General features: G+C 70.5%; 54 protein-coding genes, 1 riboswitch and 1 other annotated feature (1 of these 56 cut by a window edge). Of the genes, 21 read left to right on the top strand and 33 right to left on the bottom strand.

Annotated features, from left to right (window positions below):
- The 4 genes in view from FVE89_RS13995 to cbiE are tightly spaced (each overlapping or abutting the next) and all read right to left on the bottom strand, a layout consistent with a single transcriptional unit that may run on beyond the window.
- Positions 1-526, bottom strand: the 5' end (the start) of a protein-coding gene (locus FVE89_RS13995) for a cobyrinate a,c-diamide synthase (RefSeq protein WP_160534543.1). It extends 794 nt beyond the left edge of the window; only the first 526 of its 1,320 coding nucleotides appear in the window; its start codon is at positions 524-526; its stop codon lies off the left edge, out of view.
- Positions 523-1,299, bottom strand: a complete 777-nt coding sequence (gene cobM, locus FVE89_RS13990; protein ID WP_160534542.1) for a precorrin-4 C(11)-methyltransferase — start codon at positions 1,297-1,299, stop codon at positions 523-525. The genes FVE89_RS13995 and cobM overlap by 4 nt, the downstream gene beginning before the upstream one ends.
- Positions 1,296-1,700, bottom strand: coding sequence for a cobalamin biosynthesis protein (locus FVE89_RS13985; protein WP_246730742.1), 405 nt, complete (start codon positions 1,698-1,700; stop codon positions 1,296-1,298). The genes cobM and FVE89_RS13985 overlap by 4 nt, the downstream gene beginning before the upstream one ends.
- Entirely contained in the window at positions 1,697-2,929 is a 1,233-nt protein-coding gene (gene cbiE, locus FVE89_RS13980) for a precorrin-6y C5,15-methyltransferase (decarboxylating) subunit CbiE (RefSeq protein ID WP_160534540.1), read from the bottom strand. Before cbiE ends, FVE89_RS13985 begins: the two co-directional genes overlap by 4 nt.
- Positions 2,930-2,942: 13 nt before the next feature.
- Between cbiE and FVE89_RS13975 the strand changes: the two genes are divergently transcribed.
- Positions 2,943-3,722, top strand: a complete 780-nt coding sequence (locus FVE89_RS13975; protein WP_246730741.1) for a cobalt-precorrin-6A reductase — start codon at positions 2,943-2,945, stop codon at positions 3,720-3,722.
- Here FVE89_RS13975 and cobJ read toward each other — a convergent pair.
- From cobJ to FVE89_RS13910, 12 genes are all read right to left on the bottom strand, one after another.
- Entirely contained in the window at positions 3,692-4,462 is a 771-nt protein-coding gene (gene cobJ / locus FVE89_RS13970; RefSeq protein WP_160534538.1) for a precorrin-3B C(17)-methyltransferase, read from the bottom strand. The two genes, FVE89_RS13975 and cobJ, sit on opposite strands and share 31 nt — an antisense overlap.
- Positions 4,459-4,875 (bottom strand): type II toxin-antitoxin system VapC family toxin, encoded by a 417-nt coding sequence (locus FVE89_RS13965; protein ID WP_160534537.1) that lies wholly within the window; start codon positions 4,873-4,875, stop codon positions 4,459-4,461. Before FVE89_RS13965 ends, cobJ begins: the two co-directional genes overlap by 4 nt.
- Entirely contained in the window at positions 4,872-5,147 is a 276-nt protein-coding gene (locus tag FVE89_RS13960) for an AbrB/MazE/SpoVT family DNA-binding domain-containing protein (protein WP_160534536.1), read from the bottom strand. The genes FVE89_RS13965 and FVE89_RS13960 overlap by 4 nt, the downstream gene beginning before the upstream one ends.
- A gap of 64 nt (positions 5,148-5,211) precedes the next feature.
- Complete coding sequence (locus tag FVE89_RS13955; protein WP_160534535.1) at positions 5,212-5,991, bottom strand: precorrin-2 C(20)-methyltransferase; 780 nt, start codon at positions 5,989-5,991, stop codon at positions 5,212-5,214.
- A complete protein-coding gene (locus FVE89_RS13950; RefSeq protein WP_281408972.1) occupies positions 5,991-6,680 on the bottom strand; it encodes a precorrin-8X methylmutase in 690 nt (229 codons plus the stop codon). The genes FVE89_RS13955 and FVE89_RS13950 overlap by 1 nt, the downstream gene beginning before the upstream one ends.
- Positions 6,677-8,134, bottom strand: a complete 1,458-nt coding sequence (locus tag FVE89_RS31140) for a precorrin-3B synthase (protein WP_246730748.1) — start codon at positions 8,132-8,134, stop codon at positions 6,677-6,679. The genes FVE89_RS13950 and FVE89_RS31140 overlap by 4 nt, the downstream gene beginning before the upstream one ends.
- Positions 8,135-8,208: 74 nt before the next feature.
- Positions 8,209-11,553, bottom strand: a complete 3,345-nt coding sequence (cobN, locus tag FVE89_RS13935; protein WP_160534534.1) for a cobaltochelatase subunit CobN — start codon at positions 11,551-11,553, stop codon at positions 8,209-8,211.
- An 11-nt stretch (positions 11,554-11,564) separates the two neighbouring features.
- On the bottom strand, positions 11,565-12,170 hold the full coding sequence (locus tag FVE89_RS13930) for a Uma2 family endonuclease (protein ID WP_160534533.1): 606 nt from the start codon (positions 12,168-12,170) through the stop codon (positions 11,565-11,567).
- A gap of 60 nt (positions 12,171-12,230) precedes the next feature.
- Positions 12,231-13,265: a cobalamin biosynthesis protein CobW gene (cobW, locus tag FVE89_RS13925; RefSeq protein WP_160534532.1), complete on the bottom strand. Its 1,035-nt coding sequence runs from the start codon at positions 13,263-13,265 to the stop codon at positions 12,231-12,233.
- On the bottom strand, positions 13,262-13,663 hold the full coding sequence (locus FVE89_RS13920; protein WP_160534531.1) for a DUF1636 domain-containing protein: 402 nt from the start codon (positions 13,661-13,663) through the stop codon (positions 13,262-13,264). The genes cobW and FVE89_RS13920 overlap by 4 nt, the downstream gene beginning before the upstream one ends.
- Positions 13,656-14,393, bottom strand: coding sequence for a CbtA family protein (locus tag FVE89_RS13915; RefSeq protein WP_160534530.1), 738 nt, complete (start codon positions 14,391-14,393; stop codon positions 13,656-13,658). Before FVE89_RS13915 ends, FVE89_RS13920 begins: the two co-directional genes overlap by 8 nt.
- Before the next feature lie 16 nt (positions 14,394-14,409).
- Positions 14,410-14,589, bottom strand: coding sequence for a CbtB domain-containing protein (locus tag FVE89_RS13910; RefSeq protein WP_160534529.1), 180 nt, complete (start codon positions 14,587-14,589; stop codon positions 14,410-14,412).
- A 33-nt stretch (positions 14,590-14,622) separates the two neighbouring features.
- A riboswitch (cobalamin riboswitch) is annotated at positions 14,623-14,817 on the bottom strand.
- Between the two features lie 147 nt (positions 14,818-14,964).
- On the opposite strand from FVE89_RS13910, the gene FVE89_RS13905 reads away from it, so the two are divergent.
- Positions 14,965-15,999, top strand: coding sequence for a DUF4424 family protein (locus tag FVE89_RS13905; RefSeq protein WP_160534528.1), 1,035 nt, complete (start codon positions 14,965-14,967; stop codon positions 15,997-15,999).
- Between the two features lie 27 nt (positions 16,000-16,026).
- Here the strand turns inward: FVE89_RS13905 and FVE89_RS13900 are convergent, their stop codons facing one another.
- The 4 genes from FVE89_RS13900 to secG all read right to left on the bottom strand — a co-directional run bounded on the left by FVE89_RS13900 (position 16,027) and on the right by secG (position 20,315).
- The gene (locus tag FVE89_RS13900; RefSeq protein ID WP_160534527.1) at positions 16,027-17,598 is read right to left on the bottom strand and encodes a peptidase S10; all 1,572 of its coding nucleotides are present in this window, start codon (positions 17,596-17,598) and stop codon (positions 16,027-16,029) included.
- A 2-nt stretch (positions 17,599-17,600) separates the two neighbouring features.
- Positions 17,601-18,053 carry a DNA polymerase III subunit chi gene (locus tag FVE89_RS13895; protein ID WP_160534608.1) on the bottom strand — a complete coding sequence of 151 codons (453 nt, stop codon included), beginning with the start codon at positions 18,051-18,053 and terminating at the stop codon, positions 17,601-17,603.
- A 58-nt stretch (positions 18,054-18,111) separates the two neighbouring features.
- Positions 18,112-19,740 (bottom strand): CTP synthase, encoded by a 1,629-nt coding sequence (locus FVE89_RS13890; protein WP_160534526.1) that lies wholly within the window; start codon positions 19,738-19,740, stop codon positions 18,112-18,114.
- Between the two features lie 143 nt (positions 19,741-19,883).
- The gene (gene secG / locus FVE89_RS13885; protein ID WP_160534525.1) at positions 19,884-20,315 is read right to left on the bottom strand and encodes a preprotein translocase subunit SecG; all 432 of its coding nucleotides are present in this window, start codon (positions 20,313-20,315) and stop codon (positions 19,884-19,886) included.
- On the opposite strand from secG, the gene FVE89_RS13880 reads away from it, so the two are divergent.
- Positions 20,289-22,418 carry a methyl-accepting chemotaxis protein gene (locus tag FVE89_RS13880; protein WP_348644691.1) on the top strand — a complete coding sequence of 710 codons (2,130 nt, stop codon included), beginning with the start codon at positions 20,289-20,291 and terminating at the stop codon, positions 22,416-22,418. The genes secG and FVE89_RS13880 overlap by 27 nt on opposite strands.
- Before the next feature lie 199 nt (positions 22,419-22,617).
- Positions 22,618-23,076, top strand: coding sequence for a nuclear transport factor 2 family protein (locus FVE89_RS13875; protein WP_160534524.1), 459 nt, complete (start codon positions 22,618-22,620; stop codon positions 23,074-23,076).
- Between the two features lie 9 nt (positions 23,077-23,085).
- On the opposite strand, the gene ppk2 is transcribed toward FVE89_RS13875, so the two are convergent.
- Positions 23,086-23,997, bottom strand: coding sequence for a polyphosphate kinase 2 (ppk2, locus tag FVE89_RS13870; protein ID WP_160534523.1), 912 nt, complete (start codon positions 23,995-23,997; stop codon positions 23,086-23,088).
- An 86-nt stretch (positions 23,998-24,083) separates the two neighbouring features.
- The gene (gene tpiA, locus FVE89_RS13865) at positions 24,084-24,845 is read right to left on the bottom strand and encodes a triose-phosphate isomerase (protein ID WP_160534522.1); all 762 of its coding nucleotides are present in this window, start codon (positions 24,843-24,845) and stop codon (positions 24,084-24,086) included.
- 185 nt (positions 24,846-25,030) lie between these two features.
- On the opposite strand from tpiA, the gene FVE89_RS13860 reads away from it, so the two are divergent.
- The 7 genes from FVE89_RS13860 (at position 25,031) to glp (ending at position 32,995) form a co-directional block, all read left to right on the top strand.
- Complete coding sequence (locus tag FVE89_RS13860) at positions 25,031-26,932, top strand: peptidylprolyl isomerase (RefSeq protein ID WP_160534521.1); 1,902 nt, start codon at positions 25,031-25,033, stop codon at positions 26,930-26,932.
- 4 nt (positions 26,933-26,936) lie between these two features.
- On the top strand, positions 26,937-28,454 hold the full coding sequence (gene trpE, locus FVE89_RS13855; protein ID WP_160534520.1) for an anthranilate synthase component I: 1,518 nt from the start codon (positions 26,937-26,939) through the stop codon (positions 28,452-28,454).
- A 247-nt stretch (positions 28,455-28,701) separates the two neighbouring features.
- A complete protein-coding gene (locus FVE89_RS13850) occupies positions 28,702-29,316 on the top strand; it encodes an aminodeoxychorismate/anthranilate synthase component II (protein WP_160534519.1) in 615 nt (204 codons plus the stop codon).
- Positions 29,317-29,352: 36 nt separating this feature from the next.
- On the top strand, positions 29,353-30,390 hold the full coding sequence (gene trpD / locus FVE89_RS13845; protein ID WP_160534518.1) for an anthranilate phosphoribosyltransferase: 1,038 nt from the start codon (positions 29,353-29,355) through the stop codon (positions 30,388-30,390).
- Positions 30,387-31,274, top strand: a complete 888-nt coding sequence (gene trpC, locus FVE89_RS13840) for an indole-3-glycerol phosphate synthase TrpC (RefSeq protein WP_160534517.1) — start codon at positions 30,387-30,389, stop codon at positions 31,272-31,274. The genes trpD and trpC overlap by 4 nt, the downstream gene beginning before the upstream one ends.
- 3 nt (positions 31,275-31,277) lie before the next feature.
- Positions 31,278-31,769 (top strand): cyclic pyranopterin monophosphate synthase MoaC, encoded by a 492-nt coding sequence (gene moaC / locus FVE89_RS13835; RefSeq protein WP_160534516.1) that lies wholly within the window; start codon positions 31,278-31,280, stop codon positions 31,767-31,769.
- On the top strand, positions 31,766-32,995 hold the full coding sequence (gene glp, locus FVE89_RS13830; RefSeq protein WP_160534515.1) for a gephyrin-like molybdotransferase Glp: 1,230 nt from the start codon (positions 31,766-31,768) through the stop codon (positions 32,993-32,995). Before moaC ends, glp begins: the two co-directional genes overlap by 4 nt.
- Here glp and FVE89_RS13825 read toward each other — a convergent pair.
- Entirely contained in the window at positions 32,967-34,727 is a 1,761-nt protein-coding gene (locus tag FVE89_RS13825; RefSeq protein ID WP_246730740.1) for a hypothetical protein, read from the bottom strand. The genes glp and FVE89_RS13825 overlap by 29 nt on opposite strands.
- A 340-nt stretch (positions 34,728-35,067) precedes the next feature.
- Between FVE89_RS13825 and FVE89_RS13820 the strand changes: the two genes are divergently transcribed.
- From FVE89_RS13820 to FVE89_RS13810, 3 genes are all read left to right on the top strand, one after another.
- Positions 35,068-36,570, top strand: a complete 1,503-nt coding sequence (locus tag FVE89_RS13820; RefSeq protein WP_160534513.1) for an NAD(P)/FAD-dependent oxidoreductase — start codon at positions 35,068-35,070, stop codon at positions 36,568-36,570.
- Positions 36,571-36,684: 114 nt separating this feature from the next.
- Positions 36,685-37,953, top strand: a complete 1,269-nt coding sequence (locus FVE89_RS13815) for a PQQ-dependent sugar dehydrogenase (RefSeq protein WP_160534512.1) — start codon at positions 36,685-36,687, stop codon at positions 37,951-37,953.
- Positions 37,954-38,099: 146 nt separating this feature from the next.
- Positions 38,100-38,417, top strand: coding sequence for a cytochrome c (locus FVE89_RS13810; RefSeq protein ID WP_160534511.1), 318 nt, complete (start codon positions 38,100-38,102; stop codon positions 38,415-38,417).
- Positions 38,418-38,466: 49 nt separating this feature from the next.
- Here FVE89_RS13810 and lepA read toward each other — a convergent pair whose 3' ends face one another.
- The 3 genes from lepA to FVE89_RS13795 all read right to left on the bottom strand — a co-directional run bounded on the left by lepA (position 38,467) and on the right by FVE89_RS13795 (position 41,550).
- On the bottom strand, positions 38,467-40,269 hold the full coding sequence (gene lepA, locus FVE89_RS13805; protein WP_160534510.1) for a translation elongation factor 4: 1,803 nt from the start codon (positions 40,267-40,269) through the stop codon (positions 38,467-38,469).
- A 219-nt stretch (positions 40,270-40,488) separates the two neighbouring features.
- Complete coding sequence (locus tag FVE89_RS13800) at positions 40,489-40,689, bottom strand: hypothetical protein (RefSeq protein WP_091714603.1); 201 nt, start codon at positions 40,687-40,689, stop codon at positions 40,489-40,491.
- A gap of 60 nt (positions 40,690-40,749) precedes the next feature.
- Positions 40,750-41,550 (bottom strand): DUF2470 domain-containing protein, encoded by an 801-nt coding sequence (locus FVE89_RS13795; RefSeq protein WP_160534509.1) that lies wholly within the window; start codon positions 41,548-41,550, stop codon positions 40,750-40,752.
- A gap of 289 nt (positions 41,551-41,839) precedes the next feature.
- Between FVE89_RS13795 and FVE89_RS13790 the strand changes: the two genes are divergently transcribed.
- From FVE89_RS13790 to FVE89_RS13775, 4 genes are all read left to right on the top strand, one after another.
- Entirely contained in the window at positions 41,840-42,550 is a 711-nt protein-coding gene (locus FVE89_RS13790) for a response regulator transcription factor (protein ID WP_010682252.1), read from the top strand.
- Positions 42,551-42,567: 17 nt separating this feature from the next.
- Positions 42,568-44,373, top strand: a complete 1,806-nt coding sequence (locus FVE89_RS13785; protein ID WP_160534508.1) for a sensor histidine kinase — start codon at positions 42,568-42,570, stop codon at positions 44,371-44,373.
- The gene (locus FVE89_RS13780; protein ID WP_160534507.1) at positions 44,370-44,813 is read left to right on the top strand and encodes an HPr kinase/phosphatase C-terminal domain-containing protein; all 444 of its coding nucleotides are present in this window, start codon (positions 44,370-44,372) and stop codon (positions 44,811-44,813) included. The genes FVE89_RS13785 and FVE89_RS13780 overlap by 4 nt, the downstream gene beginning before the upstream one ends.
- A 175-nt stretch (positions 44,814-44,988) precedes the next feature.
- Positions 44,989-45,390 carry a PTS sugar transporter subunit IIA gene (locus tag FVE89_RS13775; RefSeq protein WP_091714599.1) on the top strand — a complete coding sequence of 134 codons (402 nt, stop codon included), beginning with the start codon at positions 44,989-44,991 and terminating at the stop codon, positions 45,388-45,390.
- A gap of 7 nt (positions 45,391-45,397) precedes the next feature.
- On the opposite strand, the gene FVE89_RS13770 is transcribed toward FVE89_RS13775, so the two are convergent.
- The 7 genes from FVE89_RS13770 to FVE89_RS13740 all read right to left on the bottom strand — a co-directional run bounded on the left by FVE89_RS13770 (position 45,398) and on the right by FVE89_RS13740 (position 53,882).
- Positions 45,398-46,285 (bottom strand): DMT family transporter, encoded by an 888-nt coding sequence (locus tag FVE89_RS13770; RefSeq protein ID WP_160534506.1) that lies wholly within the window; start codon positions 46,283-46,285, stop codon positions 45,398-45,400.
- Between the two features lie 13 nt (positions 46,286-46,298).
- Positions 46,299-47,408, bottom strand: coding sequence for a Fic family protein (locus tag FVE89_RS13765; RefSeq protein ID WP_160534606.1), 1,110 nt, complete (start codon positions 47,406-47,408; stop codon positions 46,299-46,301).
- 79 nt (positions 47,409-47,487) lie between these two features.
- The gene (gene hslU, locus FVE89_RS13760; protein ID WP_160534505.1) at positions 47,488-48,801 is read right to left on the bottom strand and encodes an ATP-dependent protease ATPase subunit HslU; all 1,314 of its coding nucleotides are present in this window, start codon (positions 48,799-48,801) and stop codon (positions 47,488-47,490) included.
- Between the two features lie 99 nt (positions 48,802-48,900).
- A complete protein-coding gene (locus tag FVE89_RS13755; RefSeq protein WP_210254056.1) occupies positions 48,901-50,385 on the bottom strand; it encodes a SulP family inorganic anion transporter in 1,485 nt (494 codons plus the stop codon).
- A 76-nt stretch (positions 50,386-50,461) separates the two neighbouring features.
- Positions 50,462-50,517 (bottom strand) — a sequence feature (sul1 is cis-regulatory element that is thought to sense ions involved in sulfur or methionine metabolism; They are found in Alphaproteobacteria).
- A 60-nt stretch (positions 50,518-50,577) separates the two neighbouring features.
- Positions 50,578-52,248: a methyl-accepting chemotaxis protein gene (locus FVE89_RS13750; protein WP_160534503.1), complete on the bottom strand. Its 1,671-nt coding sequence runs from the start codon at positions 52,246-52,248 to the stop codon at positions 50,578-50,580.
- A gap of 139 nt (positions 52,249-52,387) precedes the next feature.
- Positions 52,388-52,918: an ATP-dependent protease subunit HslV gene (gene hslV / locus FVE89_RS13745; RefSeq protein ID WP_160534605.1), complete on the bottom strand. Its 531-nt coding sequence runs from the start codon at positions 52,916-52,918 to the stop codon at positions 52,388-52,390.
- 193 nt (positions 52,919-53,111) lie between these two features.
- A complete protein-coding gene (locus tag FVE89_RS13740) occupies positions 53,112-53,882 on the bottom strand; it encodes an SGNH/GDSL hydrolase family protein (protein ID WP_160534604.1) in 771 nt (256 codons plus the stop codon).
- Between the two features lie 357 nt (positions 53,883-54,239).
- Between FVE89_RS13740 and FVE89_RS13735 the strand changes: the two genes are divergently transcribed.
- The 3 genes from FVE89_RS13735 to FVE89_RS13725 all read left to right on the top strand — a co-directional run bounded on the left by FVE89_RS13735 (position 54,240) and on the right by FVE89_RS13725 (position 56,134).
- Positions 54,240-55,454, top strand: coding sequence for an MSMEG_0565 family glycosyltransferase (locus tag FVE89_RS13735; protein WP_342389639.1), 1,215 nt, complete (start codon positions 54,240-54,242; stop codon positions 55,452-55,454).
- The gene (locus FVE89_RS13730; protein ID WP_160534501.1) at positions 55,447-55,725 is read left to right on the top strand and encodes an MSMEG_0570 family nitrogen starvation response protein; all 279 of its coding nucleotides are present in this window, start codon (positions 55,447-55,449) and stop codon (positions 55,723-55,725) included. The genes FVE89_RS13735 and FVE89_RS13730 overlap by 8 nt, the downstream gene beginning before the upstream one ends.
- A 109-nt stretch (positions 55,726-55,834) precedes the next feature.
- Positions 55,835-56,134: a hypothetical protein gene (locus FVE89_RS13725; protein ID WP_160534500.1), complete on the top strand. Its 300-nt coding sequence runs from the start codon at positions 55,835-55,837 to the stop codon at positions 56,132-56,134.
- The last annotated feature ends 78 nt before the right edge of the window (positions 56,135-56,212 follow it).

The raw sequence follows: 56,212 nt of genomic DNA, 5'->3' as shown, positions 1-56,212 counted from the left end.
GCACCGGGAGCCCCGCGCGCGCCATCCCGGCCTCCACGAGGCGGCGATGGCGGGCACTGGCCACCTTGTTCAGGATCACGCCCGCGATCGTGATCTGCGGATCGTAGAGCCGGCAACCCAACGCCACCGCGGCGGCCGATTGCGCCGCCCCGGAGACGTCCACCACCAGCACCACGGGCCAGCCGTAGCGCGCCGCGATATCGGCATTGGCTCCGGTCCGGCTCTCGGCCGCCCTGACGCCGTCGAACAGGCCCATCGATCCTTCGGCGATCACGATGTCGGCATCGGAGACGGTCGCCTGAGCCAGGGCATCGAGCAGGGGCGGCGCCATCGCGAAGCTGTCGAGGTTGAAGCTCGGCCGGCCCGTCGCCGCCTGATGGAAGGCCGGATCGATGTAGTCCGGGCCGCATTTGGCGGCGCGCACGCGCAGGCCCCTCCGCGTCAGGGCTCGCATCAGGGCGAGGGCCACGGTCGTCTTGCCGGAACTCGACCGCGGCGCCGCGACGAGGAGACCGGGGGCGCTCACGTCCGCACCCCGACCGCGCCGCCGGGCCTGTAGCGTCGGTCGTAATCGACGGCGTAGAGCGCGCTCTCGCGAAAATCCTCTGCCCCGAGCGCCGGCCCGACGAGGATCAAAGCCGTGCGTTCGAGACCCGCCTCCGCCACACGGGCCGGCAGGGAGGCGAGATCGGCCGTCAGCACCCGTTCGTCCGGCCAGGAGGCGCGGAACACCGCGGCCGCCGGACAGGACGACCCGTAGAACGGGATCAACTCGGCCGCGACGCGCTCGACCACGTGGATCGAGAGATGGATCGCCAGCGTGGCGCCGGTCGCCGCGAAGGCCGCCAGGGTCTCGCGCTCGGGCATGGCGCTCGCGCGGCCGGAGGTGCGGGTGAGGACAACCGATTGCGCCAGCCCGGGCACGGTCAGCTCCCGCCGCAGCAGCGCCGCCGCCGCCGCGAAGGCCGGGACGCCGGGCGTCACCGTGTAGGGGATGCCGAGACCGTCGAGCCGGCGCATCTGCTCGGCCAGCGCGCTCCAGATCGACAGATCCCCCGAATGCAGCCGCGCGACGTCCTGACCGGCTTCGTGCGCCGCCGCGATCTCCACCATGATGGCGTCGAGGTCGAGGGGTGCGGTGTCGACGATCCGGGCGCCGGGCGGACACCAGCCGAGGATTTCGGGCGCCACCAGGGAGCCGGCATAAAGGCAGACCGGGCAGGACGCGACGCGGTCGCGGCCGCGAACCGTGATGAGGTCGGCCGCGCCGGGGCCGGCGCCGATGAAATGGACGGTCATGCTGCTTGCATCGTGCTCTGGCCGCGGGCGAGCGCGCAGGTGGCGCCGCCGCTGGCGATCCGGGGGAGGGCGAGGCGGCTCCCGGGACCGGCCGCTGCAAGCGCTGCGGCCTCTGCCAGGGAGCCCACCCCGCGCAAATGTTCGATCCGCGCCGATCGCGTCACGAGTTCGGCGTCCCGGGCCGCCAGAGCCTCCGAGGTAACGGGGTGCGGCGCCAGGCCGAAACGCGCCGCCGCGTCGGCGAGGGCCGGCTCGGTCGCCCGGTCGGCCACGGTGGCGATGGCGATGAGGTCGCCGGGCACGGCGCCGACCCGCCCGAGAGCCTGGGTGATCAGCGCCGCGATCTCGTCGGCTCCGGCGCCGCGGCGGAACCCGATTCCGGCGGCGAGGAGACCGGTCATGGCTTGGTCCAGGCCCATTGGGTCACCGGCATGGCCGGCCGCCAACCGTGCAGGCCGCCCACGGGGCTCGCCCGTTCCACGGAGAAGCGCCGCAGGCTGCCGCCCTGCGCCGCGAAGGCGGCGAGCAGGGTCGCTTCGCCCTCCAGTGTCACCGCGTTGGCGATGCAGCGCCCGCCCGGCTTGAGGGCCGCCAGGGCCGCCGACAGGACGCCCGGCTCCGAGACGCCGCCGCCGATGAACACCGCATCCGGCCGGGGCAGCTCAGCGAGGGCCGCCGGCGCGGCCCCGGTGACCACGGTGAGGTCCGGCGCGCCGAGCTGTTCGGCATTGCGCCGGATGCGCTCGGCCCGCTCCGGCCGTTCCTCGATCGCGGTGGCGCGCAGGCTCGGATGGCGCAGCATCCACTCGATGGCGACCGAACCCGCGCCGGCCCCGATATCCCAGAGATGCTGGCCCGGATGGGGCCGCAGGGCCGCGAGGGTCAGCGCCCGGATCTCGGCCTTGGTGAGCTGTCCGTCATTCTCGAACAGCGCGTCGTCGAGCCCCGGCGCCAGGGGCAGCGCGCGGCCGGCACCGGCCACCGCGATCGCCACGGTGTTGAGCGGATCGATCTCCGCGATGTCAAAGCCGTCGGCGCGGGCCGCGCGGATCCGCTCGCGCGGGCCGCCCATCGCCTCCAGGACCGTCACGATGGATTCCCCGAAGCCGCGCTCGGCGAGCAGCCTCGCCAGCGCCCCCGGCGTCTTCCCGTCCCACGACAGGACCAGCAACCGGGCGCCCGGCTGGAGATGCGGCACGATCCGCGCGAGCGCCCGGCCGTGCAGGGTGACGAGGCCGCATTCGGCCAGCGGCCAGCCGAGGCGCGCGCAGGCGAGGCTGAAGGCCGAGGGTTGCGGGAAGACCTGGATCTCGTCTGCTGGCACGATCCGGGCGATCTCGGCGCCGATGCCGTAGTGGAACGGATCGCCGGTGGCGAGGATGCAGGTCGGCTCGCCCCGGCGGGCGAGGATGTCCGGATAGGCCTCATGGATCGGGCTCGGCCAGGGCCGGCTCTCGGCCGCGAGGGGGCCGGCCAGCGCGAGGTGGCGGCGGCCGCCATAGACGACGCGGGCCGCGTCGAGCGCCGCGGCGGCGGCGGGTGCGAGGCCGGAGCGCCCGTCCTCGCCGATGCCGACGATCGACAGCCAGCGTCCCGGTGCGTCCCGGCTCGACAGGGCCTCACCGCTCATGGACAAGGCGCCCATGACCGATGGTGCGATGCGGATCCTGATCCTCGGTGGGACCGGGGAGGCCAGCGCCCTGGCGCGCGCGCTCGCCGGGCGGCACGACCTGTCCGTGATGCTGTCGCTGGCCGGCCGAACCGCCGCGCCGAAACCCGAGCCCGTCCCGACCCGGAGCGGCGGCTTCGGCGGCGCCGAGGGCCTCGCGCAGTACCTGCGGACGGAAAAATTCGACCGCCTGATCGATGCCACGCATCCCTTCGCGGCCCGGATCTCGGACAACGCCGCCCGCGCGGCAGCCATGGCCGGGGTGCCGCTGCTCGCGATCCGCCGTCCGGCCTGGAGCCGTGAACCCGGCGACAGCTGGACCGAGGTCGAGAGCATCCCGGCCGCCGTCGCGGCCCTCGGCCCCGAGCCCCGGCGCGTGTTCCTGACAACCGGCCGGCAGGAGGCCGGCGCCTTCGCGGCGGCCCCGCAGCACGCTTACTGGGCGCGGACGGTCGAGCCGCTCGGCGCGACGCTGCCGGTGCCCCGTCTCACGGCCATCGAGGCCCGCGGGCCGTTCGACGCGGAATCCGAGGCGAGGCTGATGCGCGAGGCCGGCATCGAGATCGTGGTCAGCAAGAATTCCGGCGGGGCGGCGACCTACGGCAAGATCGCGGCGGCGCGCGCCCTGGCGATCCCGGTCGTCATGGTGCGCCGGCCGGATAAGCCCGACGTGCCGTGCGTATCCGGCGCGGCCGGGGCGCTCCGCTGGATGGATGCCGATATTCACGCCGCTTCGACCTTGCGCGACGTGTAGACGAAGGGCTGCCGCCCCTCCCGGGGGATCAGCCGCGTCGTCGAGGCTCCGATGATGACCACGGTCGCCATGTCGGCCGGGGCAGAGGATGCCTCGGCCAGGGGCGTCACCCGGATCACCTCGTCGGGCCGGCTGATCGCGCGGGCGAACATCACCGGCGTCTCCGGGGCGCGGATGCCGGCCGCGATCTCCAGGGCGGCGCCGAGCTGCCAGGGCCGGGCGGACGAGATCGGGTTGTAGAGGGCCACGACCAGATCGGCGCGCAGCACCGCCTCCAGCCGGGCGGTCACCACCGGCCAGGGTTTCAGGTTGTCGGAGAGCGACAGGGCGCAGAAATCGCCGCCCAGCGGGGCGCCGAGTCGGGCGGCGGCGGCCAGCATGGCGGTGATCCCGGGCTCGACCGTGATGGCGAGGTCGCGCCAGCCGGGCTCGCCGTGTTCCACCGCCTCGAACAAAGCCGCCGCCATGGCGAAGACGCCGGGATCGCCGCCCGAGACCACGGCGACCCGACGTCCGGCGGCGGCGAGCTGAAGGGCGTGGCGCGCGCGGTCGACCTCGACGCGGTTGTCGCTGGCGTGCCGGGTCAGGCCCGGCCGCTCCGGCACGCGGGCCACGTAGGGGTAATACCCGACGATGTCCTCCGCGGCGTCCAGCGCCCGGCGGGCGGATCCGGTCAGCAGACTCTCGTCGCCCGGGCCGAGGCCGATCACCGTGAGAGTTCCGCCTGCACCGGGATTCACCGCGCGTCCGCCTCTGAGGTCAGCAAGAGGGCAGGGATTGCCTGCGCACCCATTCGTTTAATAGCGGTCCTGTCGAATGACACGAAGGTCTCGCCACCGAGGCGACGTGCTTCAAACGCGATGATGCCATCCGCGAAATCGCCACCGTCTTCCAGCATCGCCAAGCCGGCCTCGACCGCCGCCCGATCGGTCACGACGTGACGGGCCGCGATCAAACCTCGTATCGCCGCGGCGATCTCCGCGCGGGGCATGCCGTAGCGACTGCGAAGGACCCAAACCAATTCACACAGGGCATGGACGCTGATCGCGACCTGTGCCGCGGATTCCAGGATCCGAAGGGCCGCCAGCCCCTGCGCCGCCTCGTCATTGACGATCAGGCGGAGCAGGACGTTGGTGTCGGGCGTGACCTTCACGGCTTGCTGAGACCGGACATCCCGGCTTCTGCCCCGGCCTGTGCGATGGCGTCGCCGATCGCCTCGATGGAGCAGTGGGCGTCGTTGCCCTTGCCCGCGAGCATCCCGTGCAGGTGACGCCACGAGCGCTCAGGCTGATCGGCCTTCAGCTCCGCCCGGCCATCCGGCAGGAGTTCGAGCCGGATCTTGTCCCCCGGCCGAATGCCGAGGTGCTCCAGGATGTCCCTTCGGAATGTGACTTGGCCCCGGGCCGTCACCGTCAACGTCGTCATGCGTCGCCCCCGCCGACCCAACGTAATGGGCGGCTGCGGGACCAACAAGGATCCGTCGCATCGCTCACGGCCGGCGCCCCTCGCCTGGCAGCAGCACCATGGAGAAGTACGGGGCGTCGTCGTCGGCCTTGTCGGCCAGCATGACGACGCGCTCGCCCGCCATGGTGCCGCGCTCGACATAGACCGCCCGCTCGAGCAGCCCCGCTTCGGCCAAAGCCGCGCGCACCTTGGGCAGGTGGCGGCCGAGCTTCATCACCACGGCGGCATCGGTGCCGCGCAGGCGCTCGGTCAGGCTGTCGAGCGACAGGGTCGCGGGCAGGATCGTCAGGACGTCGTCGCCCCAGGTGATCGGCGTCCCGGCCCGGGTCCAGCAGCCCGACATCCCGGTGACCCCAGGCACCACCTCCACGGGAAAGCGGTCCTTCAGGCGCCGCCACAGGTGCATGAACGAGCCGTAGAAGAACGGATCGCCTTCCGACAGGATCGCCACGTCGCGCCCGGCGCCGAGATGGTCGGCGAGCCGGCCGGCCGCGTCGTCGTAGAAACCGGCCAGAGCCGCCACGTAGTCCGGGTGCTCGGGGTGGATCTCGGTCGTGTAGGGATAGGCGAGCGCCAATTCGCGGGCGGGATCGCGCAGGACCGCATCCGCGATGGTGCGGGCGTTGCCGCGTTTGCCCCGCTTGCAGAAATGAACCAGCACCGGCGCCCGCATCAGGATCCGCTGCGCCTTGACGGTCAGCAGGTCCGGATCGCCCGGGCCCATCCCGACGCCGTAGAGCGTGCCGGTCACCGCGGCCGCGGGCAGCGCCTCGGCGGGCGCATCGAGCCGTTCGAACCCGTCCATCACTCGATCTCGCTGGCGAGGGCGTTGACGGCGGCGGCCGTCATGGCGCTGCCGCCGCGCCGCCCGTGGACGACCACGAAGGGCACCCGGCCGTCCCGGGCCAGAGCCTCCTTGGATTCCGCAGCGCCCACGAAGCCGACCGGGATGCCGATCACCGCGGCGGGGGGCGCCACCCCGGCGTCGAGCAGTTCGAGCAGGCGGAACAGGGCGGTCGGCGCATTGCCCACCGCCACGACGCTGCCCGGCAGGTGCGCGCGCCACAGCTCCATGGCGGCGGCCGAACGGGTGGTGCCGAGCTCCTTCGCGAGATCCGGCACGCGCGGATCGCCCAGCGTGCAGAGCACCGGATTGGCAGCCGGCAGGCGCGCCCGGGTGACGCCGTCGGCGACCATGCGGACATCGCACAGGATCGGCGCCCCGGCCTGGAGCGCGGCGAGGCCGGCCTCGGCAAAGTCGTCCGACATCTCCACGTCGGCCGGAAGGTCGGTCATGCCGCAGGCATGGATCATGCGCACGACCACGCGCTCGGCGGCGCCGGACCAGCGGGCGAGATCGGCCTCGGCGCGGATCATCGCGAAGGAGCGCGCGTAGATGGCGCCGCCGTCGCGGATGTAATCGTAGCGGGAGGGGGGCTCGTGGGCCGCCTGTTCCGATCCTGCCGGGCGCAGGGCATTCTGGCTCGCGCTCATGCCGGTCTTCCGTCCCTTCTGTCGTCTGCTCGGGCCGTATCCGACGTGAATGCGGCGGAAAGCCCGACAGTCTTGGCCCTTCCTAACCGCTCCAGAACGGCCTCGATAGGGAGGTGAATCGCCGGCTCATCGCCGGGCGCGCCGCCGATGACGATGCCGTAGCGGCCCTGCGCGCCGACGAGAGTCAGGTCGGCGGGGCCGGGCCTAGCGCAGCCCTTCGTGCAGCCGGAGACGTGCGCCGTGTAGCCCTGCGCCGCCAGCGGCTGGAAGGTCTGGGCGAGCCGCTCGGCATCGAGGAGCGTCGGTGTCGAGCCGGAGGCGCAGCCGGGGGCCCCCGTGCAGGCGTCGACGCTGCGTCTCGGATCGTCGGGCGCGACGATGAAGTCCGATGCGAGGTCCGGCAGCGCCGCGGCCGCCGGCGCGCCGACCGGGGCGAGCAGGACGAAGCCGCGCGTCGGCGACAGGCGGAGCGCATCCGCGCCGACAGCTTCCGCGGCGGAGACGAGGCGGTCGAGGGCATCCGCGGTGCAGCGGCCGAAGGGGGCGTCCAGGGCGAGGATGTGAGCGCGTCCGCTCTCATGAAGGCCAGCCGCCGGCGCGAAAGTCCCTCCGCGCATCTCCCTCCCCCCTTTGCGGGGGAGGGTGACCCCCGAAGGGGGGCGGGAGAGGGGAGCCCCGCTTCCGGAAGGGGCGTGGCCTACATGAAGGCCGGAGCCTCGATCTGCACCGTCGCTCTCCTCTCCCGACCCCTGCTGACGCAGAAGGAGCCCATCGGGCCACCCTCCCCCGCAGAGGGGGGAGGGAGCGCGCGCGGGACATCCGGGTTGCCGATCCTGTCCCCGCGTTGAAGCGATCGGTGCCTCTGCCAAGCGCGTCCGCTCATCCTCCGACAGATCGCGCATCCGCCGGCGGCCGGTGCGGGCGAAGGCCGTGAGCAGCGCGGCTACGACGGCGGGGGCTTCGGTCGCGGCACAGTCCGTCACCCTGTGCATCTCGTCCGCCGCGGCGATCGCGACGTCGACCTGTGCGGCATCGATGGCCGTCACGAGACAATCGGCCTCCGGCGCTGTCACGTCCCGGCGCCCCTCCACCACGACCAGCGTCTTGGCGGGCAAGCCGGGAATATCGAGTGCCGCCGCCTCGATCGCCCGGGCGAGGGCCGGCACGTCGATCAGCTCGGCCGGATCCTGGCCCGCGAGCGGTTGCGTGAGGGTCAGGCGTTGCGGGCCGCCATCGGCCCGCCGATCGCCGAGGCCGACCTGAGCGAGCAGCCCGGCCAGCGGCGCGCTGCTCGCCTCGGAGACACCGCGGACCTGCAGGTTGGCCCGGGCCGTGAGGTCGAGATGGCCGTTTCCGTAAAGCCGTGCGCCCTGCGCTACGGCACGGGCCTGATCCAACGACAGGATTCCCAGCGGCGGGTGGACCCGCGCCAGCAGCCCGTCTCCCGTGGGCATCGGGCGGGCGAGGCCGGGGCACCAGCCTCTGCGTTGGGGCGCCTCGGGCAGGACGCGGCGATGCGCGGGCGCGTTCACGCGGCCGCCTCCCGCAGGAGCGCATCGGCCGGCAGGGCGTTGCGCCGGCTGTGCCAGAGGCCGCGGTCGCGGGCCTCGTCGAAGCGTTTCAGGATCGCCCGGGTCGCCGCCGGGTTGGCCGCGCGCAGGCGCTCGAACACCTCCGCGTCGGCGATCCAGGCCGCGTAGAGCCGGTCGAAGCCGGCATCGGTCACGGCCTCGCTCGTCGCCGCGAGCACGAAGACCGCGTCGAGCCCCTGGGCCAGCTCCTGCGCCCCGCGGTAGCCGTGGCGCAGCTGCGCGGCGATCCAGCGGGGATCGGCGAGACGGCCGCCGATCAGGCGTGCCGCGTCCTCCCGGGCGGTGCGGGCCTTCGGGCGTTCCGGCACCGAGACGTCCAGGCTGTAGAGCGCCGGCCGGGCCTCCTGCAGCGCCGCCGCGGCCGCGAAGCCGCCCATCGCGTCGACCGCGGCGTCGCCGTCGAACAAGTCGCGCTCGGCCGCGTCGAAGGCGTGCAGATAGGCGTCGGCCGCGGCGACCCGCGCGGCGAAATCCGAATCCGGCCCCTCGCGGTCGCCATAGGCGTGGGCGCTGGCGGCGAGATAGGCGCGGCCGAGATCGGCCCCGCTGTCCCAGGTGCCGTCGAGCGCGGTGGCGGCCGTGCCCGCGCCGTAGCGGCCCGGCGCCGCGCCGTAGACCCGGGCACCCGTCTCGCCGCGCCGTCGGGACGCCGCCAGGGGGTTCTCGTCGTCGGCCTCGTCGCGGTCGGCCACCGCCCGGGCGGCGCGGTCGATCAGCGCCAGCGTGTCGGGGAACGTGTCGCGGAACGCGCCGGAGACCCGCACCGTCACGTCGATGCGCGGCCGATCGAGCAGGGCCAGCGGCAGCACCTCGAAGCCGGTCACGCGGGTGCTGGCATGGTCCCAGACCGGGCGGACGCCCATCAGGGCCAGCGCATGCGCCACGTCCTCGCCGCCGGTCCGCAGGGTCGGCGAGGCCCAGAGATCCATCACGATCCGGGCCGGATAGGCGCCCTCATCCTGAAGGTAGCGCGTCACCACGGCCTCGGCGGCCTTCGCGCCGAGGAGCGCGGCGGCGCGGCTCGGGATCGCCCGCGGATCGAGGGTCGCGAGGTTGCGTCCGGTCGGCAGCACGTCCGCCCGCCCCCGGGACGGGGAGCCGGACGGGCCGGGCTGGACGAACCTTCCGTCGAGGGCGGCGAGGAATCCGGCCCGCTCGGCGGCCGCGCTCGCCGTCACCGGGGCGGGGACCCCATCGGGGGCGCGGCCGAAGACGTGCAGCCCGTCGCGAAAACTGGTCTCGCCGAGGTCGCAGAGATGGGCGTCGAGCCGGGTCAGCGCCTCGTCCATCGGTGTGTCGGCATCGATCCCGGCGCCGTCGAGCAGACCGGAATCACGCGCTTCTTCCAGGATGGCCTGGGCGATCAGGGTGGCGCGGCGCGGATCGAGGATGCTGGCGGCGGCGTATTCCTCCACGAGTTCGCGCAGCCGCGCGGCCTCGGGCGAGAGGTCGTGGGCGGCGGTCTGCGGCGTCAGATGGCCCAGCGCGACGCCGCCGAGGCGGCGCTTGAGCGGGGCGGCCTCGCCGGGATCGTCCACGATGAACGGATAGACCACCGGCAGGGCGCCGATGCAGAGCGCCGGGAAGCAATCCGGCGACAGGGCCACGGCCTTGCCGGGCAGCCACTCGGTCGTGCCGTGGGTGCCGAGCTGGACCAGCACGTCGAAACGCTGCCGCAGCCCGAGATGGAAGGCGAGATAGGCGTGGGTCGGGACGCGCTCGGGATCGTGGTAGCCGACCTTGCGGTCGGGATCGCGCCCGCGGTCGGGCTGGAGGAAGACAGTGAGGCCGCCGCTCGGCGCATCTGCGGTGCCGGCCCTCACCATCCGGAAGCGGAAAGCCCCATCCGCGCAGGCGGCGTCTTTCTCCGGCGCGCCCCGGGCGTCGATGAGCGCACCGCGGATCTCCTCCGGCAGGACGTCGAGCCACGCTTGGTAGGATGCGAGCGGCACGCAGAACTCAGGCGGCCCCTCGGTGAGCGCCGTCATCAACGCGCCGGCCTCGGGCAGATCACGCCCGGCATAGCCCGCGGCGGCGAGGTCCGCGGCGATGGCCCGGGCACTCTCCGGCGTGTCGAGGCCGACCGCGAAGCCGGCCCGGCCGCCCCGCGCGGGGTAATCGGACAGGACCATCGCGATGCGCCGCTCAACCCGGGGCAGGGCGGCGAGCCGCAGCCAGCCGGCGGCCCGCTCGGCGAGCGCCGCGATCCCCGGCGCGTAGGGCACGGCCCGCCGCTCGGCGAAGCCCTCGATCTCGGGCGCCTCTTCCTTGAAGGAGATCGGGAAGCCCGAGAGGCGGCCGTCGAATTCCGGCAGCGCCACCTGCATGGCGAGATCGGCCGCGCCGAGCCCCCGGGCCGAGGCGTCCCAGGCTGCGCGCGGGGACCCGACCGTGAAGGCCTGGAGCACCGGGCAGTCGGCGCCGTCGAGCACGAAGTCGCTGCCGTCCTCACGCGCCGAGAAGGCGGTGGCGGCGATGACGAGGTCCGGCCGCCGAGCGCGCACGGCCTCCGTGACCGCGGTCGCAGCCGCGGGCTCCTTCAGGCTCGACACCGCCATCGGCAGGACGCCGATCCCGCGGGCGCGCAGGGCCGCCATCAGGGCGACGAACGGCGCGGTATCGCCGCCGAGCACCGCCGAGCGGTAGACCAGCAGCAGCGCGAGGGGCTCGGCCCGAGCGCCCGCGAGCGGAATCGCGGTCCTCGCCGCCGCGACGGCCCGATCGAGGGGCGGCGTGCAGCAGCCCGGGCACCAAGCGAAGCCGCGGGGCAGCGGGAGCGGGGGCTCGACCGGGAGATCAAGGCCCGTCCGGGCAGCGAGCAGCCGCAGCATCCGGCGCAGGTTCTCGGACCCGCCGGCGCGGAAATAGCGATCGAGCTGGTCCGCCAGCGCCGGATCGGTGGAGAAGGCGGCGAGGCGCGGATCGGGCCGGTCGTCGCCCGGCAGCACGGCCAGCACCACCCCGTGCGCCCGCGCCGCCTCGGCGCAGCGCTCGACGCCGTAGCGCCAGTAATCCAGGCCGCCGAGGCAGCGGATCACCACGATCCGGGCGCGCGCCACGATGCGCTCGACATAGAGATCGACCGACAGCGGGTGGCGCAGCTTGGCGAGCTTCGCGAGGCGCAGGCTCGGGAGGCCGGCCTCAGCGGCATGCGCCCGCGCGAGTCCGGAGAGGTCGCTGTCGGTGAAGGACAGCACCACGCAGTCGCCGGGCTCCTGCCCGAGATCCAAAGCCGCCTCGCCCTCGTCGAGGGAGACGGCATCGATGCGCACCAGATGCATCGAGGCGCCGTCTACGCGCCCGTTCCCGGCTCGTCGGCCAGGAGGCGCGGCCGGGCCGGGAAGATCACGCCGTCGTAGATCTCTGCCAAAGGCAGGCGCAGCTTGAGGGCGTGCAGGTCGATGGCGCCGTCGAGGCCGGCGATGCGTATCTCCTGCCAAGCCCCTTCGGCGCCGCGGGACCATGACCGGACCTCGGGGGCATTCGGCTCGATCAGGAGGATATGGGCGAGGCTCGCCATCGTCCGGTATTCTGCCAGCTTGGCGAAGGTGTCGAAATCGCGCGTCGTCGGCGACAGGATTTCCGCGACGAGGCGCGGCTCCGCCGCCATCAGGCCCGCGGGATCCCGCGCGCCGCAATCGACGCCGACATCCGGACGGCGGACCTGACCCGGCAGGGTCTCGACGCTGCCGTCGGCGGTGAAGGGACGGCAGCCGCTGCCGCGCAGATGCGTGCGCAACAGGGTGAGCAGGTTGACCACGATATCGTCATGGACGTTGCGCGCACCGGCCATCATCCGCACCGGCACGCCGCCGACGAGTTCGTAGCGGTCGGCCTGCCCTTCCGCCCAGGCGAGAAAGGCCGCGACCCCCATCGGCTCAGGCTTGCGATCCAGCATGGTTCGAGGCTCTCCCTCGGCCCCAGCACCCGTCATCCTGCCATGCGCGGCAGGAAATCCCTAACCCGCCAGCGCTGCCGCCACCGCGTCCCGGTCGAACCCCTTCAGGCCGATCACCACGAGCGTCCCGTCGCGGGCCTCGCCCGCCCGCCAGGGCCGGTCGAAATGGTGAGTGACGCGGCGGCCGACACCCTGCACCACGAGGCGCATCGCCTTGCCCTCGACATCGGCGAAGCCCTTGATCCGCAGCACGCCCGCGGTCTCGGCCGCCTTCTCGACCCGTGCCGCGAGATCGGCCGCCGTCACCGCCGGGCGGATCGGCAGGGCCACGGTCTCGAAATCGTCGTGATCGTGATCCTCGCCCTCGCCGTGATGCGAGGGGCGGGCGTCCAGATCATCCTCCGCCGCGGCGCCGAGGCCCAGCAGGACCCGAGGATCGATCGCACCCTTCTCGGTCTCCACCACCTTCACGGCGCGGGGCAGGTGCCCCTCCACCTCGGCGCGGACCCGGGCGCGGGTGTCTGCATCGATCAGGTCGGCCTTGTTGAGCACGACGAGGTCGGCGCAGAGGAGCTGGTCCTCGAACACCTCCTCCAGCGGGTTGTCGTGATCGACCGACTGATCGGCGGCGCGCTGGGCGGCCAAGGCCTCTGGATCCTCCGCGAAGGCGCCCGCGGCGACCGCCGGCCCATCGACCACCGCGACCACGCCGTCCACCGTGACCCGCGAGCGGATCGCCGGCCACTGGAACGCCTGGACCAGCGGCTTCGGCAGGGCGAGGCCGGAGGTCTCGATCAGGATGTGCTCCGGCGGCTCGGCGCGGCCGAGAAGGGTCTCAAGCGCGGGCACGAAATCGTCCGCCACCGTGCAGCAGATGCAGCCGTTCGGAAGCTCGACGATGGATTCCTCGGTGCAGCCCTCGACCCCGCAGGCGGCCAGGAACGACTTGTCAAAGCCGACATCGCCGAACTCGTTGACCAGGATGGCGAGGCGGCGGCCCTTCGCGTTCTCGATGACGTGGCGCACGAGCGTCGTCTTGCCGGCGCCCAGGAAGCCCGTGACGATGGTGCAGGGGATCTTGGCGACGCGGGTCATTCGGCGGCCTCCAGAGTGCCGGCCGGAAGCGGGCGCGGTGCGGGAAACGGGGGGATCCGGGCGATCACGCCCTTCTTGAACTCGGTCGGGCGCTCGCGCCAGGGCACGATGCCGTCCGGCGTCGCGGCGTAGGCGGCGAGCCCCGCCAGGATCATTTCCGCCGAGGCGGATGGGTCCATGTCGCCGTACACGTAGGTCCAGCGATCGGCCGAGGCGACCGCCACCGTGCAGGGCCGCTTGCAGACCGACAGACACTCCACCGGCTCGACCCGGAGATCCGGAGCGCCCCCGGCGCGATCCCGCAGGGCGTCGAGCAGGCGGGCGCCGGCCCGGGGTCCGTCCGGATCGTCGTCCTCGCGGCGGCAGGTGGTGCAGACGTAGAGGATTGTCTCAGGCACGGGCCATCCCCCGCGCCGTCTCGCGTCCGAAGACCTGCCACGCCCGGCCGAGCCCAAGGCCGAGCAGCATCCAGAACACGAAGCTGATCGCAAGCGAGCGCGCCGCGAACTGCGCGGCCAAAGCCGCCGGCAGCGCGGACGTTCCCTCCGGCGCCTGGGGCGCGCCGACCACGTGCGGCGCGATGATCAGCACGAGGCCGCCCAGGATGGCGATCAGCGACCGCCGCACGGCGATCAGGTAGAGGCCCATGCCGGTCGCCGCCGCGGTCATCACCCACCAGGCTTGCCGGACGGCCAGAGGCGCCGCCTCGCTGCCCGGCAGTTCCGGCGGCAGCCCGAGGCCCGGCGCGAGGGCGACACTCGCGAAGCCCGCCATCGCGAAGGCGAGGGCGACCTGCGGCGTCGGCTCCCGCCCGCAGGCGAGCATCACGGCGCCGAGCAGCAGCGCGTAGCCGACGGCGCCGACCAGCGTCGCCAACCCGGTGAACGCCATGCGCGGCAGGCCCGGGCCGGGCTGCCATTCCGGCGCGGCGTCGGGCGCCGCGTGATCGTGCCCGGCATGCGCCAGGACGATCGGCAGCGCGCGGGCGGCCTGATGGCCGGGCTCGGCCTGTTCGTAGCGCTCGGCCGCCACGATCAGCGGCGAGGTCAGCGTCAGTTCGAGGCCCGTCACGACGACGGCCGCGAAGAAGCCGGCGGCCAGGGCCGCCGACAGGAGCCGGATGATCATCCCTGTGACGATGGCGTCAGTGGCAGGGGAAATTCTGGGTGTGCCGGAAGTCGTGGGCCGCGTTGTGGAACGCGATCGCCGGCGAGAAGCCGACCATGAACAGCAGGCCGAGGCCGAGAACAGCCGCGAGCGCAACGGCCAGCGGGCGCTCCGACGAACGGGTACCGACGGCGACGGCGAGGGTCGAGGTGGTCATCAGTCTGTCTCCAGCCGCCCCACCGGCGGCAACACGGGATCCTGTCGTGACGGCAGGTCTCCTGGCTCGCGGCTCGACGCCCCTGCCGCCTTCCCGGATCCCTCCGGTGGCCCTCGGCAGGCGCTCGCCGCTCACAGTTGCGGGGGCAGCCGCGGATTCGAGGCTCGCGCCCCTCACCGCATTCCCTTTTCACCCCGTCGCCGGGGCACCGTCACGCGATCGTTGTAGACGCATGACAGCCCTCGCACAACGGAGGCGCAGCGGAATCATGTCCGCCGCCTCGCAAATGGCGGGATCGGCGGGCGAGACGGATGTCCACACGGTCGCACTGGCCATCCGGTGACGCACGGCCCCGAACTTTGACGCGTGAACGTGATGAAGATTCTGTCGCTGACCCTTGCGCTGACCCTCGCCTTCCTCGCGGCGGCATCCCTGCCGGTCCGGGCCGACGACACCGAAGGCGCGCTCAAGGCGGGGGGGCTCGTCCTCGAACCGGCAGGCGCGATCACGCTCGTGTCGGAAGACCTCTATCTCTCGGAGCGGGACGTGAGGGTCGACTACCAGTTCCGCAACCCGACCGGCGCCGACATCGAGGCCACCCTGACGTTCCCGATGCCCGATCTCGTCGGCGCGCCGACGCTGGCGGTTTCCATCCCCGATCCGGCGCAGGCCAATTTCCTCGCCTTCGAGGCTACGGTCGACGGCCAAGCCGTCCCGTGGCAGCTCGATCAGCACGCCTTTCTGATGCGCGAAGGGCAAGCGTTCGAGATCACCGACGAACTCAAGAGCCTGGGAATCCCCTTGATACCGACCGTCGCGGCGACGGCGGTTCCCCTGCGCCGTCTCTCGGAGCAGCGCCGGAAGGCCCTGATCGAGGCCGGCTTCCTCGACCGGCAGGTGCATCGGGACGGGACGATCTCCGACGTCCCGCTCTGGACGCTGAAATCGCGGTATGCACGTCGGCAGGTCTTCCCGGCCGGACGGGGGCTCGCGATTCACCAGAGCTTCACGCCGAGTCTCGGCGGCCAGTCCAGCCTGTCGTTCGGCTCTCCGGATCTGGGACCGGCGCAGATGGCGCGCTACGCGGACAAGTTTTGCACGGATCCCGCCTTCGCGCGGACCGCCCAGGCCCTGTATCGGCGGGCAAGCGCGGATGGCAGCCGCTTCTTCCAGGCCTACGAGCAGTACCTCACCTACGTGATGCCGACAGGTATCGGGGCGATCGGCACGTTCAGGCTGATCGTGGACAAGGGTGATCCGGCCACGCTGCTCGCGTTCTGCGCCAGCCCCCTCAGGAAGACCGGTCCGACCACCGTCGAATTGGTCGTGAAGGACTACGTTCCGCGGCGCGATATCGACGTGCTCTTCCTGAAGAGCGCGCCGCGCGTTTCAGCCGCGCCCCCGATCTGACGGCCGCCCCGACGGAGCGATCCGCCGTCAGGGCTCGACCTTCGCGCCCCCGGGAGCCGCATCTCCCTCGCGCGCCTTGAGGGCATCCGCGTAGAGCCGCGCCACGTCCCGGTGGAACGCCGCCCGCGAATCGGGCCGGGTGTAGAACATGTGCCCACCGGGATAGACCGCCAGATCGAGGCGGCCGGCCGCGTAGGCGGGGACCTGCGCAAGCAGCAGCTTCGAGGCGAAGTACGGGGTCACGAGGTCCGTGAAGCCGTGCGCCACGAGGACGCGCAGGCGCCCGTCGAGCGCCAGTGCCCCCTTGAGGTTGGAGAGCACCTCCGGCGCCTGCCGGCCCGAGCCCCAGCTCCAGCCGTGGTTCACGGCGTTGCTCAGGAGCTCGTAGCGCATGTTCGGCACGGGCCATTTCAGCGTGCGGGCGTAGAGATCGAGCATGGCGCTCGTCAGGGGCGCCTGGAGCGCGGTGAGCTGCGGATCCTCGAAGCTGGACTGTGCCGCGTCCGGATTCGGGTCCCAGCCGGTGATTCCGGTGTCGTAGGCACTGGCGACCCGGCCCTCGGCCCGGTCGATTTCGCGCTGGACGCTTCGGGTGGACAGCCGGGCCGCCTGAGCCCGCACGAGCGCGGCGTCGAGCCCCACGAGTGGCGCGACCTTGTCGGTCATGCGCGCCACCGCGCCGGCGTCGGACGGGCCCTTCAGCAGGTCCGTCAGGTAGGGGCCGGAGGCGTAGGCCTCGGCCTCCCTGAGCAGGGCGGGCGTCGGCACAGTGCCCTTCCGCTCCAGCGCGCCGGCCGCGAGCGAGGGAAGCTTGAGCACGTAGCCCCAGGGATTGGCCCTCGGCGTCTCCAGCCAGCCGAAGTCGAGCACGGGCGAGAGCAGCACCATCCCGGAGAGGCCGACGCCGATCTCCTCCTGCAGCTTCTCGGCGATCAGGGGCCCCCGGAAGCCGCCGTAGCTCTCGCCCACGTAGAATTTCGGGGCCGCCATGCGATCGTTGACCCGCAGATAGCGGGCGATGGCGGCCGCCAGGGTCGAGGCGTCGGAATCGATCGACCAGTAGGCCTTGCCGTTGCCGTCCGCCGCGCGGCTGTAGCCGGTCCCGACCGGATCGATGAACACGAGGTCGGTGAAGTCGAGCCACGTGCCGTCGTTGGCGGTGAGCGCCACGGGTTGCGACGGGCTGATGCTGTCGCCGCCCGTGGGCAGCCGCCAGGGGCCGATCGCCCCGATGTTCAGGTAGGCCGAGGCCGCACCGGGGCCGCCATTGATCGCGAAGGTGACGGGGCGCGCGCGCCCGGCCTCCGGCGCCATCGTGTAGGCCACGTAGGCGATCTCGGCCTGGAGCTTGCCGGATTCATCGACGAGCGGCAGGCTTCCCGCGGTGGCGGTGAAGGCGAGGTTCCGGCCGTCCGGCAGCGTCACGCTCTGCTGCGTCACCGAATCGGGCGGCAGGCGGCGCCCCTCCGGGCCGCGGGGCGCCTGGCGGGCCTCCGGCTGGGGATGGCCGTGCGCCGCGTCCTGGGCGCTGAGCGACAGAGGCGCGCCCAGCGCCAGGACGAGGCCGAGGGCGGCGGCAAGACGTTTGCTGAGGTGCACGGTCACGCCTTCTTGTTCCAGCGGCCCGAATCGTCCTGCTGCCAATAGGCGACCGCGTGACCCGCCGCCTTGGCCTGCTTCCACTGCTCACGGGCACGCAGGAGGGCGTCCTGATCGGTCCCGTCGAACAGGATGCAGATCCGCTCGTAGGACCCGGCATCCGGCGGCAGGTCGGCGCCCTCCACGAGGAAGCGGATCGAGGCCGCATTGGGGTTCACGTCCCGCAGGGTGAGCACCACCGGCTGGCTTCCCGCGTCGGGCTCCCGGTCGGTTCCGTGGGGCAGGAAGCTCTCGTCGGAATAGGTCCAGAGATGGTCGTCGAGCGCCTGCAGGCGCTCCTCGCTGGCCGCCTGGATCGCGGCCTGCCAGCCCCGGTCGAGCGAACGCTCGACCAAGTTCGGCAGCACCTTCTCCAGGGGCTGGCGCTGCATGTGGTAGAACAGGATCTCGGTCACGGCGGCAGGCATATAGGGTCCCGCGCGTCGGCGCGAGGAGCGGCGCGCCGCCGCGGCCTCACACCAGCCGGCTCTGCTCGATCGCCGCGCCGACAAAACCCTTGAACAGCGGGTGCGGCTCGAAGGGGCGTGACTTCAGCTCCGGGTGGAACTGAACGCCGATGAAGAACGGGTGCCCGACATGCTCCACCGTCTCGGGCAGGAGCCCGTCCGGTGAGACCCCGGAGAAGCGCAGGCCCTGGGCTTCCAGCCGTTCGCGATAGGCCATGTTGACCTCGTAGCGGTGGCGGTGCCGCTCCGAGATCTCCGTGCTCCCGTAAATCTGCGCGATCTTCGATTCGGGATCGAGCTTCGCGTCGTAGGCGCCGAGCCGCATCGTGCCGCCGAGATCGCCCGCCGCCGCGCGCCGCTCCAATTCGTTGCCGCGCAGCCACTCGGTGAGCAGGCCGACCACCGGCTCGGCGGTGTCGCCGAACTCGGTCGAGTTGGCCTCCGGAAGGCCGGCCAGCGACCGGGCCGCCTCGATCACCGCCATCTGCATGCCGAAGCAGATGCCGAGATAGGGAATCCGCTTCTCCCGGGCGTAGCGCGCCGCGCGGATCTTGCCCTCGGCGCCCCGCTGGCCGAACCCGCCCGGCACGAGGATTCCGTTCAGGCCCTCCAGGAACGGCGCGGGATCCTCGCGCTCGAACACCTCGGCCTCAATCCATTCGAGGTTGACCTTCACCCGGTGGCTGATGCCGCCATGGATCAGCGCCTCACTCAGCGACTTGTAGGCGTCCTTCAGCCCCGTGTACTTGCCGACGATGGCAATGGAGACTTCGCCCTCGGGGTTGCGCACCCGCTCGGCGATGGTGCGCCAGCGGCTGAGATCCGGTTCCTCGCCGTGCTCCAGGCCGAAATGGCCGAGCACCTCCCGGTCGAGGCCGGCTTTCCGGTAGGACAGCGGGACCTCGTAGATCGAGGCGACGTCCCGGGCCTCGATCACCGCAGTCTCGCGGACGTTGCAGAACAGGGCGAGCTTGCGCCGCTCGTCGGCCGGGATGTCCCGGTCGCAGCGGCAGAGCAGGATGTCGGGCTGGATGCCGATGGAGCGCAGCTCCTTGACGGAATGCTGCGTCGGCTTGGTTTTCAGTTCGCCCGCCGACGGAATGTAGGGCAGCAGCGTCAGGTGGACGTAGCAGCAGGTGCCCCGCGGCAGCTCCTGGCCGAGCTGGCGGATCGCCTCGAAGAACGGCAGCCCCTCGATGTCGCCCACCGTGCCGCCGATCTCGACGAGCACGAAGTCGAACACGTCGTTGCCGTCGAGGACGAACTCCTTGATGGCGTTGGTGACGTGGGGGATCACCTGGATGGTGGCGCCGAGATAGTCGCCGCGCCGCTCCTTGGCGATGATGTCCTGATAGATCCGGCCCGTGGTGATGTTGTCGGCCCGGCTCGCCGGCACGCCGGTGAAGCGCTCGTAATGGCCGAGGTCGAGGTCGGTCTCGGCGCCGTCGTCGGTGACGAAGACCTCACCGTGCTGGGTCGGGCTCATCGTGCCCGGATCGACGTTGAGATACGGGTCGAGCTTGCGCATCCGGACCCGGTAGCCGCGCGCCTGGAGCACTGCCGCCAGGGCGGCCGAGGCCAGCCCTTTGCCCAGGGAAGAAACCACGCCGCCGGTGATGAAAACGTACCGCGTCATGGGCCTCGATCCATAGAGAAGGTGCTGGCGTTTGCCAAACGCCGAATGCCCCGGCCCGTGCCAGGGCTGGGGATTGCTGGACGCATGGACGGGCCGGCCGGGGCCGGTCCGTCAGGGCTCGCGTGAGTCGCGGGTTCGCGCCGTCAGCGCGATTGCGGCGCGTCAGGCACCGCCGGCTGTATTGGGGCGGGCTTGGCCGGGGCTGGCTGCGCCGGCGCCGTGGCGGGCGCCCGGTCCTGCTGCTGGCGCAAAGTGTCGAGCAGGTTGTCGGCCCCGGTCGGCTGCTTGGCCGGCTGGCCTGCGCCCTGCGGAGCGCCGGTGTCGAGGATCGACTTCGGCGCCTGCGAGCGGTGCGACAGGACGGCGAGCAGCAGACTGGTGGCGAAGAACAGGGCCGCCAGGATGGCGGTGGCCCGCGTCAGGGCGTTGGCTTGGCCGCGGCCGGTCATGAACCCGGCGACGCCGCCGCTGCCCCCGCCGCCGAGCCCGAGGCCGCCCTCGGAGCGCTGGAGCAGCACGACGCCGATCAGTGCGAGCACGATGATGAGGTGGACGACGATCAGGACGGTCTGCATCGGTGTTCCGGACGTGAGCTTCCAGCGACGCGCGTCGATCCCGGAAAGCCGGTCCGCAGGACCGAAGGCGGGCACGCGATAGCCGGCGCCCGGCGGCGCCAGCTCGAAATCTGCGCAGGCCCATACACCACCCGGGCGCCGCCGCCAACTCGGCGGCCGGGCGTTCACGCCCGCGCCACCCGGTCGGGAGCGGCGGCAGAGGCAGGCGGAAAGGTCCTCAGAAGATACGTCGATCGAGACACCCCATGGACATTCCCGGACAAATCCCTGCAGTTTGCATTCGAGCGGCCAGAAGACTTTCGGATCTCCTGCATGTCGATCGCGCGAAAATTCGCCATCCTATCGGCGCTGAATTTGATTCTCGTGGTCCTGTTGCTGGTATCGATTTATCTTTACGAAAATGCGGTCAGGGATATTGATGGATCCAACACGAATCGACTCCGATCCATCCTTCTGGCGAATGAGATCCGCCAGAGTTCGGACGACCTGACGCGGCTCGGTCGAACATACGTCGTCACCGGGGATCCGCGTTACAAGCAGCAGTATCTCGATGTCATCGACATCCGGGCGGGCAAGAAACCGCGGCCCCGGGAGTACTACCGCATCTATTGGGATTATATCTCTGCCGGCTTGCCGAAGCCCCGCCCCGATGATGAAGCCGTCTCGGTCCAGGCCCTGATGACGCGGCTCGGCTTCAGCCAGCAGGAAACCGATGCCCTCGCAGAAGCGGTGCGCAACTCGGACGGACTTGTTCAGCTCGAGGTCGAGGCGATGAATCTCGTGGAGGGGAAGGACGCCGCGGGTCACCCCCTCGCGGCGGTTGACCCGGAGCGGGATCGCATGCGGGCCATCGGGCTGCTTCATTCTCCGGACTATCACGCCTACAAGGCGAAGATCATGAGGCCGCTCGACGACCTCTACGGGTTGATCGAGCACCGGATCGATGCCGCGGTCGCTGCGCTCCAGGCGCGGGCGCGCTTCCTCTTCCTCATCCTGATCGCCGCCCTGGCGGCCAGCGGCGCCGGCGTTTTGACCCTGGCCGGATTCGCCTATCGGGCTCTCCTGAAGGGCTATGCCGGGATCGGAGCCGCGATGGACCGGGTGGCCGCAGGCGATTACGCCGCGCCGGTTCCCGGCCTCGGCCGGAGCGATGAGGTCGGCGCGATGTCCCGCTGCCTCGAAGCCTTCAAGCTGCGCCTGTCCGACGACGCCGCGGCCCGCGCCGCCGCGGCCGAGGCCAGCCGGGAGCGGGAGCGCCGGGCGCAGAACGAGGCCTTGGCCGATGCCTTCGAGGCGGCGATCGGCTCGGTCGTCCGGACCGTCGCCAACTCGGCGGTCGAACTGCGCCAGACGGCCCAATCCATGTCGCGTCTCGCGGAGACGACCACCGGGCGCTCAGGGAATGCCGCACGGGCCGCCGAGGAGGCATCCAGCGCGACGGCTGCCGTCGCGGCGGCAGCCGAGGAACTGGGCGCGTCGGTCAGCGAGATCGCGCGCCGCGCCACGGAGGCCGCCGCCCTGACGCGGGCCAGCAGCACCGAGGCGGAGCATACGGCGGCGCTTATGCGTCATCTGAGCGAGGCGGCGACTCGCGTGAACGATGTCGTGACGATGATCTCCGCGGTCGCCGGCCAGACCAACCTTCTCGCGCTCAACGCAACGATCGAGGCCGCCCGGGCAGGCGATGCCGGGCGCGGTTTCGCGGTCGTCGCCGGTGAGGTGAAGGAATTGGCCAACCAGACCGCCAAGGCCACCGACGAGATCGCGACGCAGATCGGCGGGATCCAAGCGGCGACCCGCGAAGCGGTCACCGCCATCGGTGAACTCACGTCGCGCTTCAACGATCTCGACAGTGTCTCGACGGCCATCGCGGCGTCCGTGGAGCAGCAGGGCGTCACCACGCAGGAGATCGTCCGGAATGTCGGGCAGGCGGCGAGCGGCGCCGATGCGGTCAGCGAGACCGTCGAGGGCGTGGCCAGCCTCGCAGCCGAGACCGGCGCCGCCGCGAACCGTGTCCTGGACATCGCTGCGGGCGTGTCCCGCCAAGTGGATGATCTGAGCGGGGAGGTCGAGCGCCTGCTTGCACGGCTTCGCGCGGCTTGAGGGCGCCGGCCCCACGCCTTCGGACTGCGGCGCACCGGGGACGAGGGAATCTGGCGCGCGCGGAAAGATATGGCGAATTGGAAAAGCCGCGGACGGTTACGGTCTGCGGAATGGTGCGTTAAGACTTCGCACGTTCGACAAAAACAATCGCGACGGCGGCTCATCCCTCGCGCCGCCCCGCGCCGGGAGTTCAAACGCCATGATCATCGCACGCCGTTCGGCGCTCGCCGCTGCCCTCGCTGCGCCGGTTCTTCTCCACACGATGCCGTCCAAGGCCGTTGAGCAGGATGCGGCGGGGCAGGGGGCCGCCGTCGAGGCGCAGGTGGATGCCCTGACCAAGGCCCTGCTCGCCGGCGACGATGCCGCCCTCGACGCGCTGACCCTCGACGGGCTCAGCTACGGCCATTCGAGCGGCCTCGTGCAGGACAAGAAGGCCTTCATCGCGCCGCTGGCCAGCAAGCGCCAGACCTTCCCGAGCATCACCCTCTCGGACCGCTCGGCCTCGGTCGTGGGCGACGACGCGATCGCCCGGCACGTCTTCACCGGCGAGGTGGTGACCGACGGCAAGTCCGCGCCGGTGCATATCGGCGTCCTGCAGGTCTGGCATCGCGATGGGGATCGCTGGCGCCTGCTCGCGCGTCAGGCCTTCAAGATCTGAAGGCAGCCCTCAGTACTTGGCCGGGACGTGCATCTCCGGTGGGATCGGTGCGCGGATATAGTCCGCGTGCCGGACCCGGTCGGGCAGTTGTACGGGCGGATGGTCGACGTCGCCGTAGGGGATCTGCTCCAGCAGGTGGCTGATGCAGTTCAGCCGCGCCCGCTTCTTGTCCACCGCCTCGACCACCCACCAGGGCGCTTCGGATATGTGCGTGCGCGTCAGCATATCCTCCTTGGCGCGGGTGTAGTCCTCCCAGCGCCGGCGGGATTCGACATCCATCGGCGAGAGCTTCCACTGCTTCAGCGGATCGGTGATGCGCAGGTTGAAGCGCAGGGCCTGCTCCTCGTCGGTGATCGAGTACCAGTACTTCAGCAGGATGATGCCGGAGCGGACCAGCATCCGCTCGAACTCGGGCACCGAGCGGAAGAATTCTTCGACGTCCGCCTCGGTGCAGAAGCCCATGACGCGCTCGACGCCGGCGCGGTTGTACCAGGACCGGTCGAACAGCACGATCTCGCCGCCGGCCGGCAGGTGGGCGATGTAGCGCTGGAAGTACCATTGCGTGCGCTCCCGCTCGTTCGGCGCGGGCAAAGCCGCTACCCGGCAGACGCGGGGGTTCAGGCGCTGGGTGATCCGCTTGATCACGCCGCCCTTGCCGGCGGAATCGCGCCCCTCGAACAGGACGACCACGCGCAGCTTCTCGTGCTGTACCCAGTCCTGGAGCCGGACCAGCTCGTGCTGAAGGCGCAGCAATTCCCGGAAGTAGAACCGACGGTCGAGGCCGGATCCCGCGCCGGCGTCGAGGCTATCGAGACGGTCCTCTCCGAACCCGAGCTCGATTTCCTCATCGTAGCTGTCGAGGATCTCGCGGCGGATCGTCTCCAACAGATTGGCGTCGGCTTGGGAATGAGCGTCCGTCATGATCCGAATCGCGGTGGTTGCGCACCGCGACCGTTAAACAGGATCGTGTGACAGCCCCGAGAAGCCTGCCTCCCGCGCTGGCGGCCTCACGCGTAGGCGGCGCAGATCCCGAGGAAATCCTCGGCCACGAGGCTCGCGCCGCCGACCAGCGCGCCGTCGACATTCTCCACCGACAGGAGCTCGCGGGCATTGCCCGGCTTCACGGAGCCGCCGTAGAGGATGCGGATCTTCTGCGCCTCGTCGCCCACGAGCTTGTCGAGCATCTCGCGCAGCGAGGCGTGGACCTCGGCGATGTCGCGCGGGGTGGGTGTCCGGCCGGTGCCGATCGCCCAGACCGGCTCGTAGGCGATCACCGTGTCGGCCGCGGTCGCACCCTTCGGCAGGCCGATGGCGAGCTGGGCGCGGACGATGTCCAGCGCACGGCCCTGCTCGCGCTCCTCGATCGTCTCACCCACGCAGATGATTCCGCACAGGCCGGCCCGCCGGGCGCCGAGCGCCTTGGCGTGGACCCCGTCGTCGGTCTCGTGGTGGTAGGCGCGCCGTTCGGAATGGCCCACGATCACGTACCGGGCGCCGAGATCGGCCAGCATCTCGGCCGAGATCGAGCCCGTGAAGGCGCCGCTCGGCCGGGCATGCAGGTTCTGGCCGCCGATGGCGATGGGCGAGCCGGCCGCCGCGGCCACGCAGGCGCTGATCAGCGTCGCGGGCGGGCAGATCAGCACGTCGATGCGGCTGGCCAATTCCGGGGAAAGCCCGTCGCGGATCGCCTCGACCACCTGGATCGACGCCCGCGTGCCGTTCATCTTCCAGTTGCCGGCGACCAGCGGTCTGCGTCCCGACTGCGTCATTCCCGTCCCCGCCTCGCTGTGCCGTCCGCAAGTTGCCGCGGCCGTACCAGAGGGAGCTTGGGCGTGCAAACCGCGCAGACAGCCGAGCCTTTGCCTGTGGACGCGAATGGTCTATCGCGGTCGCCTTTCAGGTCAAGCGCCGGCCCGGCGACGGGGCGGCCGCCGCAGGTATCCGATCGCACACCATGCTTCAGGGCATCCGCAACGCCAGCCAGCACTGGCTCGGCAAGATCGTCTTGACGATCATCTTCACGCTGCTGATCGCGGGCGTCGGCATCTTCGGCGTGGAAGAGTTCTTCCGCGGCGGCGCCAGCAATCAGGTGGCCAAGGTCGGCAGCACGCCGATCACCACCGAGCAGGTGCGCCAGGCCTATCAGAACCAGATTCAGCGCTATCAGGCGCAGCTGAAACGCGCGCTCACCCCCGATCAGGCCCGGATGCTCGGCCTCGACCGTCAGGTGATGGCCCAGCTGATCACCGAGGCGGCCCTCGATCAGAAGACCCACGACCTCGGCCTGGCCGTGCCGGATTCCGCGGTGATCCGGGCGATCCACGAGGAGAAGAGCTTTCAGAACGCACAAGGACAGTTCGAGCCGCAGCTGTTCTACCAGACCCTGCAGCGGGCGGGCCTGAACGAGGGGATGTTCGTGCGCGAGCAGCGCGCGGTGATCGCGCGCCTGCAACTCGCGGAGGCCGTCTCGTCCGATCTGCACGTGCCGGTGGCCCTGCGCGAGGCCGTCCACCGCTACACCACCGAGCGCCGCGCGGCCGCCTACCTGATGCTGACCCCCTCGACCGCCGGCCAGATCCCGGATCCGACCGAGGACGAGCTGAAGACCTGGTACGAGGCGAACAAGTCCGGTTTCCGCGCGCCTGAATTCCGGTCTGCCAACCTGCTGGTGGTCGATCCGGATTCGATGGCCAAACCCGACGCGATCAGCGATGCTGACGCCCGCGCGGCCTATGCCCTGAACAAGGATAAGTTCGGCAGCCCGGAGAAGCGCACGATCCAGCAGATCGTCTTCCCCGACACCAACGCCGCCGAGGCGGCCCGCAAGGCGATCGAGGACGGCTCCAAGACCTTCGAAGCCGTCGCGACGGAGCGGGGCACCGACGACAAGGACCTCACCCTCGGGACTTTGAGCAAGGCCGAGCTGTTCGACACGGCGGTGGCCGACGCCGCCTTCGCGCTGCCGGAGGGCGGTGTGAGCCAGCCGGTCCAGGGCCGCTTCGGCACGGTGCTGCTGCGCGTGACCAAGATCGAGCCCGGGACCGTGAAGCCGTTCGAGCAGGTGGAGGGCGAGATCCGCAAGGGCCTCGCCCTCGCCCGCGCCCGGGACGCCATGGAGACGACCCGCGACGCCATCGAGGATCAGCGCGCCGGCGCCAAGCCGCTCGCCGACATCGCGGCCGAGCGGGGCCTCAAGCTGATCACCGTGAAGGCGGTCGATCCGAACGGCAAGGATCCCGAGGGCAAGAAGGTCACCGACATCCCGGATGCCGACACCACGCTGCCGGCCCTGTTCCGCGCCGAGATCGGCGGCGACAACGAGCCCCTGCGCACCAAAGCCGGCGGCTACGTCTGGTACGACGTGACCAACATCGATCCCGCGCACGACAAGCCGCTCGATCAGGTGAAGGACGGCGTGAAGGCCGGCTGGACCGCCACCGAGATCGCCAAGCGCCTCCAGGCCAAGGGGCGCGAGCTGGTGGAGAAGATCAACAAGGGCGAGTCCATGGAAGACATCGCTCGGGAGGTCGGCGTCAACCTGCAGGAAGCGCAGGACCTGACACGCAACCAAGCCAAGGACATGCTGACCACCGACGACATCAACCTGATCTTCGCGACGCCGATCGGCAAGGCGGGCACCGCGGCGGCGAACGATTCCCGGGCGGTGTTCAAGGTGACGTCCGCGACCATGCCGGCTTTCGTCGCCGACAGCCCCAGCGACAGGACGATCTCCCAGAACTTCCAGGCCGCGCTCGCCGACGATGTGCTGTCCGAATACATCACCGAGGTTGAGAAGAACGCGGGCGTGAAGGTCGATGCGACGGCCCTGCGCCGGGCCATCGGCGGCGAGTATTGACGCGATGGCCGAGGCTTCCGATTACGCGGCTTTCGCGGGGCGCTACGAGGCTGGTGAGCCGAGCTTCATCGCGCTGAGCCTCGTCGCCGACCTTGAGACGCCGGTCGCGGCCTTCCTCAAGCTGCGCGCGCGGCATGCGGGGCCGGCCTTCCTGCTCGAATCCGTCGAGGGCGGCGCCGTGCGCGGGCGCTACTCGATGATCGGCCTCGATCCGGACCTGATCTGGCGCTGCCGGGACGGCGCGCCCGCGGTCGCCCGCGGGGCTGACCTGAGCCAGTTCGAGCGCGACGACCGGGCGCCGCTCGCGAGCCTGCGCGCCTTGATCGCCGAGAGCGCCATCGGGGACGAAGGCCAGGATCTGCCGCCCATGGCGGCCGGCCTGTTCGGCTATCTCGGCTACGACATGGTCCGCGCCATGGAGCGGCTGCCGGAGCCGAACCCGGATCCGCTCGGCGTGCCGGATGCGATCCTGGTACGGCCACGCGTGATGGTGGTGTTCGACTCCATCCGCGACCTCATCACCGTGGTGACGCCGGTGCGGCCGTCATCGGGCGTCGCTGCGCGGGCGGCCTACGAGGACGCGCTCCAGCGCCTCGACCGGGTGGCGGAAGCGCTCGAAGGGCCGCTGCCGATCGAGGCCCGGGTGGACCTCTCCGCGGTCGCCCATCCCGAGCCGGTCTCCAACACGACGCCGGACGCGTTCTCCGCCATGGTGGCGCGGGCCAAGGAGTACATCGTCGCGGGCGACGTGTTCCAGGTGGTGCTCTCGCAGCGCTTCTCGGCGCCGTTCACCCTGCCGGCCTTCAGCCTGTACCGCTCGCTCCGGCGCACCAACCCGGCGCCGTTCCTCTGCTATCTCGACTTCGAGTCCTTCCAGATCGTCTGTTCGTCGCCGGAGATCCTGGTGCGGGTCCGCGAAGGGACGGTCACGGTGCGCCCGATCGCCGGCACCCGCCGCCGCGGCGCGACGCCGGCCGAGGACGCGGCCCTGGCCGAGGAGCTGCTGGCCGATCCGAAGGAGCGCGCCGAGCACCTGATGCTGCTCGACCTCGGCCGCAACGATGCCGGCCGGGTCTCGCGGATCGGCAGCGTGCGCGTGACGGATTCGTTCTTCATCGAGCGCTACAGCCAGGTGATGCACATCGTGTCGAACGTCGAGGGCGACCTCGATCCGCGCCACGACCCGCTCGACGCCCTGGCGGCGGGGTTCCCGGCCGGGACGGTCTCAGGCGCCCCGAAGGTGCGGGCCATGGAGATCATCGACGAGCTGGAGCGCGAGAAGCGCGGACCCTATGCCGGCTGCATCGGCTATTTCGGTGCGCGGGGCGAGATGGATACCTGCATCGTGCTGCGCACCGCCGTGGTGAAGGACGGGCGGATGCACGTCCAGGCCGGTGCCGGAATCGTGTACGATTCCGATCCGGCCTCCGAGCAGCAGGAATGCGTCAACAAGGCCAAGGCTTTGTTCCGGGCCGCCGAGGAGGCGGTGCGTTTCGCCGCGCAGGCGAAGCGGGGGCAATGATCGGTTTTTCAGGCCGACCCTCGGAAGGATGGTAGCGTTCGGTCCGACACGGCCTTACATGACCTTGCCCTTAGCTGGGCCGGCGGTATCGACTCGGCGAGGGGATCCGCCGGGGCTTCGCAAGAAGCAGACGGGTTTCCGCCGCCCTCCCGGCACCAATTCCCAGCGCAGTCCCTGAACCGAATAGCGAACCGGTTGACGCGCCCTATCGGCGCCGTCACACCGCCACCAACCGGCGGATTGTTTGATGTCCAACGTCCTCGTCATCGACAACTACGATTCCTTCACGTGGAATCTGGTCCATCTGATCGGCCCGCTCTGCGGCGCCGTCGAGGTCGCCCGCAACGACGCGATGACCGTCGAAGAGATCCGCGCCAAGGCGCCGGACGCGATCGTGCTCTCGCCCGGCCCCTGCACGCCCAACGAGGCGGGCATCTGTCTCGACGTGGTGCGCGATCTGTCCGAAGAGATCCCGATCTTCGGCGTCTGCCTCGGCCTTCAGGCGATCGGGCAGGCTTTCGGCGGGGACGTGGTGCGGGCGCCGCTGCCGCTGCACGGCAAGGTCTCGACCATCCGCCATGGCGCGAGCGGCCTGTTCCGCGGCCTCAACGACAGCTTCGAGGCGACGCGCTACCATTCCCTGGTGGTCGACCGCGCGAGCTGCCCACAGGCGCTGAAGGTCACCGCCGAGGCGGATGGCCTGATCATGGGGCTGGAGCATGCCGAGCGTCCGCTCCACGGCGTGCAATTCCATCCGGAGAGCATCCGCTCGCAGCACGGTGCCGTGATCGTGAAGAATTTTCTGGATCTCGCCGCCGCCTGGAACGCGGCGCGTGACAGGACCCGCTCCGACGTGCATTGACCCGAAGGAGGCCGGGGCGGCCCTTCGACAGAGCGCATGGACAGTTTCAGACCCCATCTCGCGAAGGTCGCCGGGGGCCTCGCCCTCGACCGCGCCGAAGCGCGCGCGGCCTTCGACGATCTGCTGTCGGGCGAGGTGACGCCGGTCCAGGCCGGCGCCTTCCTGACCGCCCTCAAGGTGCGCGGCGAGACCGTCGAGGAGATCGTCGGCGCCGCCGAGGCCATGCGGGCGCGTATGACCCGCGTCATGGCCCCGGAGGGGGCGATCGACGTGGTCGGCACCGGCGGCGACCATTCCGGCAGCGTCAACGTCTCGACGCTCGCCGCCGTCCTGGTGGCGGCCTGCGGCGTGCCGGTCGCCAAGCACGGCAACCGCGCCGCGACCTCCCGTTCCGGCGCCGCCGACGTGCTCGCCGCGCTGGGCGTGAAGCTCGGCCTCGACGCCGCGGGTCAGGCCCGCTGCCTGGAGGAGGCCGGCCTGTGCTTCCTGTTCGCGCAGACCCACCACCCGGCGATGCGGCACGTCGCGCCGGTGCGCTCGGAGCTGCCCGTGCGGACGATCTTCAATCTGCTGGGGCCGCTGAGCAATCCGGCCGGCGTCGCCTACCAGCTGTTCGGCGTCGCCCAGGAGGCGCTGGCCGAGCCGCTGACCCGCGTGCTCGCGGAACTCGGCAGCCGCCGGGTCTGGACCGTCCACGGCTCCGACGGGCTCGACGAGATCACCGTCACCGGTCCGACCCGGGTCGTCGCCCTTGAGGATGGCCGGGTCTCCCGCTTCACCATCGACCCGCGGGACCTCGGCTTGACGCTGCGCGCGCCCGAGGAACTGCGCGGTGGCGACCCTGTCGACAACGCCCGGGCGCTCGAGGCGGTCCTCGCCGGCGCGCGCAACGCCTATCGGGACATCGCGGCACTCAACGCGGGCGCGGCACTCGTCGTCGCGGGGGCGGCGCCCTCCCTGGCGGACGGGCTCGCGCGGGCGCAGGATGCGATCGATTCCGGGATGGCCCGGGCGACGCTCGCCCGCCTTGTCCGGGCTTCGAACGACCGCTCCAACGGGCAGGAGGGCCGATGAGCTCGCTGACGCAAGAGCCGATCCACGAGACCGGCGCCGCGGCGCCGCCCGAGCGGCCGAACGTGCTCGCCCGGATCGAAGCCTATAAGCGCCGCGAGATCTCGGAGGCGAAGCTGCGCGTGCCGCTCGCCAAGCTCGAGCGCAAGGTCGCGCAGGCGGATCCGGTGCGCGGCTTCGCGGCGGCGATCCGCGCCCATCTGGCGGAGGGCCGGCCGGCCCTCATCGCCGAGGTGAAGAAAGCCTCGCCCTCGAAGGGCCTGATCCGGGCCGATTTCGACCCCGCCACGCTGGCGGCCGCCTACGAGGCCGGCGGCGCGACCTGCCTGTCGGTGCTGACCGACGAACCCTCGTTCCAGGGGCGGCCGGAATACCTGACCGCGGCCCGCGCCGCCTGCGGGCTGCCGGTCCTGCGCAAGGACTTCATGTTCGAGCCCTATCAGGTCTACGAGGCCCGGGCCTGGGGGGCGGACTGCATCCTCGTCATCATGGCCTGCCTGGACGACGACGAGGCGGTCGCGCTGGTGGAGACGGCGCATCAACTCGGGATGGATGTGCTGGTCGAGATCCACGACGAGGCCGAGCTCGCCCGGGCGATCCCCCTCGGCACCGCGATGATCGGAATCAACAACCGCAACCTCAAGACCTTCGAGGTCTCGTTCGAGACGGCGATCCGCCTCGGCGCCGGCATCCCTTCGGACCGGATCGCGGTGGCCGAGAGCGGCATCGGCGGCCATGCCGACGTGGCCCGCCTCGGGGGGCACGGCCTCGGCGTGGTGCTGGTCGGCGAGAGCCTGATGCGGCAGGCCGACGTGACGGCGGCGACCCGCGCATTGCTGTTCGGCCAGGATGACGGCAAGGCCGGCAAGGCCGGGAAGAAGGGCTGAGCGATGGAGCCCGGCACGACGCTCACGCATCTCGATACCAGCGGCGCGGCCAACATGGTCGACGTCACCGACAAGCCCGCCACCGACCGCACCGCCCGGGCCGAGGGCACCATCGTGATGGAGCCCGGGACCCTGGCGCTCATCCGCGAGGGCGATGCCAAGAAGGGCGACGTGATCGGCACCGCGCGGCTCGCCGGTATCATGGCGGCCAAGCGCACGCACGAATTGATCCCCCTCTGCCACCCGCTGCTGCTCTCCAAGGTCCGGGTCGAGATCGAGCCCGACGACGCGTTGCCGGGCCTGCGCATCGCCGCCGAGGTGCGGGTGCAGGGGCCGACCGGCGTCGAGATGGAGGCGCTGACCGCGGTCTCGGTGGCGTGTCTGACTGTCTACGACATGGTGAAGGCGGTCGACCGCGGCATGCGGATCGAGGGCATCCGGCTCATCGCCAAGGATGGCGGTCGCTCCGGCGCCTACCGGGCTCCTGCGGCATGAGCGGCCTGATCCCGGTCGCCGAGGCGCTGGCGCGGGTCCTGGCGAGCGTGTCCGGCCCGGTTGAGACCGAGACCGTCCCGCTGGCGCAGGCCGCCGGGCGGGTGCTCGCGGCCGACATCGTGGCCACTCGCACGCAGCCCCCGTTCCCGGCCTCGGCCATGGACGGCTATGCGGTCCGCAGCGCCGAGGCGTCCGTCGCGGGGACAAGCCTGCGCGTGATCGGGACGAGCGCGGCCGGCCACGGCTTTGCCGGTGCCATCGGCCCCGGTGAGGCGGTGCGGATCTTCACCGGAGCGCCGGTGCCCGAGGGCGCGGACGCGATCCTGATCCAGGAGGACGCGCAGGCTGAAGGCGCGTCCGTCCGGGTGGTCGAGCCGGTGGAGCCGAAGCGGTTCATCCGCCGGGCCGGGCTCGATTTCACCGCCGGCGAGACGCTGCTCGATGCGGGCCTCACCCTGGATGCGCGGCGCCTCGCGCTCGCGGCGGCGGCCGGCCATCCGCGCCTGCCGGTCCGGCGCCGGCCGCGGGTGGCGATCCTGGCGACGGGGGACGAACTGGTCGAGCCCGGCGCGACGCCGGCCTGGGACCAGATCGTCGCCTCGAACAGCCTCGCCCTCGGGGCGCTCGCCGCCGAGGCGGGGGCGGAGATCATCGATCTCGGCATCGCGGCGGACGATCACGCCGCCCTGGCGGATGCGTTCCGACGCGCCCGCGAGGCCCGGGCCGATCTGCTGGTGACGCTCGGCGGCGCGTCGGTCGGCGACCATGATCTCGTGCAGGCGGCGCTGGCCCGCGAAGGCCTCGAACTCGGCTTCTGGCGGGTGGCGCTCCGGCCCGGCAAGCCGCTGATGCACGGCCGCCTCGGCGACATGCTGGTGATCGGGCTGCCGGGGAATCCGGTCTCGTCCATCGTCTGCGGGCTGCTGTTCGTGGTGCCGGCGATCCGCGCGCTTCAGGGCGATCCTCAGGCCGGCGCCGACCGCAGCGAGCCCGCGGTGCTCGGCCGCGATCTCGCGGCCAATGACGGGCGGGCCGACTACATGCGCGCGCGGCTGACCGTGGAGCCGGGACGGCTGCCCGTGGCGACGCCGGAGCAGCGCCAGGATTCCTCGATGCTGGCGGTCCTGGGGCAGGCCGAGGCGCTGCTGATCCGCGCGCCGCACGAGGCCGCTGCCCGGGCCGGCGATCCCTGCCGGATCATCCGGCTCGATCGGCGCCTGCTCTGAGCGGGGCAGGGACGACCCGCCACACCTTGAGCGGTCCGGGCAGGTCCAGAGGAACCAGCCGGTCGGATCGCGCCGCGCCCTCGGCGAGCCGGGTGGCGAAGGCCGGCTCCGCCTGAAGGTCTTCGGCCGGCCGGGCCGGGCAGGCGACGAGATAGCGGATTCCGGATTCCGTCAGCACCCGCTCCAGATCCGCTTGCGTGCCGCCCAGCCCTTCGATGGCCGCTTCGAGACCGGGGATGGCCCGGTGATACGGCGCCGCCACGATATCGTGCCGCGTGTGCAGCAGGATCGCCGGCCCCATGAAGATCGGCGCCAGCACGGTACCGGGCGGCAGGGTGTCGAGCGGCGTCAGCGCCTCCTGGCTGCGGCAGGCGATCGCGCCTGCGGGATCGGGCGCCGTCCGCGTGGCGGGCGCCAGCGTGCCTGCGACGACGGCGGGCACCATCCAGAGCGTGCTGACGAGGCATCCGCCGAGGAGCGCGACGCCCCAGCGGGGCAGGTCGCCGCGGCGCTCGGGCTCGGTCCGGAGCGCGCCGTCGAGGATGGCACCCGCGACCAGCGGCACGAAGCCTGACGCGATGTAGAGGCCGCGGAACTGGAACAGGCCGAGGATCAGGCCGGGCCAGAGGAGGACGGCCATGATCGCCCAGGCGCGCCGCTGCGGCCCGCGCCACGCCATCCAGGTTGCGGCGGCGGTGGCGAGCAGCACCACCGGATAGAAGACCAGGGCTTCCCACTGCCCCCGGGCGATGAATTTCGGGAGCGAGGCCATCTCGTTCACCGTCAGCAGCCAACGGTCCCGCACCAGGGGCGGCATGTCGGGGAACGGCCCGCCCAGGCAGACCGGGAAGGCGAGGGCGAAGCCCGCGAGCAGGATCATCCCTGAGAGGCCGGCGAGTGCGAAACGGGCCGGGATCGCGGCGAGGCGCTCCCCGGCCGCGGCGGCGCAGACGGCGAGGAGCAGGCCGCCGAGGGCGAGCCACAGCCAGGGCGGCGAGAGCGCATCGCAGCGCGTCACGGTCCAGAGCCCGGGCGCCGTCTGCGCGGCGAACAGAACCGGCGCGGTGGCCCCAAGCCCGAGGCCGAAGCCGACCAGCAGTGGGCGCGCGGGACGGCCGCGCAGGCACCAATCTCCGACGAGGAACATGGCCGCCACGGCGATGGAGGGCAGTCCCTCCAGTCCGACCGCGAGGGAGAGGGCTGCCAGCCCGCCTCCGATCAGGCCGCACCGGTATCCGCCCCGGATCATGCAGAAGGCGAGGCCGACGATCGCGAGGATCTGGATGTTGTGATGATCGACGCGCCCGGCCGAGAACTGGATGGTCACCCCGAAGGTCTGCGGCGCCGCGATGAGGGCGAGCAGAGCGGCGCGGCTGCCGAAACTGGCGCGGGCGCCGCGATAGAGCAGGCTGCAGAACAGCCCGAACAGCAGCATCGGCCACAGGACGGCCGCCATCCCTTCCGCGAGGCTCCGGCCGGCCAGCGGTGTCAGGGCCAGGATCAGGCCGGCGATCGGCGCATCGACCAGGCGCGACCAGTGGCTCGGCACCCCCGCGGGCGCGAGGAAACGATGCTGGACGTTGTCGTACCAGCCCTGGCCGGCGAGGAGATCGCGCACCTCGACCAGACGCATGGCGTCGTCGGTGTCCGGCACGCGCAGGTGATGGACCGTCGCCCACAGGTCGGCGGGCGGCACCATCGTGGCGACGCTGAGACCGGCGAGCGCCCACAAGAGAGTGCGGGGCTCGACCCGAGTTGTCGGCCGTGAGGTCGGCCGGGCGGTCGGCTGTGCCGGAGCGGGCATGGTGCGTGACTGAGACGGGCGGCCGGGCCCCCGTGCGCGACGTTGCGCCGACAGGCTTAACGCCCCGTCAAGACTCGGCGCATCCAGGGGCTCGCATACCGCCGGTCGACCCGGGAGCGCTCGGGAACAGCCATATTCCCGTCCGGAAATTGGAATCCGCCAGCGCGATACACCTGTATCGCCAGCGATTCCTTAACCATGCCTGCGCATCCTTCCGGTCGGTCGGCGCTGCGCGCGTCGTGCGACCCACGAATCGCCGGAGCACGGGATGAGCCACCACACCGAGACGCTGGTGATCGGCGCGGGGCCCGCGGGCCTCACCGCCGCTTACCTGCTGTCGAAGAACGGCCGGTCCGTCACGGTGCTCGAGCGCGATCCGGCCCAGGTCGGCGGCATTTCCCGCACGGTCTCGCACAACGGCTACCTGTTCGATATCGGCGGCCACCGGTTCTTCTCGAAGTCCAAGGCGGTGGTCGATCTCTGGGACGAGATCCTGCCCAACGACTTCATCGAGCGCCCGCGCCTGTCGCGGATCTATTATCGCGGCCGCTACTATGCGTATCCGCTCAAGGCCTTCGAGGCGCTGAGGAACCTCGGCGTGTTCACGAGCGCCGCCTGCATGGCCTCCTATCTCTACGCCCGGCTCCGGCCGGTGCGGGAGCCAAAAACCTTCCACGCCTGGGTGCGCAACCAGTTCGGCGAGCGCCTGTTCGCGATCTTCTTCAAGACCTACACCGAGAAGGTGTGGGGCATGTCGTGCGATGCCATCTCCGCCGATTGGGCGGCGCAGCGCATCAAAGGGCTCGACCTCGGCGCGGCGATCCGCGACGGGATCAAGCGCTCGCTCGGCCTGCGCAAGCCGGTTCGGGCGGGCGGACCGGTGATCAAGACGCTGATCGAGTCGTTCCGCTATCCGCGGCGCGGCCCCGGCATGATGTGGGAGGCCGCCGCCGCCAGGATCCAGGCGCAGGGCGGGAAGGTGCTCCTCGACCGCGGCGTCGATTCCCTGACCTTTGACCCCGGCACCGGCATCTGGACCGTGGCGGCCCGACGCGCCGACGGCAGCCGCGAGACCTTCACGGCCCGCCACGTGGTGTCTTCGGCCCCGGTGCGCGAGCTGGTGGATTCGATCCGGCCCCGGCCGCTCAGCACCTTCAACGCGCGGGCGCTGAAGTACCGCGACTTCCTCACCGTCGCCCTCATCGCGAAATCGCAGAAGAATTTTCCGGACAACTGGATCTACATACACGATCCGTCGGTGAAGGTCGGGCGGGTGCAGAACTTCCGCTCGTGGTCGCCCGAGATGGTGCCGGATGCGGACCATACCTGCCTCGGCCTCGAATATTTCTGCTTCGAGGGCGACGGGCTCTGGAGCGCCTCGGACGACGAACTCGTGGCGCTCGCCAAGCGCGAGATCGGGCAGATCGGCCTGATCGACCCGGCCGAGGTGGTGGATGCCTGCGTGGTCCGGCAGGCCAAGGCCTATCCGGTCTACGACGAGGAGTATGCCGACCACGTCGCCACGATCCGCCGCGAGCTGGAGCGGGATTTTCCGACGCTGCACCTCGTCGGCCGCAACGGCATGCACAAGTACAACAATCAGGACCACGCGATGATGACCGCGATGCTGACCGTGGAGAACATCCTCGCCAATCAGCGCCGGCACGATGTCTGGCGGGTCAACGAGGATGCCGAGTACACGGAGGCCGGCGAGTCGGGGGCCGAGGCCGCTTTGGGCAGCGAGCGGCTCGTGCCGCGCAAGGTGGCCTGATCGGCGACAGGGCTTGCGCCGCGTCACCAGCACGGCTTGTCCGTCGAAAAGGCGGCTCTATCGTTCGCTTCCGGACACGCCCGACATGAGGGCGGCCGGGAGGAATGTTTCACGATGCGATCATTGATCATCGCCGCGCTGCTGGCGGGCGTCGCCGCGCCGGCCCTGGCGCAGGGCGCCGCCCCCGCCGAGACCAAGGCCAAGACCGACGATCTGCAGAAGCTCGAAGGCTTCCACAGCACGAACACGCAGCCCGCCCCCGAGATTCCGCAGACTGGCCGGCGCGCCGACGCGATCCGCAAGAACCTGTCGAAGATCAAGCTGCCGGACGGCTTCAAGATCGATCTCTACGCCGTGGTGCCGGATGCCCGCGCCATCGCGGTCGGCCCCAATGCCGGTGTGCTGTTCGTCGGCACGCGCAAGAGCAAGATCTACACGGTGACCGACCGCGACAAGGACCGGGTCGCCGACGAGGTCCGGGCCTTCGCGCCGGGCATCGAGTTCAAGATCCCGAACGGCGTCTGCTTCTCGAAGGACGGCGTGCTCACCGTGGTGGAGCAGAACCGGGTGCTGGCCTTCCCGGCCGCCGAATTCTTCTATGAGAATCCCGACGTCGCGGCCGGCGTGCTGGTCAAGCAGGGCGAGTTGATCCCGGCCTCCGAGGAGAGCTTCAACCACACCGCCCGGGTCTGCCGGGTCGGGCCGGACGGCAAGACCTATATCGCGCTGGGCCAGCCCTACAACGTGCCGCCCGCCGACAAGCTGGATCTCTACAAGAAGGCCGGCATCGGCGGGATCATCCGCATCGACGCCGATGGCAAGAACCGCGAGGTCTACGCCACCGGCATCCGCAACTCGGTGGGGATGGATTTCAACACCGACAAGACCCTCTGGTTCACCGACAATCAGGTCGACGGCATGGGCGACGACAAGCCGCCGGGCGAGTTGAACCACGCGACCAAGCCGGGCGAGAATTTCGGTTTCCCGTGGTTCGGCGGCGGCGCCGTCCGCACGGTCGAGTACAAGGACCAGACGCCCCCCGCGGACGCGGTTGCCCCGATGGCCGAGCTGCCGCCGCACGCGGCCGATCTCGGCATGACCTTCTACAACGGCAAGCAGTTCCCGGCCGCCTACAAGGGTGGGATCTTCATCGCCGAGCACGGTTCGTGGAACCGCACCCAGCCGATCGGCGCCCGGGTGATGTTCGCCAAGCTCGGGGCCGACGGGAAGGTCGAGTCGGTCAAGCCGTTTGCGGAGGGCTGGCTCACCGGCGACGGCGAGTATCTCGGGCGTCCGGTGGACGTGGCGGTGATGCTCGACGGCTCGCTTCTGGTCTCGGACGATTCCGCCGGGGCGATCTACCGGATCTCCTACGAGAAGTGAGGACTTCTTCCCTCCCCCTTGTGGGGAGGGATCGAGGGTGGGGGTGGTTCAGGATCGCGCGCAGCGGTGCCTCCTGCACCACCCCCACCTCCAACTCCTCCCCACAAGGGGGAGGAGAGTCCCGTTGCGCAGCCCGAGCCCGCCCGATGATCCGTCCGCTTCTCCTCATCGTCGCCACCCTCATCCCGTTTGCGGCCCAGGCCGGTGATGCCGCGGCGGGCAAGAAGCGCGCGACCGCCTGCCAGACCTGCCATGGGATGGACGGCCTCTCGAAGCTGCCGGAGGCGCCGAACCTCGCCGGGCAGGTCGAGCCGTATCTCGTCAAGCAGCTCACCGACTACCGCGACGGCAAGCGGCAGAACGAGATCATGAACGTGGTCGCGAAGGAGCTGTCGGACGCCGATATCGCGAATCTGGCGGCGTATTATTCGGGAATCCAGATCGACGTGCTGCCGCCGGGATAAGGGCGCGTCTCCCTCCCCCCTCTGCGGGGGAGGGGAGTCTCGGCGCAGCTCAATCGTCCATCTTCAGCGCCGCAATAAACGCCTCCTGCGGGATCTCGACACGCCCGAACTGGCGCATCTTCTTCTTGCCTTCCTTCTGCTTGTCGAGGAGCTTGCGCTTGCGCGAGATGTCGCCGCCATAGCACTTGGCGGTCACGTCCTTCGACAGAGCCCGGATGGTCTCGCGGGCGATGATCTTGCCGCCGATCGCCGCCTGGACGGGGATCTGGAACAGGTGGCGGGGGATCAGATCCTTCAGCTTCTCGCACATGGCCCGGCCGCGCGACTCGGCACGGGTGCGGTGGACCAGCATCGAGAGCGCGTCCACCGGTTCGGCGTTCACGAGGATCGACATCTTCACGAGGTCGCCCTCGCGGTAATCCGACACGTGGTAGTCGAAGGAGGCGTAGCCCTTCGAGATCGACTTCAGCCGGTCGTAGAAGTCGAACACCACCTCGTTCAGCGGCAGGTCGTAGACCACCATGGCGCGCTTGCCGACGTAGTTGAGGTCGATCTGCACGCCGCGCCGGTCCTGGCAGAGCTTGAGCACGCCGCCGAGATACTCGTCGGGCGTCAGGATCGTGGCGCGGATCCAGGGCTCCTCGATCGATTCGATCTTCATGATGTCCGGCATGTCGGCCGGGTTGTGCAGCTCCTTGGTCTCGCCGTCGCGCATCTTGAGGTGGTAGACCACCGAAGGCGCCGTGGAGATCAGGTCGAGGTTGAACTCGCGCTCCAGCCGCTCCTGGATGATCTCCAGGTGCAGGAGCCCGAGGAAGCCGCAGCGGAAGCCGAAGCCGAGCGCGGCGCTCGTCTCCATCTCGAAGGAGAACGAGGCGTCGTTGAGCCGGAGCTTGCCCATGGCCGAGCGCAGGTTCTCGAACTCGGCCGCGTCCACCGGGAACAGGCCGCAGAACACCACCGCCTGGACCTCCTTGAAGCCCGGCAGCATCTCGGTGGTCTGGCGCTTGTCCTCGGTGATGGTGTCGCCGACGCGGGTGTCGGCCACCTCCTTGATCGAGCCGGTGAAGAAGCCGACCTCGCCCGGGCCCAGCGCGTCGATATCGGCCATCTTCGGCCGGAACACGCCGATGCGATCGACGCCGTAGACCGCATCGGCGCCCATCATGCGGATGGTCATGCCCTTCTTGAGCGTGCCGTCGATGATCCGCACCAGCACCACGACGCCGAGATAGGCGTCGTACCAGCTGTCCACGAGGAGCGCCTTCAGCGGCGCGTCGCGGTCGCCCTTCGGCGGCGGCAGGCGCGTGACGATCGCCTCCAGCACCGCCTCGATGTTGAGCCCGGTCTTGGCCGAGATCGGCACGGCGTCGGAGGCGTCGAGGCCGATCACCTCCTCGATCTGCTCCTTCACCCGGTCCGGCTCCGCGGCCGGCAGGTCGACCTTGTTGAGGACCGGGACGATCTCGTGGTTGGCGTCGAGCGCCTGATAGACGTTGGCGAGCGTCTGCGCCTCGACGCCCTGCGAGGCGTCGACCACCAAGAGCGAGCCCTCGCAGGCGGCGAGCGAGCGCGACACCTCGTAGGCGAAGTCCACGTGGCCGGGCGTGTCCATCAGGTTCAGGACGTAATCCTTGCCGTCCTGCGCCTTGTATTCCAGGCGCACGGTCTGCGCCTTGATGGTGATGCCGCGCTCCTTCTCGATATCCATCGAGTCGAGCATCTGTTCGGACATGTCGCGTAGCGCGACCGTCCCGGTGGCCTGGATCAGCCGGTCCGCGAGCGTCGATTTGCCGTGGTCGATATGCGCGACGATCGAGAAGTTGCGGATGGTGTCGATCGGGGCTGTCATCGGCATTCCGTTCGGGCGCGCGCCGGCGCGCACCGTCTGACGTCTGGACGTTCTGGTAGGGAGCGGCTCCCGCGCGAGATAGCAGCGCTACGGGAAGGCGCCAAGCGCGTGCGCGGTTGACGCGCCATCCTGTCACCGGACACGCGGAAAGACGGGGACCGGATCAATCCGGCCCCCGCCCAGGCACGCGAAGGTGATGGTGCCGCCGCGCCGGCCGCCTCAGCGGCCGCGGTCGCGGATCAGGCGCTCGATCTCGGCCTCGCCGTGGGAGCGCGCCTTGGCCTCGGTCGGGTGCTTCCGGTCCGAGCGCTGGTGCAGCTTGCCGTGCTTGCGGATGCTCCACTGGAACAGGGAACCGCTCTCGCCGACCGGTTCGACATCGAGGCTGAAGGGGTAGGTATCTGTCTGCGTCTCGCTCATGGGGCCGATATGGGGCACGCGGCGGCATTTCGCCATGCCCTTCCGCGAACTCCTTGCATCCTAGCCCTGCGTACCGCTCGCGCGCGCCTGCGCGGCCATGGCAACCAGGCTCTTGCGCAGCGCACCCATGTCGGAGACGCGCTCCGGATAGACGACCCGGGCGGTGCGGTCATTCGCCATCAGATCCAGGCCCTCGGGGTCGAGGCCGGTGAGCCGCCAGGGCAGCCCGGCCTCGGCGCCGCTGCCGACGGCGTAGAGCGCGAGCGCGTCGGCGTGGTCGGCGTTCATGTGCTCCACGGCCCCGCGCTCGCCGGCCACCACGGCCTCGGCGCCGGTGAGGTCGAGGAGCAGCTGCTCGCGGGTGAGCGTCGCGGCCTTGGCGAAGCCGCCATTGAGGTGGCCCGCCTCGGGATCGAGGGCGAAGAAACCGAAATCCGGGAAGTCGGCGTAGAGCTTGGCCTTCGGGTGGCGGGCCAGGAACCGCTCCCGCACCCGGGCCTCGCTGGTCTGCGTGGCACGCCCGACCACGGTGAGCCGGGGATGGGCCAGGGGATCGCCCTTGCCGGTCTGGGCGAACAGCAGCGAGCAGCGCGGGTTGCCAAGCAGGTTGCGGGTATGGGCCGAGAGCCGCGAGAGCAGCATCAGCGGCGTGCCGTCGGCATCCGTGGCGATGGTGACGAGCGAGGCGAAGGGCGTGCCGTCCGGGTCCAGCGTCGCCAGCGCCCCGGAGCGGATGCCGCGCAGCAGGCTCCGGGCGAGGCCGATCGCGTCGAAGGGCGCCTCGTCGGCCGGGAGCGGCCGGGCGGGGCCCCGCGATTCGGATGCGGTTCCGCCGGTCTCGCCCCCGATGGCCTCGCTCATGCCGTTCCTCCCCCTCGCGAATTGCCGCCCGATGCGCTCGTCACGTTAACGGGGCCGCGGCCGGCACGCGAGGCGTTTGGCCCGCGTCAGATCGGCCTTTACGGCCAAGCTATGACCGCCGCTCGCTTTTTCCGATCGGCCGTACTAAAGCACCTGTCCCTTTGCGCGCGCCGGGTTGCGCCGAAACCGCCCGGTTCGCGCTCTTGTCTGCCCCTCGGGGGCCGGGATGCGGCGTGGCCTGCGCGTTGAGCCGGGACCGCGCCAGAACCCGTTCAGTCAGGGACCGCGCATGCCGACCATCGCCCTCGTCGACGACGACCGGAACATCCTCACCTCGGTGTCGATCGCGCTCGAGACCGAAGGCTACCGCATCCAGACCTATACGGACGGCGCCTCCGCCCTCGACGGCCTGCGCCATTCCCCGCCGGATCTGGCGATCTTCGACATCAAGATGCCGCGCATGGACGGGATGGAGCTTCTCCGACGCCTGCGGCAGAAATCTGACCTTCCGGTGATCTTCCTGACGTCGAAGGACGAGGAGATCGACGAATTGTTCGGCCTCAAGATGGGCGCGGACGACTTCATCCATAAGCCGTTCTCGCAGCGCCTCCTGGTGGAGCGCGTGAAGGCGGTGCTGCGCCGCTTCGCCAAGGAGGCCCCCGGCGCCACGCCGCGCGGGGCCGAGGAGGTCGCCGCCCGCTCGCTCGAGCGCGGCGCGCTGATGATGGATCCGGAGCGCCACACCTGCACGTGGAAGGGCGAGCCGGTGACGCTGACGGTCACCGAGTTCCTGATCCTCCAGGCGCTCGCCCAGCGCCCCGGCGTCGTGAAGAGCCGCAACGCCCTGATGGACGCGGCCTATGACGATCAGGTCTACGTCGATGACCGGACCATCGACAGCCACATCAAGCGCCTGCGCAAGAAGTTCAAGGTGACCGATCAGAGCTTCGACATGATCGAGACGCTCTACGGCGTCGGCTACCGGTTCAAGGAGGCGTGATCTCCGGAATCCGCCGCGTGACCGCTCGCACACAAACCCAGACCGAGGAGGCCGAACCCCGCACCTCCCTGGCAAAAGCCCTCTCCCGCCCGCTGACCTGGCCCCGCGCCCTCTGGGACGCGATCGGCCAGCGCGCCTCGTCGAGCCTGACGCGCCGCATCGTCGTGCTCAATCTCGTCGGGCTGATCGCGCTGCTCGTCGGGTTCCTGTACCTCAACCAGTTCCGGCAGGGCCTGATCCAGGCCCGGATCCAGAGCCTCGCCATCCAGGGCGAGATCATCGCGGGCGCGATCGCGGCCTCGGCCTCGGTGGACACCGATACGATCCGGATCGACCCCGACAAGCTGCTCCAGCAGCAGGCCGGCGAGGCCGTGGAGGAGGAATCACAACCACTCGCCTTCTCGCTCAACCCCGAGAAGGTGGCGCCGCTGCTCTCGCGCCTCGTGACGCCCACCGGCAACCGGGCGCGGGTCTACGATCAGGAGGGCGGCCTCCTGTTCGACACCCGCACCCTGTTCAAACGCGGCGACGCCGCCCGGCCGGACCCGCTGGAGCCCAAACCGCACAAGCCCGGGATGCTGGAATCGGCCTTCCAGACGGTCCAGACCAAGCTGAGCGGGTTGTTCCGCAGCCGGGCCGAGCCCGCGGAGGAGACCGGCCCGCAGAACGGCCACTCGCTGCGCGAGGTCCAGGCGGCGCTCGGCGGTAATCGCGGCAGCCTCGTGCGCCGCAACAAGCAGGGCGAGACCACCGTGTCGGTCGCCGTGCCGATCCATCGGGCCGGCTCGGTCCGCGGCGCATTGCTGATCTCGACCCAGGGCGACGCCATCGACCGGGTGATCGCCTCGGAGCGGTTCGGCCTGCTCCAAGTATTCCTCGTCGCCTCGGCCGTGATGGTGGTGCTGTCGTTCCTGCTGGCCGGCGCCATTGCGGGTCCGGTGCGCCGCCTCGCCGAGGCCGCCGAGAAGGTGCGGATGGGCATCAAGACCCGCGAGGAGATCCCCGACTTCACCGAGCGCACCGACGAGATCGGCCACCTGTCGGGGGCGTTGCGCGACATGACCCAGGCGCTCTACCGCCGGATCGACGCGATCGAGAGTTTCGCGGCCGATGTCAGCCACGAGTTGAAGAACCCGCTGACCTCGCTGCGCAGCGCGGTCGAGACCCTGCCGCTCGCCAAGTCCGACGATTCGCGCGGCCGGCTGATGGCGATCATCCAGCACGATGTGAAGCGCCTCGACCGGCTGATCAGCGACATCGCCGACGCCTCGCGCCTCGATGCCGAGCTCGCCCGGGCGGAGGCGCGGCGGGTCGATCTGCGGCGCCTGCTCACCACCGTCGTGTCGGTGGCCAACGAGCGGCGGCGGCCGAAGGATTGCCTGATCCAGCTCGACGTGGAGCCGACCGCCTTCGACAACGAGGCGCCGTTCACGATCATCGGCCACGACAGCCGGCTCGGACAGGTCGTCAACAACCTGCTCGACAATGCCCGCTCGTTCTCGCCGACCGACGCGAAGGTCCGCGTGGTGCTGCGCCGGGTACGCGGCGAGGTCGAGCTGGTCTGCGAGGACGAGGGGCCCGGCATCCCGGAGCACGCCCTGGAGCGCATCTTCGAGCGCTTCTACACCGACCGCCCCGAGCAGGGGTTCGGCCAGAATTCCGGGCTCGGCCTGTCAATTTCCCGGCAGATCGTGCAGGCCCATCGCGGCACCATCCGCGCCGAGAACCGCCCGGGCGCCCCCGACGAGGATGGCGAGCCCACCGTGCGCGGCGCGCGCTTCATCGTGCGTCTGCCGGCCGCGCCCCGTCAGCTCCACGCGTGACGGTCACCCTGCACGGCGCCTGCTGCGTGCTCGGCGGCGCCGGCATCCTGATTCGCGGCGAATCGGGTGCTGGCAAATCGAGTCTGGCGCTGCTGCTCGCCACGGAGGCGGACGGCGCCTTCGTGGCGGATGACCGGGTCGTCTGCGACCTCCGCGGCGGCCGCGTCCTCGCACGTGCCCATCCTGCGCTCGCCGGACAGGTGGAGGTGCGGGGGCAGGGCATCCTGTCGGTGGCGGAACTGGGCCTCGCATCCTGCGCGGAGGCGGCGCTGGACCTCGTGATCGATCTCGTGGAGGCGTCGCCGCGCCTGCCGGAACCGCCGAAGCCGGCGGATCTCATGGGTATCCCGCGTCCGCGGCTCGTTCTCGATCGGGGTGTCCGCGCGGCCGGCTTGGCCCCGCTTCTCATCCGTGCGGCACTGCAAAAGTCCCGGCCGTGACTTCGCAGCCGCACAGGCGCTCCGAATCGCGCACCGGTGGTGTTGCCCCATGGCGTGCGCGGGGCAGCCGTGCCATGATCGCAGGGATGTCCGGGCAAAAAAGTCGCGTTCGCCTTGTGGGGGGCTGTGCGATGCACAACATGGCGGCACACACAGGACGTTGGAACACGTGTCGATGATTGGCATGGTGCTCGTCACTCACGGACTGCTGGCGACCGAGTTCAAGGCCGCTCTGGAGCACGTGGTCGGCCCCCAGGATCAGATCGAGACGATCACGATCGGGCCGGAAGACGATATGGAATTGCGGCGCCGGGACATCATGTCCGCGGTCTGTCGCGTGAATACCGGTGAAGGCGTGGTGGTGCTGACCGATATGTTCGGCGGCACGCCCTCCAACCTCGCGCTGTCCTGCATGAACGGCGGCTCGGTCGAGGTGGTGGCGGGCATCAACCTGCCGATGCTGATCAAGCTGGCCAGCGTCCGCGACGAGGAGAATCTCGGCGACGCCGTGCTGCACGCCCAGGAAGCCGGGCGTAAGTATATCAACGTCGCCTCGCGCGTTCTGGCGGGCAAGTAAACGCCTCTCAGGTCTCCAGAATCGCCGTCTCGGGGGCTGGCCGCCGCGAACCAGCGGTGATCCCCATGGAGGCCGCGATGACGAGGCCGATCGCGAGCCATTGCACGAAACTGATTCGCTCGCCCAACAGCATCAGCCCGGCACAGGCGGCGACGGCCGGCTCCAGGCTCATCAGGACGCCGAAGCTTTTCCGGTCGAGGCGCCGAAGGGCGACCATTTCCAGGGAATAGGGCAGGGCGCTCGACATCACCGCCACGGCAAGACCTGCGAGCAGGATTGCGGGGGCGAGCAGCCCCGATCCGGCCTCGGCCACGCCGAAGGGTGCGATGACCAGGGCGGCGGTCAGCATCCCCAGGGCGACCGCCTGACCGCCATCGACCCGGCCGGCGCGCTGGCCGAACAGGATATAGAGCGCCCAGGCCGTGGCCGCGCCGAGATCGAGGGCGACGCCGATCGGGTCGAGCCCGTCCGTCGTGGCGATCGGCAGGAGCAGCAGCAATCCCAGAACGGCGAGGCCGATCCACACGAAATCGGAAGCCCGGCGCGACGCGATCAGCGCGACCGAGAGAGGACCGGCGAATTCGATTGCCACGGCCGGCCCGAGCGGCAGGCGCGCCAGGGCGAGGTAGAACAGCAGGTTCATCGCCCCGAGGGCGGCGCCGTACAGCGCGATCCAGCCCGCCTCGCGCAAGCTGAGGCTCCGCCGCCAGGGGCGCCAGACCGCGATGAGGATCAGCGCCGAGAAGCCGACCCGCAGGCACGAGGTCCCGGCCGCGCCGATTGCCGGAAACAGGCTCTTGGCGAAGGTCGCGCCGCATTGGAGCGAGATCATCCCGGCCACGAGGGCGGCGACCGAGAGGACCGTGTCGCCAGCACCGAACCTGTTGCGTAACACGAGTCGCTGCCCTTCAGAGTCGCGGTTCAATGAGCTGATAGCTCGTGCTGCGGCCGCCGGCCTCCCCCCGCGCGAGCAATCCGCGTGCGATGAGATCGTCGATGTCGCGGAGGGCCGTATCGTGCGAGCACTTCGCGATCTGCGCCCATTTCGACGTCGTCAGCTTGCCCTGGAAGCCATCGAGGAGACGCTTGAGCATCATTGTCTGACGCGGATTGACGGGGTGGGAGTCGAGCGACCGCCAGAACCGCTCCTTGCGGAGCACGGCGTCGAGAGTCGTCTCTGCGTCGCCGATGGCGCCATCGAGTACGCGCAGAAACCACGCGAGACGCGGAGTAATGTCCAGATCGCCCTTCTGCGTCGCTTCCAGCGTTTCGTAATAGGCATTGCGCTCGGTTCGAAGACGGGCCGACATGCTGTAGAAGCGCCGCCCCGTTCCTTCCGCGCGCGCCAGGAGCATGTCGGCAAGGGCCCTTACGATTCGGCCGTTGCCGTCGTCGAATGGGTGGATCGTCACGAACCAGATATGGGCGATCGCCGCCTTCAGGACCTGGTCGGTCGGGTCGTTTCGATCTTCGAGCCAATCCAAAAAGCGCGTCATCTCCGCATCCACCCGGTCCGCGGGGGGAGCCTCGAAATGGATCCGCTCGCGATGCCCGGCTCCCGACACGACGCGCATCGGACCGAGCGCGTCGGTGCGCCACACGCCGACCGTGATGGGATGGCGCCCGACGTCCCGATCCGGGAACAGAGCTTCGTGCCAGGCGAACAGGCGTTCGCGGGTCAGAGGCTCGGTGTAACGCTGCGTCGCGTCGAGGACCACCGTGGTGATCCCCTCGGCTTGCCGGCTCGACGGCACCAAGCCGGCGGTCTCGATCCCGAGCCGTCTGGCGAGGGATGACCGAACCTGATCGCGCGCGAGACTCTCACCCTCGATCTCGCTCGTCTTCACGGCGTCCTGGGTGAGTGTCTCCAGGATGGCTTCTTCCCGAAGGGAGAAGCCCAGAGCTTCCATACGACCCAGCAGGCGACCCTGCCGGTAGCGGAGTGCCGCCAAAGGGGAAAGCAGCGCGACTTCATCCCAGCGGAAGAGCGGCCACTCGGGCCTGTCGGAGATGTACATCAATCGACGCATAACATGCGTCGATTGGCCGGTCTAATCTACGCACCACCATAGGGGAGGACGGTCTGAATCGGTGTACTCACAGGATGAACCGGCTCAGGTCGGCGTTGGCCGCGAGATCCTCGACCCGGGACCGGACATAGGCGGCATCGATCGGCACGGTCTCGCCGGACCGGTCGGTGGCGGTGAAGGAGATCTCGTCGATCACCCGTTCCAGCACCGTCTGGAGCCGGCGGGCGCCGATATTCTCCACCGAGGAATTCACCTCCACGGCGACCTTCGCCAGCGCATCCACCGCATCGTCCGTGAAGGTGAGGGTGACGCCTTCGGTCTCCATCAGGGCGACGGTCTGCTTGATCAGGCTCGCCTCCGTGGAGGTCAGGATCTGGCGGAAATCGTCCACCGTCAGCGGCTGCAGCTCGACCCGGATCGGAAGCCGGCCCTGCAGTTCCGGCAGGAGATCGGCCGGCTTCGAGACGTGGAAGGCGCCCGAGGCGATGAACAGGATGTGGTCGGTCTTCACCGGCCCGTGCTTGGTGGCGACCGTCGTGCCCTCGATCAGCGGCAGCAGGTCCCGCTGCACGCCCTCGCGCGAGACGTCGCCGGAGGAGCGGCCCTCGCGGGCGCAGATCTTGTCGATCTCGTCGAGGAACACGATGCCGTTGTTCTCGACCTCGCGGATCGCCTCGCGCACCAGCGCCTCGTCGTCGACCAGCTTGTCGGATTCCTCGGCCATCAGCGGCGCGTAGGCGTCCCGCACGAGGATCCGGCGCGGCTTGCCGCGCTGGCCGCCGAGCGCCTTGCCCAGCATGTCGCCGATATTGATCGCCCCCATGGACGCCCCCGGCATGCCGGGAATCTCGAACATCGGCAGGCCGGCGGGCGCGTTCGAGACCAGTTCCAGCTCGACTTCCTTGTCGTCGAGCTCGCTGTTGCGCAGCTTTCGGCGGAAGCTGTCGCGCGTCGCCGCGCTGGCCGTCGGCCCGACGAGCGCGTCGAGGATCCGGTTCTCCGCGGCCGCCTCGGCCTTGGCGCGGACGCCCTCGCGCTTGGTCTGCCGGGTCAGGCCGATCGCCACCTCCACGAGGTCGCGCACGATCTGCTCGACGTCGCGGCCGACATAGCCGACCTCGGTGAACTTCGTGGCCTCGATCTTCAGGAAGGGCGCGTTGGCGAGCCGGGCAAGGCGCCGGGCGATCTCGGTCTTGCCGCAGCCCGTGGGCCCGATCATCAGGATGTTCTTGGGCGCCACCTCCTCGCGGAGCGGGCCGGTGAGTTGCTGGCGCCGCCAGCGGTTGCGCAGCGCGATCGCGACGGCGCGCTTGGCGTCGTGCTGCCCGACGATGAAACGATCGAGTTCGGACACGATCTCGCGCGGAGAGAACGTCGTCACCGCTGCACCATCCCTGTTCCCGGCCGAGTCGCGTGGCCCTTGGCCGGGAATGGGGTCGCACGCGCGCCCGCGCAAGGGGCGGCGGGCGGCGTATCCGCCTCAGTGCCCTGCAAGCGACGGCGCGGCGCCGGGCTTGTCGTGCGTCCCGAACCGTTCGACCAGGGTCGCGCTGGCCGCGTTCAGCCCGACGACCTCGACGATCCGCCCCCGCGCCCGGGCCTTGAGGACCACGCGGTCGAGGGCCGCCACCGCCGAGATGTCCCAGAAATGGGCCGCCGTGACGTCGATGACCAAGCGTTCGACCGGTTCGAGCACGTCGATCGCCTCGGAGAAGGTGCCGGCGGAGGCGAAGAAGACCTGCCCGGTGACCCGGTAGGTCCGGGTCGTGCCGTCCGGCGACAGCTCGGAGGCGACGCGGCTGAGGCGCGAGACCTTCCCGGCGAAGAACACCCCCGACAGGAGCACGCCGACCAGCACGCCGATGGCGAGGTCCTTGGTGGCCACCACGACGAGGACCGTCGCCAGCATCACCGCCGAGGAGGGCAGGGGGTTGGTGCGCAGCTGCGCCAGGGAGCGCCACGAGAAGGTGTTGAGCGAGACCATGATCATCACGGCGGTCAGGGCGGCCACCGGCACGACGGCGAGCAGATCCTGGAGGGCCACCAGCAGGAGGAGCAGGAATGCCCCGGCCACCAGGGTCGAGAGCCGGCCCCGCGCGCCAGAGGTGACGTTGATCACCGATTGGCCGATCATCGCGCAGCCGCCCATGCCGCCGAATACCGCCGAGGCCATGTTGGCGACGCCCTGGCCCATGCACTCGCGGTTCTTGTCGCTGCCGGTATCGGTCATGTCGTCGACGATCTGCGCGGTGAGCAGGCTTTCCAGCAGGCCGACCGCGGCGAGCGTCGCCGCGTAGGGCAGGATGATGCGCAGGGTCTCCGGAGTCAGGGGCACATCCGGCAGCGCGAAGCTCGGCAGCGACGACGGCAGGGCACCGAGATGCGCGACCGTGCGCACGTCGAGATGGAAGAACGCCGTGACCGCGGTGAGCACCGCGATCGCCACCAGGGGTGACGGTACGGCCCGGGTGATCCGGGGGAATCCGTAGATGATCACGAGCCCGAGCGCGATCAGCCCGTAGGTCGCCGGCGTCACTCCGGTGAGTTCCGGAAGCTGGGCCAGGAAGATCAGGATCGCGAGCGCGTTGACGAAGCCGGTCATCACCGATTGCGAGACGAACCGCATCAGCCGGCCGAGGCGGAGCAGGCCGGCCAGGATCTGGAACAGGCCCATCAGGATGGTGGCGGCGAAGAGGTACTGCACCCCGTGCTCGCGCACGAGATCGACCATCACCACTGCGGTGGCGGCGGTCGCGGCCGAGATCATCGCGGGGCGCCCGCCCGCGAACGCGATGGTGCAGGCGATGACCACGGAGGCGTAGAGGCCGACCTTGGGATCGACCCCGGCGATCACCGAGAAACCGATGGCTTCCGGGATGAGGGCGAGGGCCACGACGACGCCCGAGAGGCTGTCGCCGCGAAGGTTGGAGAACCATTGGCCGCGAAGGCCCGTGGGTCCGGACAGGCTGCGTAGCATGGGGTAAAAATCCGCACGAGGCGCACGTCCGCAGCTCGGGCGGACGATCAGGACGACTCGGATGCGTGGTCCGGCGGATCGGCGGCCGGAAGAGCCACCCGGGCTTTCACCGGGTCCTTGCGAATGCCGTGTTCCTACGGCGCTCCGCGCTGCAACGCAACATCGGGCTTGCGGCCGGGCTCAGGCCGCCCGCACCTGCGTGACGAAGCCCGCAACCTCTCCGCCGAGCCCGTTCGAGCGCCGGGCGATGTCGGCCGCAGCCTCAAGGACCTGCGCGGCGCTGAGGCCGGTCTCCTGCGCGGCGCCGAGCACCAGGGCCATCGTCTCGGTGACGGACCGCGTGCCGCTCGCCGCCTCGGCGACGCTGCGGGCAATCTCCTGCGTCGCGACCTGCTGCTCCTCGACCGCCGCCGCCACGCCGAGGGCGATGCCGTGGACCTGCTCGATCGTGCCGCCGATCTCCTCGATGGCCGCCACCGCCTCGTGCGTCGCGGCGCGCATGGCGGCGATCTGGCCGCCGATCTCCTCGGTGGCCTTGGCGGTCTGGGTCGCCAGATCCTTCACCTCGGTGGCCACCACCGCGAAGCCGCGGCCTGCCTCGCCGGCGCGCGCCGCCTCGATCGTAGCGTTCAGCGCAAGCAGGTTGGTCTGCCCCGCGATGGTCGAGATGAGCGAGACGACCTGCCCGATCCCGTCGGCGCTGCGGGCGAGGGCCTGGACGCTGGTGCGCGTCCGCCGGGTCGCCTCGACGGCGCTCTCGGCGGCGCTGGAGGTCTGGGAGACCTGGACGCCGATCTCGCGCGCGGTGGCGGCGAGTTCCTCTGTGGCGGCCGCCACCGCCTCGACGTTGTGCGACGTGGTCTCGGCGGCACGCGTCACGGCCTGCGACTGAGCCCCGGTCCGCTCGGCATTGCCGGCCATCGTGGCTGCGGCCCGCTCCAGTCCGGTCGCAGCACCGGCCAAGTGGTTGACCAAGCTGCCGATGTTGCCCTGGAACTGATCCGCGAGATCGGTCATCTCGGCGCGCTTGCGCGCCGCCGAATCGACGTCCTTGCGTTGGTGCTCGCTGCGCAGCGCCTCGGCCTTCAGCAACGTCTCGTTGAGAATCTGCGTGCTGGTCCAGATCGCGCCGATCTCGTCGCGGCTCGGTTTCACGGACGGGAGTGCATGATCGCCGTGCGACAGGCGCGCGATCGCCTCCGCGACCGCGCGCAGCGGCCGGGCGATCTGGCGCTGTCCGATCAGCAGACCCACGACGCAGCAGATCAGCGTACCGGCCAGGGCGAGGCCCAGGAGCAGCAGCGTCCGCGCCTGGAACAGGGCGTGGGTGTCGCCCTTGATGGCCGTCATCTCGGTGCGCCCCTGGCCGACCAGCGCATTGATGCTCGCCTGGAAGGCCCGGCGATTGCTCTGATTGGCCTCGTTGAAGCCCAGATCCGCGGCGGCGCGCGGGCTCACGGTCTCACCGGCCTCGGCGAGGTCGGTCCGGAGGGTGCGGAAGGCTTCGAAGTTACGGCTCATCGTGTCGAAGAGCGGGCGCTCGGATTCGGTCAGCCGCAGCGCCCAATCGGCCCGCAGGGCCGCCATTTCACCCAGGCCCTTCCGGATGCCGGCGGCGTATCTCGCAGCCTCGGCGCGATCGGCGGAGGCGTAGACCCCCCGGGAATCCATCGTCACCTCGGCGGCGAGCCGGTTGAAATTCGCAGCGTCGAGCGCGCGGACCGAGGCACTCTCGACATTCGAGAGGGCTGTCTCGAAGCTTTGCAGCGTCGCCACGCTGACACCCGCGACCACAAGCGTCGTCAGGCTGCAGGCGCCGACAAAGGCCAGGAGTTTCCCGCCGATCTTCATTGTGCTCCAACCCCTCGGGCTCAGTTGGATGCAAAATATCGCCGATTTCTCAAGAGGCCGTTAACCGACGGCGCAGTTCAGGTCGATATCGGCTGTATTCGGGGGCCTGAGTACAGAAGGGGCCGCTGGAGTCCAGCAATCAGGTGCCATCAAGCGCTTCGATGACCAGATTGCCGTTCGTATAGACGCAGATCTCGGCGGCGATCGCCATGGCCCGGCGCACGATCGCCTCCGCGTCCAACTCCCCGTCCTCCAAGGCCCGGGCCGCCGCCAACGCGTAGTTGCCGCCGGAGCCGATCGCCATCACGCCGCTCTCCGGCTCCAGCACGTCGCCCGAGCCCGACAGGAGCAGGCTCACGTCGCGATCGGCCACCAGCATCATGGCTTCGAGCCGACGCAGGTACCGGTCGGTCCGCCAATCCTTCGTGAGTTCCACGCAGGCGCGGGTGAGTTGCCCGGGATATTGTTCCAGCTTGGCTTCGAGCCGCTCGAACAGGGTGAAGGCATCGGCCGTGGCACCCGCGAAACCGCCGATCACGGCCCCCTTGGCGAGGCGCCGAACCTTGCGGGCGTTGCCCTTGACGATGGTCTGGCCGAGGCTGACCTGCCCGTCACCGCCCAGCACCACGCGGCCGCCCTTGCGGACCATCAGAATGGTCGTGGCGTGCATCTGGGGCACGGAGCCCCGGTCGTCGTACCTGAATCCGTCGTACCTGAATGCGTCTTGGCTCAAGGCTCGGCTCCGCTCTCGATCGCGTCGAGATGGGGGACGCCGCCGGCTACGTCCAGCCGGATCGTCACGGCCCGCCTGGGATTCCGGGCCGCTTCGTGCGCGCTACGCGGCGCCTCTCACGCGGCGCCTCTCACTCGGCGACCGCCTCGGGGGTCTGGACCGATCCCGCATCCTCCAGGATCGAGCGGGCCGCAGCCTCGGCCAGCAGGGCGTAGCCGCCATCGGCCATGTGCAGGCCGTCGGAGGCGAAGAGCTGCTTGGCCGTGAGCTTCCCCTCCCGCACCCAGCCGTGCATCAGGTCGGCGCGGCGAATCACCGGCACGTCCAACTCCTCCCCGATGCCGCGCACGGCTTCGAGAAACCGTGACGCGCCCGGCGTGGCTTCGAGCTTCGGGCACCATTGCGGTTCCATCAGCACCACGTCGATGCCCGCCTCACGGATCCGGCGGATCGCCGCCACCGTGACCTCGCGGAAATGCGCGACCGTGACGCCGCGCAACGGATCGTTGCTGCCGGTCTGCCAGATGACGAGCTGCGGCTCGGCCTTGATCACGTCGCGGTCCAGGCGCGCCAGCATATCGTCGACATGCTCGCCGCCGATGCCGCGGTTGATCACCGCCACGTCCATCCCGCGCAGCTTCTTGCGCAGGTCGATCTGAAGACGGGCGGGATAGGCGTTCGCGGGGCTCGATGCGCCGATGCCCTCGGTCGACGAGGAACCGAACGCCACGATCTTCAACGGAGCACCGATGGCGATCTGGCGGGCGACATGCGGAAGATCCGGGCTCTCGCGCAGATCGATCCCGAGCAGATCGAGCGATTCCGGCAACAGGTCAGCATAGGCCAGGACCGCCGTGGGCAGCACCAGGAGGCCGCACAGTACACCGAGACGGCGCAGCATCCCGCCGACCGGTCGCGGAGCAACCCGGGTGATCGAGGACTTCGCGTTTGCTGATTTGGACACGGGACCGACAGCTCCGGCACTCGCGGGCGACAGATACAATCTGACACAGGGAATTGAAAAGGCCCGTTCGGCGCACAGCGTTAAACCGAGATGAATTCGTAACACAAAATTTACCTCTGGAGATGAGGCGCCGTACCGGTGCGCCGAATCAGGACGGTCAAACGGCCCGCGGCACGGACGATGCGTGGGGCTCCCGACAGGTCTCCGAGAGGGCGGCGGGGACTGGAGTCGGATCTCCGGGCGTGGCGTCCGGACCGGCCGCAAACCGTGTTGCGCCGCCCCAGGGTCGACAGCGTGCGCATCGCGATCCTCACACCCTCGACCGATGCCCGCGGAACGGGGAGCCATGCCCTGGCCCTCGGCGAAGCCCTGTGCGCGCTCGGCCACGAGGCCGTCGTTCACGCCCCCGATCCGACGGGCCGCGGATTTTTTCGCGATGCCGCCTGCCCCGTGGTCTCCGTTGCCGCCAAACCGGTTCATGGCGCCGGGGCGGCGCTGATCGGTGCCCGGATCTCCGATTACCTGGCGCATTTCTCGACGCCCGCGGCCTGCGATTTCGACGTTTTCCATGCGCAGTGCGGCATCAGCGGCAACGCCCTGGCGACGCTGACACGCCGCCGACTCATCGCCGGATTCGTGCGCACGGTCCATCGCACCGAGGTCTTCGCGGATCCGCAGCTCGCCCGGTGGCAGGACCGGGCGATCGTCGATGCCGGGCGGCTGCTCTGTCTCAGCCAGACCTGGGCGGCGACGCTGGCGGCCGAGTACGGTGCGCAGGCCGAGGTGATCGGCAGCGGCGTCGACGGAGCGGTGTTCGGACCCGACCCGGGGCCCGGCGACGCGGCCCTGCGCGGGCGCCTCGGCCTCGGACCCGGACCGGTCTTCCTGAGCGTCGGCGGTTTCGCGGCGCGCAAGAACGTCCTGGCGATCATCGAGGCCTTCGCGGCGCTGCACCGACGTGTCCCGGCCGCGCAACTCGTCGTGGCCGGCGAGGCTTGGCCCGTCGAGCCGAGCGGGTACGAGGCTCTCTGTTGCGCCGCGCTGGAGCGGGCGGGCCTGTCGGTCGGACCGGGAAAGTCGGTGATCCGCACCGGGCCGGTCGCCCAAGCCGACATGCCGGCGCTTTACCGGCTCTCCGATACGTTCGTCTCCCCATCCCTCTCCGAGGGCTACGGTCACGGTGTCCTGGAAGCCATGGCCTGCGGCACGCCGGTGATCGTTTCCAGCCGGCCGCCTTTCACCGAGTACTTGGCCCAGAGCGAGGCTCTCTGGACGGGTCCGGAGGATGTCGACGCCCTCGCGGCAACGATGCGGGAGAGTTTGCAGCCGGCCCGGCGCGCGCGCCTGCGCAATGCGGGGCTCGAGGTGGCCCGGGCCCATATCTGGGCGGCCTGCGCGGCGCGGCACCTGCCGTCCTATGCGGCACTCCGGCAGGATCCCGGGCCGGTCGCGCCGCCGGCGACCGGGGCCGCGGCCTGGAACATCACGCGGATGTCCACCGATGCCTGAGATGCGTTTCCACATCCGCTGGCCGGACGGGTCCCGCGAGGCCTGCTACTCGCCCTCCCTCGTCATCAAGGATCACCTCGCGGTCGGGCAGGACTACCCGGTCGATGAATTCGTGAGCCTGAGCCGCCTCGCCCTCGGCATCGCCAGCGAGCGCGTGCGCGCCCGCTTCGGCTTCCCGTGCGGGCGGGCCCAGGCGCAACTCGCCCGCATCGAGGAGGCGGCGCGACGCCAGGAGGCCGGAACCGTCTACGTCGAGTCCTTCGAGGAGTGATCGAAGCGCGCCGGCGCGGAGGGCCGGGGACAAAACCGCGGGGGCGCGGGTTGTCGTCAGGTCCGCGCCGGAAGGCTGGCGGACGGCTCGCGGAAGATCGAGGAACGCCATGGTGACCCGGATTGCTGCGGCGCTCGTCCTCGCCGCGACGCCTGTCGGGGCGCAGCCGCGGCCCTCCAGCACGGCGATGACCTGTCAGCAGACGATGCGGCTGATCCAGGCGCGGGGCGCCCTCGTCCTGGGCACGGGCGGCCTGACCTACGACCGGTTCGTGCGTGACCGGTCGTTCTGCGAGCCGACCGAGATCGCCAAGCGCGCCTTCCGCCCGACCCGCGACAACCCGAACTGCCTGATCGGCTATACCTGCTACGAGCCCGGTCCGGGCGACTGGCCGGGCGAGGACTTCTAGATGTCATTGCTATGGAGGTTGTCCATCCGAGGGTGTCGAGCGAGGCTGTGGTTGCGACGCCTGCAACCCCGGACCCGG

Origin of the sequence: Methylobacterium sp. 2A (genome assembly GCF_009806555.1) — a bacterium.
Taxonomy (GTDB): Bacteria; Pseudomonadota; Alphaproteobacteria; order Rhizobiales; family Beijerinckiaceae; genus Methylobacterium.
The sequence above is the reverse complement of the archived record's forward strand: the minus strand, read 5'-3'. Positions and strand labels throughout refer to the sequence as shown.

Coding starts and splice junctions, on each gene's coding strand:
- FVE89_RS13775 (WP_091714599.1), top strand. CDS start 44,989: ATGATTGGCATGGTGCTCGTCACTCACGGACTGCTGGCGACCGAGTTC.
- FVE89_RS13985 (WP_246730742.1), bottom strand. CDS start 1,700: ATGACCGGTCTCCTCGCCGCCGGAATCGGGTTCCGCCGCGGCGCCGGA.
- FVE89_RS13915 (WP_160534530.1), bottom strand. CDS start 14,393: ATGATCATCCGGCTCCTGTCGGCGGCCCTGGCCGCCGGCTTCTTCGCG.
- FVE89_RS13975 (WP_246730741.1), top strand. CDS start 2,943: ATGACCGATGGTGCGATGCGGATCCTGATCCTCGGTGGGACCGGGGAG.
- FVE89_RS13905 (WP_160534528.1), top strand. CDS start 14,965: ATGAAGATTCTGTCGCTGACCCTTGCGCTGACCCTCGCCTTCCTCGCG.
- trpE (WP_160534520.1), top strand. CDS start 26,937: ATGGCCGAGGCTTCCGATTACGCGGCTTTCGCGGGGCGCTACGAGGCT.
- FVE89_RS13815 (WP_160534512.1), top strand. CDS start 36,685: ATGCGATCATTGATCATCGCCGCGCTGCTGGCGGGCGTCGCCGCGCCG.
- FVE89_RS13740 (WP_160534604.1), bottom strand. CDS start 53,882: ATGCTGCGCCGTCTCGGTGTACTGTGCGGCCTCCTGGTGCTGCCCACG.
- FVE89_RS13820 (WP_160534513.1), top strand. CDS start 35,068: ATGAGCCACCACACCGAGACGCTGGTGATCGGCGCGGGGCCCGCGGGC.
- ppk2 (WP_160534523.1), bottom strand. CDS start 23,997: ATGACGGACGCTCATTCCCAAGCCGACGCCAATCTGTTGGAGACGATC.
- FVE89_RS13875 (WP_160534524.1), top strand. CDS start 22,618: ATGATCATCGCACGCCGTTCGGCGCTCGCCGCTGCCCTCGCTGCGCCG.
- hslV (WP_160534605.1), bottom strand. CDS start 52,918: ATGCACGCCACGACCATTCTGATGGTCCGCAAGGGCGGCCGCGTGGTG.
- tpiA (WP_160534522.1), bottom strand. CDS start 24,845: ATGACGCAGTCGGGACGCAGACCGCTGGTCGCCGGCAACTGGAAGATG.
- trpC (WP_160534517.1), top strand. CDS start 30,387: ATGAGCTCGCTGACGCAAGAGCCGATCCACGAGACCGGCGCCGCGGCG.
- FVE89_RS13860 (WP_160534521.1), top strand. CDS start 25,031: ATGCTTCAGGGCATCCGCAACGCCAGCCAGCACTGGCTCGGCAAGATC.
- FVE89_RS13765 (WP_160534606.1), bottom strand. CDS start 47,408: ATGTACATCTCCGACAGGCCCGAGTGGCCGCTCTTCCGCTGGGATGAA.
- FVE89_RS13810 (WP_160534511.1), top strand. CDS start 38,100: ATGATCCGTCCGCTTCTCCTCATCGTCGCCACCCTCATCCCGTTTGCG.
- FVE89_RS13790 (WP_010682252.1), top strand. CDS start 41,840: ATGCCGACCATCGCCCTCGTCGACGACGACCGGAACATCCTCACCTCG.
- FVE89_RS31140 (WP_246730748.1), bottom strand. CDS start 8,134: ATGCCCACGGGAGACGGGCTGCTGGCGCGGGTCCACCCGCCGCTGGGA.
- FVE89_RS13890 (WP_160534526.1), bottom strand. CDS start 19,740: ATGACGCGGTACGTTTTCATCACCGGCGGCGTGGTTTCTTCCCTGGGC.
- glp (WP_160534515.1), top strand. CDS start 31,766: ATGAGCGGCCTGATCCCGGTCGCCGAGGCGCTGGCGCGGGTCCTGGCG.
- FVE89_RS13930 (WP_160534533.1), bottom strand. CDS start 12,170: ATGCTGGATCGCAAGCCTGAGCCGATGGGGGTCGCGGCCTTTCTCGCC.
- cobN (WP_160534534.1), bottom strand. CDS start 11,553: ATGCATCTGGTGCGCATCGATGCCGTCTCCCTCGACGAGGGCGAGGCG.
- cobM (WP_160534542.1), bottom strand. CDS start 1,299: ATGACCGTCCATTTCATCGGCGCCGGCCCCGGCGCGGCCGACCTCATC.
- FVE89_RS13960 (WP_160534536.1), bottom strand. CDS start 5,147: ATGACGACGTTGACGGTGACGGCCCGGGGCCAAGTCACATTCCGAAGG.
- moaC (WP_160534516.1), top strand. CDS start 31,278: ATGGAGCCCGGCACGACGCTCACGCATCTCGATACCAGCGGCGCGGCC.
- FVE89_RS13950 (WP_281408972.1), bottom strand. CDS start 6,680: ATGAGCGCGAGCCAGAATGCCCTGCGCCCGGCAGGATCGGAACAGGCG.
- trpD (WP_160534518.1), top strand. CDS start 29,353: ATGGACAGTTTCAGACCCCATCTCGCGAAGGTCGCCGGGGGCCTCGCC.
- lepA (WP_160534510.1), bottom strand. CDS start 40,269: ATGACAGCCCCGATCGACACCATCCGCAACTTCTCGATCGTCGCGCAT.
- FVE89_RS13725 (WP_160534500.1), top strand. CDS start 55,835: ATGGTGACCCGGATTGCTGCGGCGCTCGTCCTCGCCGCGACGCCTGTC.
- FVE89_RS13750 (WP_160534503.1), bottom strand. CDS start 52,248: ATGAAGATCGGCGGGAAACTCCTGGCCTTTGTCGGCGCCTGCAGCCTG.
- FVE89_RS13800 (WP_091714603.1), bottom strand. CDS start 40,689: ATGAGCGAGACGCAGACAGATACCTACCCCTTCAGCCTCGATGTCGAA.
- cbiE (WP_160534540.1), bottom strand. CDS start 2,929: ATGAGCGGTGAGGCCCTGTCGAGCCGGGACGCACCGGGACGCTGGCTG.
- FVE89_RS13850 (WP_160534519.1), top strand. CDS start 28,702: ATGTCCAACGTCCTCGTCATCGACAACTACGATTCCTTCACGTGGAAT.
- FVE89_RS13795 (WP_160534509.1), bottom strand. CDS start 41,550: ATGAGCGAGGCCATCGGGGGCGAGACCGGCGGAACCGCATCCGAATCG.
- FVE89_RS13730 (WP_160534501.1), top strand. CDS start 55,447: ATGCCTGAGATGCGTTTCCACATCCGCTGGCCGGACGGGTCCCGCGAG.
- FVE89_RS13910 (WP_160534529.1), bottom strand. CDS start 14,589: ATGACCACCTCGACCCTCGCCGTCGCCGTCGGTACCCGTTCGTCGGAG.
- cobW (WP_160534532.1), bottom strand. CDS start 13,265: ATGACCCGCGTCGCCAAGATCCCCTGCACCATCGTCACGGGCTTCCTG.
- secG (WP_160534525.1), bottom strand. CDS start 20,315: ATGCAGACCGTCCTGATCGTCGTCCACCTCATCATCGTGCTCGCACTG.
- FVE89_RS13955 (WP_160534535.1), bottom strand. CDS start 5,991: ATGGACGGGTTCGAACGGCTCGATGCGCCCGCCGAGGCGCTGCCCGCG.